At 64.5% G+C, this 56,093-nt stretch carries 51 protein-coding genes, 1 tRNA gene and 1 pseudogene (2 of these 53 only partly in view); 26 read left to right on the top strand and 27 right to left on the bottom strand.

Annotated features, from left to right (window positions below):
• The 3 genes from JJB99_RS06070 to JJB99_RS06060 all read right to left on the bottom strand — a co-directional run.
• Positions 1-51, bottom strand: the 5' portion of a protein-coding gene (locus JJB99_RS06070; protein ID WP_200497905.1) for an amidohydrolase family protein. It extends 1,062 nt beyond the left edge of the window; only the first 51 of its 1,113 coding nucleotides appear in the window; it begins with the start codon at positions 49-51; its stop codon lies off the left edge, out of view.
• Positions 52-65: 14 nt separating this feature from the next.
• Positions 66-1,127: an amidohydrolase family protein gene (locus JJB99_RS06065; protein WP_200497903.1), complete on the bottom strand. Its 1,062-nt coding sequence runs from the start codon at positions 1,125-1,127 to the stop codon at positions 66-68.
• A 151-nt stretch (positions 1,128-1,278) separates the two neighbouring features.
• Positions 1,279-1,452 carry a hypothetical protein gene (locus tag JJB99_RS06060; protein WP_200497901.1) on the bottom strand — a complete coding sequence of 58 codons (174 nt, stop codon included), beginning with the start codon at positions 1,450-1,452 and terminating at the stop codon, positions 1,279-1,281.
• A gap of 362 nt (positions 1,453-1,814) precedes the next feature.
• Here JJB99_RS06060 and JJB99_RS06055 point away from each other — a divergent pair, with 362 nt between their 5' ends.
• The gene (locus JJB99_RS06055; RefSeq protein WP_200497900.1) at positions 1,815-3,086 is read left to right on the top strand and encodes a DUF892 family protein; all 1,272 of its coding nucleotides are present in this window, start codon (positions 1,815-1,817) and stop codon (positions 3,084-3,086) included.
• A gap of 145 nt (positions 3,087-3,231) precedes the next feature.
• Here JJB99_RS06055 and JJB99_RS06050 read toward each other — a convergent pair whose 3' ends face one another.
• A complete protein-coding gene (locus tag JJB99_RS06050; protein WP_200497898.1) occupies positions 3,232-4,575 on the bottom strand; it encodes a glycoside hydrolase family 3 protein in 1,344 nt (447 codons plus the stop codon).
• A 189-nt stretch (positions 4,576-4,764) separates the two neighbouring features.
• On the opposite strand from JJB99_RS06050, the gene JJB99_RS06045 reads away from it, so the two are divergent.
• The 3 genes from JJB99_RS06045 to JJB99_RS06035 are packed head-to-tail and all read left to right on the top strand — an operon-like array spanning position 4,765 to position 8,579.
• Positions 4,765-6,279 (top strand): DUF4153 domain-containing protein, encoded by a 1,515-nt coding sequence (locus JJB99_RS06045; protein ID WP_200497896.1) that lies wholly within the window; start codon positions 4,765-4,767, stop codon positions 6,277-6,279.
• Between the two features lie 12 nt (positions 6,280-6,291).
• Entirely contained in the window at positions 6,292-6,996 is a 705-nt protein-coding gene (locus JJB99_RS06040) for a response regulator transcription factor (RefSeq protein WP_200497894.1), read from the top strand.
• On the top strand, positions 6,993-8,579 hold the full coding sequence (locus JJB99_RS06035; RefSeq protein ID WP_200497892.1) for an ATP-binding protein: 1,587 nt from the start codon (positions 6,993-6,995) through the stop codon (positions 8,577-8,579). Before JJB99_RS06040 ends, JJB99_RS06035 begins: the two co-directional genes overlap by 4 nt.
• Here JJB99_RS06035 and JJB99_RS06030 read toward each other — a convergent pair.
• Positions 8,576-8,716 (bottom strand): hypothetical protein, encoded by a 141-nt coding sequence (locus tag JJB99_RS06030; RefSeq protein ID WP_007597071.1) that lies wholly within the window; start codon positions 8,714-8,716, stop codon positions 8,576-8,578. The two genes, JJB99_RS06035 and JJB99_RS06030, sit on opposite strands and share 4 nt — an antisense overlap.
• A gap of 80 nt (positions 8,717-8,796) precedes the next feature.
• On the opposite strand from JJB99_RS06030, the gene JJB99_RS06025 reads away from it, so the two are divergent.
• The 4 genes and pseudogenes from JJB99_RS06025 to JJB99_RS06010 all read left to right on the top strand — a co-directional run bounded on the left by JJB99_RS06025 (position 8,797) and on the right by JJB99_RS06010 (position 12,037).
• On the top strand, positions 8,797-9,366 hold the full coding sequence (locus JJB99_RS06025; protein ID WP_200497890.1) for an alpha-ketoglutarate-dependent dioxygenase AlkB: 570 nt from the start codon (positions 8,797-8,799) through the stop codon (positions 9,364-9,366).
• A gap of 289 nt (positions 9,367-9,655) precedes the next feature.
• Positions 9,656-10,585 carry an alpha/beta hydrolase family protein gene (locus JJB99_RS06020; protein ID WP_200497888.1) on the top strand — a complete coding sequence of 310 codons (930 nt, stop codon included), beginning with the start codon at positions 9,656-9,658 and terminating at the stop codon, positions 10,583-10,585.
• Between the two features lie 221 nt (positions 10,586-10,806).
• Positions 10,807-11,018 (top strand): annotated as a pseudogene (locus JJB99_RS06015) (ABC transporter substrate-binding protein); the annotation flags it as partial.
• 242 nt (positions 11,019-11,260) lie between these two features.
• Positions 11,261-12,037 (top strand): Crp/Fnr family transcriptional regulator, encoded by a 777-nt coding sequence (locus tag JJB99_RS06010; RefSeq protein ID WP_200497887.1) that lies wholly within the window; start codon positions 11,261-11,263, stop codon positions 12,035-12,037.
• 191 nt (positions 12,038-12,228) lie between these two features.
• On the opposite strand, the gene JJB99_RS06005 is transcribed toward JJB99_RS06010, so the two are convergent.
• The 3 genes from JJB99_RS06005 to JJB99_RS06000 form a co-directional block, all read right to left on the bottom strand.
• On the bottom strand, positions 12,229-12,426 hold the full coding sequence (locus JJB99_RS06005; protein WP_200497886.1) for a hypothetical protein: 198 nt from the start codon (positions 12,424-12,426) through the stop codon (positions 12,229-12,231).
• 18 nt (positions 12,427-12,444) lie between these two features.
• The gene (locus JJB99_RS36070; protein ID WP_246775150.1) at positions 12,445-12,678 is read right to left on the bottom strand and encodes a hypothetical protein; all 234 of its coding nucleotides are present in this window, start codon (positions 12,676-12,678) and stop codon (positions 12,445-12,447) included.
• A 192-nt stretch (positions 12,679-12,870) separates the two neighbouring features.
• On the bottom strand, positions 12,871-13,338 hold the full coding sequence (locus JJB99_RS06000; protein WP_246775149.1) for a phasin family protein: 468 nt from the start codon (positions 13,336-13,338) through the stop codon (positions 12,871-12,873).
• A gap of 398 nt (positions 13,339-13,736) precedes the next feature.
• Between JJB99_RS06000 and JJB99_RS05995 the strand changes: the two genes are divergently transcribed.
• A complete protein-coding gene (locus JJB99_RS05995; RefSeq protein WP_200497885.1) occupies positions 13,737-14,828 on the top strand; it encodes an enolase C-terminal domain-like protein in 1,092 nt (363 codons plus the stop codon).
• A gap of 36 nt (positions 14,829-14,864) precedes the next feature.
• On the opposite strand, the gene JJB99_RS05990 is transcribed toward JJB99_RS05995, so the two are convergent.
• A complete protein-coding gene (locus JJB99_RS05990; protein WP_200497884.1) occupies positions 14,865-15,287 on the bottom strand; it encodes a RidA family protein in 423 nt (140 codons plus the stop codon).
• 188 nt (positions 15,288-15,475) lie between these two features.
• Entirely contained in the window at positions 15,476-16,903 is a 1,428-nt protein-coding gene (locus tag JJB99_RS05985) for a sulfatase family protein (protein WP_200497883.1), read from the bottom strand.
• Positions 16,904-17,072: 169 nt separating this feature from the next.
• Between JJB99_RS05985 and JJB99_RS05980 the strand changes: the two genes are divergently transcribed.
• From JJB99_RS05980 to JJB99_RS05965, 4 genes are read left to right on the top strand one after another with little or no spacing between them, the layout of a single operon-like run.
• Positions 17,073-17,828 carry a FadR/GntR family transcriptional regulator gene (locus JJB99_RS05980; RefSeq protein WP_200497882.1) on the top strand — a complete coding sequence of 252 codons (756 nt, stop codon included), beginning with the start codon at positions 17,073-17,075 and terminating at the stop codon, positions 17,826-17,828.
• Between the two features lie 31 nt (positions 17,829-17,859).
• The gene (locus tag JJB99_RS05975; protein WP_200500059.1) at positions 17,860-19,212 is read left to right on the top strand and encodes an ABC transporter substrate-binding protein; all 1,353 of its coding nucleotides are present in this window, start codon (positions 17,860-17,862) and stop codon (positions 19,210-19,212) included.
• Positions 19,209-20,105 carry a carbohydrate ABC transporter permease gene (locus tag JJB99_RS05970; protein WP_200497881.1) on the top strand — a complete coding sequence of 299 codons (897 nt, stop codon included), beginning with the start codon at positions 19,209-19,211 and terminating at the stop codon, positions 20,103-20,105. The genes JJB99_RS05975 and JJB99_RS05970 overlap by 4 nt, the downstream gene beginning before the upstream one ends.
• The gene (locus JJB99_RS05965) at positions 20,102-20,929 is read left to right on the top strand and encodes a carbohydrate ABC transporter permease (protein WP_200497880.1); all 828 of its coding nucleotides are present in this window, start codon (positions 20,102-20,104) and stop codon (positions 20,927-20,929) included. The genes JJB99_RS05970 and JJB99_RS05965 overlap by 4 nt, the downstream gene beginning before the upstream one ends.
• Here JJB99_RS05965 and JJB99_RS05960 read toward each other — a convergent pair.
• The 4 genes from JJB99_RS05960 to cpdR all read right to left on the bottom strand — a co-directional run bounded on the left by JJB99_RS05960 (position 20,919) and on the right by cpdR (position 22,410).
• Positions 20,919-21,461 carry a DUF488 domain-containing protein gene (locus JJB99_RS05960; RefSeq protein WP_200497878.1) on the bottom strand — a complete coding sequence of 181 codons (543 nt, stop codon included), beginning with the start codon at positions 21,459-21,461 and terminating at the stop codon, positions 20,919-20,921. The genes JJB99_RS05965 and JJB99_RS05960 overlap by 11 nt on opposite strands.
• A 30-nt stretch (positions 21,462-21,491) precedes the next feature.
• On the bottom strand, positions 21,492-21,707 hold the full coding sequence (locus tag JJB99_RS05955) for a DUF2945 domain-containing protein (protein ID WP_200497877.1): 216 nt from the start codon (positions 21,705-21,707) through the stop codon (positions 21,492-21,494).
• Positions 21,708-21,901: 194 nt separating this feature from the next.
• Positions 21,902-21,976, bottom strand: a tRNA-Val gene (locus JJB99_RS05950).
• Between the two features lie 74 nt (positions 21,977-22,050).
• Positions 22,051-22,410 (bottom strand): cell cycle two-component system response regulator CpdR, encoded by a 360-nt coding sequence (gene cpdR, locus JJB99_RS05945; protein WP_007597092.1) that lies wholly within the window; start codon positions 22,408-22,410, stop codon positions 22,051-22,053.
• A 351-nt stretch (positions 22,411-22,761) separates the two neighbouring features.
• Here cpdR and JJB99_RS05940 point away from each other — a divergent pair, with 351 nt between their 5' ends.
• The 3 genes from JJB99_RS05940 (at position 22,762) to JJB99_RS05930 (ending at position 25,958) form a co-directional block, all read left to right on the top strand.
• Positions 22,762-23,652 (top strand): N-formylglutamate amidohydrolase, encoded by an 891-nt coding sequence (locus JJB99_RS05940; RefSeq protein WP_200497875.1) that lies wholly within the window; start codon positions 22,762-22,764, stop codon positions 23,650-23,652.
• Between the two features lie 527 nt (positions 23,653-24,179).
• A complete protein-coding gene (gene hisN / locus JJB99_RS05935; RefSeq protein ID WP_200497874.1) occupies positions 24,180-24,962 on the top strand; it encodes a histidinol-phosphatase in 783 nt (260 codons plus the stop codon).
• Between the two features lie 18 nt (positions 24,963-24,980).
• Complete coding sequence (locus tag JJB99_RS05930; RefSeq protein WP_200497872.1) at positions 24,981-25,958, top strand: Bug family tripartite tricarboxylate transporter substrate binding protein; 978 nt, start codon at positions 24,981-24,983, stop codon at positions 25,956-25,958.
• A gap of 170 nt (positions 25,959-26,128) precedes the next feature.
• Here JJB99_RS05930 and JJB99_RS05925 read toward each other — a convergent pair whose 3' ends face one another.
• Positions 26,129-27,019: a LysR substrate-binding domain-containing protein gene (locus JJB99_RS05925; protein WP_200497871.1), complete on the bottom strand. Its 891-nt coding sequence runs from the start codon at positions 27,017-27,019 to the stop codon at positions 26,129-26,131.
• A gap of 92 nt (positions 27,020-27,111) precedes the next feature.
• Here JJB99_RS05925 and JJB99_RS05920 point away from each other — a divergent pair, with 92 nt between their 5' ends.
• Positions 27,112-27,864, top strand: a complete 753-nt coding sequence (locus JJB99_RS05920; RefSeq protein ID WP_200497869.1) for a sulfite exporter TauE/SafE family protein — start codon at positions 27,112-27,114, stop codon at positions 27,862-27,864.
• Positions 27,865-27,870: 6 nt separating this feature from the next.
• Here the strand turns inward: JJB99_RS05920 and JJB99_RS05915 are convergent, their stop codons facing one another.
• Complete coding sequence (locus tag JJB99_RS05915) at positions 27,871-28,503, bottom strand: LysE family translocator (RefSeq protein WP_200497868.1); 633 nt, start codon at positions 28,501-28,503, stop codon at positions 27,871-27,873.
• A gap of 225 nt (positions 28,504-28,728) precedes the next feature.
• On the opposite strand from JJB99_RS05915, the gene JJB99_RS05910 reads away from it, so the two are divergent.
• Positions 28,729-30,525 carry an adenylate/guanylate cyclase domain-containing protein gene (locus tag JJB99_RS05910; protein ID WP_200497866.1) on the top strand — a complete coding sequence of 599 codons (1,797 nt, stop codon included), beginning with the start codon at positions 28,729-28,731 and terminating at the stop codon, positions 30,523-30,525.
• A gap of 186 nt (positions 30,526-30,711) precedes the next feature.
• A complete protein-coding gene (locus tag JJB99_RS05905; protein ID WP_200497865.1) occupies positions 30,712-33,519 on the top strand; it encodes a di-heme-cytochrome C peroxidase in 2,808 nt (935 codons plus the stop codon).
• A gap of 203 nt (positions 33,520-33,722) precedes the next feature.
• Here the strand turns inward: JJB99_RS05905 and JJB99_RS05900 are convergent, their stop codons facing one another.
• On the bottom strand, positions 33,723-34,670 hold the full coding sequence (locus tag JJB99_RS05900; protein WP_200497864.1) for an alpha/beta hydrolase: 948 nt from the start codon (positions 34,668-34,670) through the stop codon (positions 33,723-33,725).
• A gap of 235 nt (positions 34,671-34,905) precedes the next feature.
• On the opposite strand from JJB99_RS05900, the gene JJB99_RS05895 reads away from it, so the two are divergent.
• On the top strand, positions 34,906-35,373 hold the full coding sequence (locus JJB99_RS05895; RefSeq protein ID WP_200497863.1) for an Hsp20 family protein: 468 nt from the start codon (positions 34,906-34,908) through the stop codon (positions 35,371-35,373).
• Between the two features lie 151 nt (positions 35,374-35,524).
• Entirely contained in the window at positions 35,525-36,295 is a 771-nt protein-coding gene (locus JJB99_RS05890) for an alpha/beta fold hydrolase (protein ID WP_200497861.1), read from the top strand.
• Positions 36,296-36,529: 234 nt separating this feature from the next.
• Here the strand turns inward: JJB99_RS05890 and JJB99_RS05885 are convergent, their stop codons facing one another.
• Positions 36,530-37,264 carry a hypothetical protein gene (locus JJB99_RS05885; protein WP_200497860.1) on the bottom strand — a complete coding sequence of 245 codons (735 nt, stop codon included), beginning with the start codon at positions 37,262-37,264 and terminating at the stop codon, positions 36,530-36,532.
• A 492-nt stretch (positions 37,265-37,756) separates the two neighbouring features.
• On the opposite strand from JJB99_RS05885, the gene gltB reads away from it, so the two are divergent.
• Positions 37,757-42,490 (top strand): glutamate synthase large subunit, encoded by a 4,734-nt coding sequence (gltB, locus tag JJB99_RS05880; protein ID WP_200497859.1) that lies wholly within the window; start codon positions 37,757-37,759, stop codon positions 42,488-42,490.
• Between the two features lie 159 nt (positions 42,491-42,649).
• Positions 42,650-44,101, top strand: a complete 1,452-nt coding sequence (locus JJB99_RS05875) for a glutamate synthase subunit beta (RefSeq protein WP_200497857.1) — start codon at positions 42,650-42,652, stop codon at positions 44,099-44,101.
• Between the two features lie 145 nt (positions 44,102-44,246).
• On the opposite strand, the gene JJB99_RS05870 is transcribed toward JJB99_RS05875, so the two are convergent.
• Positions 44,247-45,617 (bottom strand): IS30 family transposase, encoded by a 1,371-nt coding sequence (locus JJB99_RS05870; RefSeq protein WP_246774998.1) that lies wholly within the window; start codon positions 45,615-45,617, stop codon positions 44,247-44,249.
• Between the two features lie 138 nt (positions 45,618-45,755).
• Positions 45,756-47,513 (bottom strand): outer membrane beta-barrel protein, encoded by a 1,758-nt coding sequence (locus tag JJB99_RS05865; RefSeq protein ID WP_200497855.1) that lies wholly within the window; start codon positions 47,511-47,513, stop codon positions 45,756-45,758.
• A gap of 192 nt (positions 47,514-47,705) precedes the next feature.
• Between JJB99_RS05865 and JJB99_RS05860 the strand changes: the two genes are divergently transcribed.
• Positions 47,706-48,719, top strand: a complete 1,014-nt coding sequence (locus tag JJB99_RS05860) for a KpsF/GutQ family sugar-phosphate isomerase (RefSeq protein WP_200497853.1) — start codon at positions 47,706-47,708, stop codon at positions 48,717-48,719.
• Between the two features lie 91 nt (positions 48,720-48,810).
• On the opposite strand, the gene JJB99_RS05855 is transcribed toward JJB99_RS05860, so the two are convergent.
• On the bottom strand, positions 48,811-49,425 hold the full coding sequence (locus tag JJB99_RS05855; RefSeq protein WP_246775148.1) for a carboxymuconolactone decarboxylase family protein: 615 nt from the start codon (positions 49,423-49,425) through the stop codon (positions 48,811-48,813).
• A gap of 72 nt (positions 49,426-49,497) precedes the next feature.
• Between JJB99_RS05855 and JJB99_RS05850 the strand changes: the two genes are divergently transcribed.
• Positions 49,498-49,818 (top strand): winged helix-turn-helix transcriptional regulator, encoded by a 321-nt coding sequence (locus tag JJB99_RS05850; protein ID WP_200497851.1) that lies wholly within the window; start codon positions 49,498-49,500, stop codon positions 49,816-49,818.
• A gap of 175 nt (positions 49,819-49,993) precedes the next feature.
• Here JJB99_RS05850 and JJB99_RS05845 read toward each other — a convergent pair whose 3' ends face one another.
• From JJB99_RS05845 to hemH, 5 genes are all read right to left on the bottom strand, one after another.
• Entirely contained in the window at positions 49,994-50,437 is a 444-nt protein-coding gene (locus tag JJB99_RS05845) for an NfeD family protein (protein WP_200497849.1), read from the bottom strand.
• Between the two features lie 25 nt (positions 50,438-50,462).
• Positions 50,463-51,455 carry an SPFH domain-containing protein gene (locus tag JJB99_RS05840; protein WP_200497847.1) on the bottom strand — a complete coding sequence of 331 codons (993 nt, stop codon included), beginning with the start codon at positions 51,453-51,455 and terminating at the stop codon, positions 50,463-50,465.
• Between the two features lie 222 nt (positions 51,456-51,677).
• On the bottom strand, positions 51,678-52,304 hold the full coding sequence (locus tag JJB99_RS05835) for a 2-hydroxychromene-2-carboxylate isomerase (RefSeq protein WP_200497845.1): 627 nt from the start codon (positions 52,302-52,304) through the stop codon (positions 51,678-51,680).
• A gap of 83 nt (positions 52,305-52,387) precedes the next feature.
• A complete protein-coding gene (locus JJB99_RS05830; RefSeq protein ID WP_200497843.1) occupies positions 52,388-53,365 on the bottom strand; it encodes an ABC transporter substrate-binding protein in 978 nt (325 codons plus the stop codon).
• A gap of 11 nt (positions 53,366-53,376) precedes the next feature.
• Complete coding sequence (gene hemH / locus JJB99_RS05825) at positions 53,377-54,414, bottom strand: ferrochelatase (protein ID WP_200497841.1); 1,038 nt, start codon at positions 54,412-54,414, stop codon at positions 53,377-53,379.
• Between the two features lie 83 nt (positions 54,415-54,497).
• On the opposite strand from hemH, the gene JJB99_RS05820 reads away from it, so the two are divergent.
• The gene (locus JJB99_RS05820; RefSeq protein ID WP_200497839.1) at positions 54,498-54,896 is read left to right on the top strand and encodes an MAPEG family protein; all 399 of its coding nucleotides are present in this window, start codon (positions 54,498-54,500) and stop codon (positions 54,894-54,896) included.
• Between the two features lie 153 nt (positions 54,897-55,049).
• Here the strand turns inward: JJB99_RS05820 and JJB99_RS05815 are convergent, their stop codons facing one another.
• Positions 55,050-56,093, bottom strand: partial view of a nickel/cobalt transporter gene (locus tag JJB99_RS05815; RefSeq protein ID WP_200497837.1) — the 3' portion only. 51 nt of this gene lie beyond the right edge of the window; the window shows 1,044 of its 1,095 coding nt (coding positions 52-1,095); the start codon falls outside the window, past its right edge — the gene reads right to left on this strand; its stop codon occupies positions 55,050-55,052.

The raw sequence follows: 56,093 nt of genomic DNA, 5'->3' as shown, positions 1-56,093 counted from the left end.
CGTTGCAGTCTTTTCTTCTTCAAGAAGTGGACGATCGATGACCTCGCTCATGCGAACCTCCAAGTTCAACTGATCGACAACCGCGGAAACGTCTCCAGCGGATTGTCGACGCACATCTTCGCGATGATGCTCTTGGGCAGGTTCGGCGGGATCGGGTCATCGCCGTCGAACTGCCAGTGCGGATAGTCGGACGCGAACAGGAACATCTTCTCGGAGCCGATCTGATCGATGATCTCCTCGACGCTTTTCGTGTCGCCAGGTGCATCGAACGGCTGCATCGTGACGCGAAAATTGTTGCGGATGATCGCGGCCGGCTCGCGCTCGACCCAGGGCACTTCGACGCGGACGCCGCGCCAGGTCTTGTTGGCGCGCCACATGAAGGCCGGCAGCCAGCTCACGCCGCTCTCCATCAGCACGACCTTCAGGTTCGGAAACTTGCCGAACACGCCTTCGTAGATCAGGCTCAAAATCTGCGCCTGAAACGCCTGCGCCTCGACGAAGTAATATTCGTAGCGATGTGAGGGCCAGCCGGCCGAGCTCGGCGCCTGGCGATATTGCGTGCCGGCGTGGATCGCGAGCGGCAGCTGATGTTTTTCCGCGAGCCGGTACACCGGCCAGAAATGCCGGCGGCCCAGCAGCGTCTCGCCCTGCGCCAGCAACAGGATGGAAACGAAGCGGTTGTCCCCGGCGCGGCGCTCGATCTCTTCGATGGCGAGATCGGGGTCCTGCATCGGAACCACAATGGAGGCGTGGAGGCGCGGCTCGCGCGATAGCCATTCGGCCGCGATCCAGTCATTGATGGCCTTGCAGAAATCGGCCGCCATGTAGGCATCGAACACGGCCTGTGCGCCGTAGAGAACATTGAGGATGCCGTGGCTGGCGCCGAGTTGCTCGAACGCGCCCTTCTGCACCATCGCAAGGTCGGAGCCCGGCTTGGCGCCGTTGGCCGGCCGCCAGTCGGCGCGGCCGGTCAGCGGCATGCTCGGCGGATAGGAGGTGAGATCGAGCCCGTCGATGGCGCGGCTCACCACCTGCTCCTTCCAGTGATCGCTGAGATAGGGCAACAGCGTCGTGCGCGTGCCACCAACCGCCGGGTGGATGTCGCAGTCGATCCGCGTCACCGCCATGGGGCTTCCTCGCCAAGATTTTGTAAACGTCTTATTGGCGGCCTTCTTGTGCGCCGCGTGTGCAGAGTGCCCCTGCCCGCTTCAGCGCGCAAGGGCGCATCCCCGCGCGATCCGTCATGGCTCGGTTGCATTTCGCAGGCGCGGTATCAGATCAGGCCGTCATCGCGCGAGGCGCGGCATCATCCGCCATGATGAGGATGCGCTGCACCAGCGCGATCGCGGTCTCGGTGGCGGGATCGGCCGAGGCCATGGGAACCGCGGGCGCGAGGATATCGACCGGATCGGACGAGAGTACGACGAGGTGCGGCGCGTTGGCCGCGACCATAGCGAGACCAGCCGCTCCACAGCCGGATCATCCGGCGGATGCCCCCACAGTGCGTCCGCGCGCCGCAGCACGCGATCGTCTGCGAGACGATTGCGCAGCAGGAGCGGCTCGTAAGCCGCAAGATCGCCTCGATGTAGGACGGCAAGGTGTCTGTCATGAGGCCGATGGCCGGCACGCCCGAGACGGCGATGGCGCAGAAGCGTGCAATCTGCGCCCGTCGGCGTCAGACGCAACGAAGGCCGCCGCGCGCCCGAGCAGCGCCGGCCAACACGCGAATGCGCAGATCGTCGAAAGCGCCCCAGGAACGAACGCTCGGGGGGCTCGTTGTCGCGCGTAGTTTCCCTCAGAGCGCGAGCCATCCCATGTATCACCATGTCAAGAAGCTGATGTTCACCGTGCGCGTCGACGAACCCGATCCCCGCTTCGGCAATATGCTGCTCGAGCAATTCGGCGGCGCCAATGGGGAACTCGCAGCCGCCATGCAATACTCGATTCAAGGCCTGAACTGCGAGGATCCCGACCGCAAGGACCTGCTGATGGATATCGGCACGGAGGAGCTCAGCCATCTCGAGGTCGTCGGTTGCCTGGCGCGGATGCATCTGGCGCCGTCGCGGAACGACCGTCAGGCAGCGGAAGCCGATCCGCTCATTGCGATTGCCGGCGGCGGAGGCGTCAATCTGTTCAATTCGCAGGGTAATCCCTGGACCGCCGACTATCTCAAGATCACCGGCGAACTCGATGTCGACCTTCGCAGCAACATCGCGGCCGAGGCTCGCGCGAAGATCGTCTACGAGCGCCTGATCAATTTCTGCGACGACGCTGGCAGCAAGGACGCGCTGCAATTCCTGATGACGCGAGAGATCACGCACATGAAAGCGTTCTCGCGCGCGCTCGAAAGCCTGTCGAAACCGGCCTTCAGCGTCGGCAGGATCGCGCCGACGCCGGGCCTTGTGAATCAATACTTCAACGACTCCACCGGCAGCGGCGACCACGGCGAAATCGACACCCGCGGTCCCTGGAACGAAGGAGAAGACTGGGTGTTCACGGAATCGCCCGCGCTTCAGTCCGCCGACCCCGGCGCTGCCACGCCGATCGTCGCGGAGAGCTCGCCGCCCGTAGACGAAGCCGGCCTGACCGATCTCCTGCTGCACGAGCTGCGCGACATTCTCCATGCCGAGAAGCAGTTAACCAAGGCACTTCCCAAAATGGCGCAGGCCGCGCGGTTCGACCAGTTGCGCGAACTGTTCGAGCAGCATCTGGGCGAAACCGAAAATCAGATCGAGCGCATCAACGAGTGCTTCGAACTGCTCGGCGAGAACGCACGAGCAAAACCCTGTAAGGGCATGATGGGCCTGGTGGAGGAAGGCCAGGAGGTCATGAAGGAGGGCGCAGAGAAGGAGGATGCGGCCGCCGACCTCGCGTTGATCGGGGCAGCTCAACGCGTCGAGCATTACGAGATGGCCGGCTACACCACTGCACGCAATCTGGCGCAGCAACTCCGGCATAGTGCGATCGTCGCCCTGCTGTCCAAATCGCTCGCCGAGGAGGAGAATGCCGACCTCCTGCTCAACCAGGTGGCGCGCTCGCTGATGTCGGTGGCGAAGATGCCTGCCGCCCTGGAACAGGCTGAATAGCAAGCGGCTGCCGCCCGCAGACGCAACTGCAAACCGCTTGCGACCTAAAGCGCGATACGATTAGGATGAATCGCCATCGTGCTTTAGCTCTTTGTTTGTGCATGATCTTTTCGGAAAACCGCTGCGCACTTTTCCGGATCATGCTTTAGTTCTGACGAGCGAGGCTGACAGCGCGTGAGGCAGCTCGCGCCTGCTCGGTCGCAAAGGCCCGCTCCAGCCGCGCCTCGCTGGCGCGAAGCATCGCCGTATCTAATTTCCCCTGCCGCGATCCCTCCAGCGCGCAGGCAAAGACGCGGTAGAACTGCGCGCCGTCATAGGCGACCAGCAGCAGATCGACGCCGGCGTTGATCGCCTCGACCACGGCCTTGCAGACGTCATTCTGGTAGATCGCGCCCATCACGAGGTCGTCGGTCATCACCACACTCTGATAACCCCATTTGCCGCGGATGATGCCATCGACGACGCGCTTCGAATGCGAGGCGGCGCGATCGGGGTCGACCGCGGTCAGCGTGACATGACCGACCATGAGCGCGCTGCGCGAGTGCGACAACACCTCGCGGAACGGCAGCCAGTCGGTGGCTTCGAGCTCCTTCACCGGTGTGTCGAGATTGGCGCTGAAATGATGTGTGTCGGTGCGCACGCGGCCGATGCCGGGAAAATGCTTCAGCGTGGCGCCGACGCCGGATTCTTCCAGACCGCGAACATAGGCGCTCGCAATCGTGCTGACGACAACGGGATCGGTCGCGATCGCACGCTGGCCGATCAGCGTGTGGAAATCGAGGCGGTTGCGCCGCGCCGGCGGCTTGAGATCGAGCACCGGCGCGAGGTTGAGGTTGACGCCGAGCTCGGACAGCTCGCGGCCGTGGATGCGGCCGAACTCTTCGGCCTTGGCCTGCTGGTCGTCGGGCGCAAGCCCGGTGAGCGTCGCCAGCGCCGGCACCTTGGTCAGCGGCGGCGCCAGATGCCCGACGATACCGCCTTCCTGATCGGCGGCAACGACCAGCGGCGGCAGGCCGGCCGCGCGCCGCTTGTCCTGGAGCGCCGCGATCTCGGCACGCAACACCTTGGTCGTGCGGCCGCGGATGTTGTGCCGGGTGACGTAGACGCCGCCGATCAAGCCCTGCTCGGCAAGGCCCGCAACCTCGGCAAGGGAGGAATAGCCGACCATGAAGTGCGGCCCGAGCTGCCGCGCCTCGGCGGCGCTCGCGCTGAGAACGTCGTGCTTGCGCAGCTCGAACCTGAGATGCGCCGCTGACATCAGCAGTGGCGGTAGGCACCAGAGCACGACAAGCAGCTTGCCCGCGACGCTGCGCCAGCGCCTGCGACGGAGCAGGACGACGACGATCGTGAGGCTTGCGATGACAAGCGCGATATTTCCGGCGCCACGCAGCGCGAGCAGATAGGGATCGTTCTTGTTTGCAGCCGCGACTGCAGCGAGAGATGCGGCCAGCCAGACCAGGATCAGACCGATACGGCGGAGGAATTGCATGATGCGCCACATGCGATGAGGGATGAATGTCTCGCACCTAACAAAGCGATTTGCGCCGCGCGAGAGGCAAAAGCGCCCCTGCACGAAAACTGCAAAAGACTCCTGAAACCGTGCAAACGATGCTCCCGCCTTCTGCACAAGCGCCGTTCAGACTTCGTGATGCCATCCATCACGAAAGGTCTTCTACACATGACGAGCCTGGCTTCGACGATCGTCGCGGAAATCAAGCCGATCAGTCATTCCTCGATCCCCGCCAAGATCGGCCTCGCGCTGGTGCTGGCCGCACTCGCCGACTGGCTGTTCTATGGCGAGCGGATCGGGCTGTCGCTGACGCTGTTTGCGATCGCGATCGCTGGCGTGTCGGTTTTCTTCAACCATGCGGCTCTTGATCTGCGGCGCGCCACGATCGGTGCGGCCATTCTCGTCGCCGGCCTTGTGCCGGCCGTCGATGAGCTCAACACGCTGTCCTTCCTGATCCTCCTCGCATCGCTGACGATTGCGCTACTGGTCGCGACCAATCCGGAAACGACCGAACTGGCCGAGCGCGCCCGCGCGCTGCGCAACTTCTTCCTGTTTGGTCCCCTCAGGTTCTTCCCCGAGGCGCTCCAGGTCTTCAACATGTCGGCGTTCACCCGCGGCATCGCACTCTGGCTGCTGCCGGCGGTGCTGAGCACCGTTTTCGTGGCGTTGTTTGCCGCGGCCAATCCGGTGATCGAGCAGTGGGTGTCGCTGCTCAATCCAAAGCTCATCCTCCAATACATCAGCATCCCGCGCGTGTTGTTCTGGACCATGATGCTGGCGCTGGTCTGGCCGTTCATCCATGTGCGCTGGCGTCGTGGGAAGGTTGCCACCACCATCGCCCCTGATGCCCCCGAGCTGGCGCCCCTCCCGCCCTTCATTCCCGCCGAGTTCATTCCTGCCGAGTTCCTTGGAGCGTCCACCATTCTGCGGTCGCTGATCCTGTTCAACCTGCTGTTCGCGGCGCAATCGGTCCTCGACGGCCTCTATCTCTGGGGCCATCTGGCGCTGCCGGCCAACATGACCTATGCGGCCTACGCCCATCGCGGCGCCTATCCGCTGATCGCGACCGCCCTGCTCGCCGCCGCCTTCGTGCTGGCCGCGATGCGTCCGGGCGGACCAGCCGAGAAATCGACGGTGATCCGGCCGCTGGTCTATCTCTGGGTCGGGCAGAACGTCCTGCTGGTCGCGTCCTCGATCCTCCGCCTCGACCTCTATGTGGACATCTACATGCTGACCTATTGGCGCATCGCCGCCTTCATCTGGATGGGGCTGGTGGCGCTCGGGCTGGTCCTGATCGTGGCTCGCATCGCGCTCAACCGGTCCAACCGATGGCTGGTCAGTGCCAATCTGATCGCGTTAACGATCGTGCTATATACCTGCTCGCTCGTGAACTTCGACGCGTTCATTGCCGACTATAATGTCGCCCATAGCCGGGAAATTTCGGGCAGAGGCATGCCGATCGATATCTACTACCTCGCGCAACTCGGACCCCAGGCATTGCCGGCAATCGAGAAGATGATGCCGTTTCGTTCCGATGCTAGACTTGTCGGATTGCGTGAACGGCTTTTGGGGACTCAGAGCGTGGACATGGCCTGGCGGGCCTGGGGCCTACGGAGCTGGCGGCTGCAACATAGGCTAGATGCCGCAGCCAAAGGTCAGTTCAGGGATCAGCCGGTAGGGTGAGCGGAGAAATCCTTGGCGCATCGCATTCTCATCGTCGACGACGAGGGCCACATCCGCGAGGTGATCCGCGTCGCCCTGAAGAAGGCCGGCATGGACGTGATCGAGGCCCGCGACGGCAAGGAGGCGCTCACCCGCTTTGCCGGCGACAGGCCCGACCTGATCGTGCTCGATATCGGCATGCCCGAGTTCGACGGCCTCGACGTCTGCCGCGAGGTGCGCAAGAGCTCGGACGTGCCGATCCTGTTCCTGTCGGCGCGCGACGAGGAAATCGACCGCATCCTCGGCCTCGAGATCGGCGGCGACGACTACGTGACGAAGCCGTTCAGCCCGCGCGAGCTGGTGGCGCGGGTCAACGTCATCCTGCGCCGGCTCAGCCCGCGCAACGGCGAGGCCAAGGCCGGTCCGGCCGCGCTGGTGCAGGGCGGCCTGCTGATCGATCCGGAGCAGCATGTGGCGTCCTTTGCCGGCACGCCGCTGAAGCTGACCGCGATCGAGTTCGGCATCCTGCGCGCGTTCCTGACCCGGCCGACCTCGGTGTTCAACCGCGAGCAGCTGATGCGTGCGGCGTATCAGCTCAACATCCAGGTCTCCGACCGCACCATCGACAGCCACATCCGCAACATCCGCGCCAAGCTCGCGGCGCAAGATTGCGAGAACGCGATCGAGACGATCCACGGCGTCGGCTTCAAGCTCGGCCGCTGCGAGAAAGAGGCATGACCGCGGCGCCCGACAAATGGCGACCGTCGCTCACCCTCGTGATCTTCACGGTGCTGGCGACCGTCGGCGTGCTGCCGTTGGTTGGCCTGTTCTTCTTCCGCCTCTACGACAACCAGCTGATCCGCCAGACCCAGGCCGAGCTGATCGCGCAGAGCCGCGTGCTGGCGACGATCTATGCGCAGGAGGTCACGGTACGGCTCGACAGTGGCCTGACGCTCGGCGCGGAGGTGCCGCCGAACGTGCTGCCAGATCCCGGCGACCAGGTCACCCCGATCCGCCCTGCGCTCGACCTCACCGCCGATGATCTGTTGCGGCGACGGCCGGATGCGCTCCCCGCGTCACAGCCGGCGCAAGCAGCCTATGTCGAGATCGGCGCAAAGCTGACGCCGATCATCCGCGAGACCCAGAAGGTGACGCTGGCCGGCTTTCGCATCCTCGATCCGCAGGGCGTGGTGATCGCCGGCCGCTACGAGGTCGGGCAATCCCTCGCTCATATCGAGGAGGTCGCGGATGCGCTGCACGGCCAATACCGCGCCACCTTGCGCAACCGCGTCCCGGACCGGCCGCCACCGCCGATCTATTCCTTCAGCCGCGGCCTCGGCGTGCACGTGTTCTCGGCGATGCCCGTCATCGTCAACAACCGCGTGGCGGGGGTGATCTACACCACGCGGACGCCGAGCAACATCTTTGACCATCTCTATCAGGAGCGGGCCAAGTTCGTGCTGGCCGGGCTCGCCGTGATCCTCGGCACCATCGCGATCGGCCTGGTGTTCTCGCGCACCATCACGCTGCCGATGCGCGAGCTGATCGATCGCGCCGCCCGGATCGGCCGCGGCGATCGTGAGGCGTTCCAGCCGCTCCGGCATTACGGCACCCGCGAGTTCGCCCAGCTCTCGCACAGCTTCCTCGGTATGGCCGAGCAGCTGGCGCGGCGCTCGGACTATATCGCCACGTTCTCGGCCCATCTCACCCACGAGCTGAAATCGCCGCTGACCTCGATCAAGGGCGCGGCCGAGCTGCTGCAGGATTCGGTTCAGGGCAAGGCCGGCAGCCTGACGCCGGCCGAGCAGAACACCTTCATCGCCAACATCCTGTCCGACACAAAGCGGCTGGAAGCAATGGCGCAGCGGCTGCGCGAGCTCGCCCGCGCCGAGAGCCTGCCGCGGAACGAGCGCACCGAGCTGGCAGCCGTGATCGCCGACCTCAAAAGCCGGTTTCCGGCAAGCTCTATCGAGACCAGCGGCAGCCTCGACCGTGCTATCGGCATGTCCTCGGAGAAGGCGCTGATCGTGCTATCGCATCTCACTGATAACGCGATGCGGCACAAGGCTGGGACGATCAGGCTGGAGGCGGTCGACGAGCGCACGACCCTGCTTTTGACCGTGAGCAATGACGGTGAGCCGATTTCGGCGCCGAACCGCGACAGGATCTTTGATGCATTCTTCACCACCCGCCGCGACCAGGGCGGGACCGGAATGGGGCTGGCGATCGCGCGCGCGGTGATGGCGAGCCATGGCGGCTCGATCAGGCTCAAGCCGACCGACGAGGGCGTGGCCTTCGAGCTCCAGTTTCCGGTAGCCTAGATCGCAAACACCCAGGCGGCGACGATGGTGCCGATGGTGACGAGACCGGCGATGGTCCAGCCGGCGGCATATTCCAGCTCAGGATGACCGGTCGCCCGCATGATCTCTGCCGGATCGGCGGTATGCTTCTCTGCCATGACAGCCTCGCACATGACTTCTCCGCGTCATAGATAAGTCGTTGGGGGCGCCAAAAGGTTCCGTCACGGACATGCGAGGAATGACGCAGCTTGGTTTGTTCGCCGATCCGCAGGAAGGCCCGGCGGGTCTTCGCCACACCGACAATTTTATCGAAGCCGCCGCCGAGCAGGAGCTGATCGGCCGCATCGCAGCATTGCCGCTGCAGCGCTTCCAGTTCGGCGCCTTCGAGGGCAACCGCCGGGTGGCCTCATTCGGCTACCGCTACGACTACACGCTGCAGCAGCTCGCTGAGGCCGAGCCGATCCCGGACTGGGTGCTGCCTGTCGCCCGCCGCGCGGAGGCTTGGGCGGGCCTGCCCGAGGGCAGCGTGCGGCAGGTGCTGTGCACGGAGTATGACGCCGGCGTCGGGATCGGCTGGCATCGCGACAAGCCGCATTTCGACAAGGTCCTCGGCCTGTCGCTGGGTTCGGCTTGCAAATTCCGCTTCCGCCGCCGCAGCGGCGACAAATGGCAGCGCCACACGCTCGAGGCCCTGCCGCGGTCGCTCTACATGATGGACGGCGAGGCGCGGTCGGAATGGGAGCACAGCATCCCGCCGGTCGAGGCACGCCGCTATTCCATCACCTTCCGGACGATGAAGCGGCCGTGACAGGCAGCTCCAGGCAAAATCTGCGAAAACAACCCCATGCACAGTAGCAAGCCTGATCCGGCATGACGCGGGGTCAGGCCGCGCAAACATCTGACACATCGGTGCAAAAACAGCCGGGCCGCGCAAACCATCGCGCGGCTGACATCTTGCCTTCCGAATCGCCTGTCAGGAATTGAGCCCCGCTGCAGGCGCCGCGAAATCGCCTCAAGACGAGCTAACTAATAAGGCGAATTGAAAAGACAGGCCCGATCAGCGACCCATGATAGGGCGCGCAAGGCCCGTACCCATCATGAAGAATTATCTCGCATTTTTCCTTCTCCTGACCGTCACGACCGCCTCCGCGCATGGCCCGCTGCCGGCGCGGCTGACCGCCCCCTCCGATCTCGTCCTGGCAGGCCTCACCGATTCCGACACGGCCGCCGGCGGCACCGCGCGGCTGTGCGAGCAGGTCACCTTCTCGCGCGGCCTGCGCTATGGCGAGAGCGAAGCCAACGTGCTCGATGTCGCCGCCAGCGCGACCAAGGCGACGACGCCGCGACCGGTGCTGGTGTTCGTGGCCGGCGACACTTTCACCGGCGACCGCGGAGCTCCGGACCTGTCGCGCGAGATGCAGGACCAGGCCATGTGCTTTGCCGCGCGCAACGACATGATCGGGGTGCGCGTCAGCTACCGCTTGGCGCCCTCGGCGATCTGGCCGGCCGGCGCGGCCGATGTGGCGGCGGCGCTGTCCTGGGTCCACGGCAATATCGATCTGTTCAACGGCGATCCCCGCGAGATCGTCGCGGTCGGTTACGGCGCCGGCGCGTTCCATGTCGCGACCCTCCTGGCCCATCCCGAGCTCCAGACCGATCGCGCCGAGGTCGCCGCCGTGGTGCTGGTCTCCGGGATTTACCGCGCCGGCAAGGACGCCAGCGACAGCGTCAAGGCCTATCTCGGCACCGACGCCGCCCAGTATGACAAGCGGTCGATCTATCCCGGCATCCTCAATGTCGACGTGCCAATCGTGCTGGCCTGGGCCACGGACGATGCTGCCGGCGTGGTGGCGCAGGGCGAGACGCTGAAGAAGACGCTGTGCGGCGCCGGCCATTGCCCGCGCGCCACGCTGCTGCGCAGCCGTGACGGCATCGCGAGCGCCTTCGGGCTCGATGGCTCGGGCGACAGCCTCGCCGAGCCGACCCTGCTGCTGGTGCATCAGCTGGAGGCGCGAGGGCTGCCGTAGTGGAGCATTGCGGGCACAGCTGTCTCAGCGTCCCCATTGCTGCACCCCTACAGGCTACAAACCCAATCTGGACGATCAGTCCATCACCGTCATCCTGGATGATGGTGATGCAGAAGGCACGTCAATACGCTTGCCGTTTTCGATCCTGCCGACAAGAAGCGGTAGCGCAGCCACACGCTTTCGGGCGCACGCTGTACAAGGGCATCCAGGAAGGCCTTGGCGATCTGAATCGTCACGTCCTCGCGACAACATCATGCGCCAGGCGGCTGCGCTGAGGAATTATCGCCACACCGTTGCGCTGCCCAATATCAGGATGAATAGCTCGCCGGACAGCTATCTGCCGATCAGGCAGATGCGGCTGGTCCAGTTCGACGGCCGCTCCTGGCAACCGTTCGGCGCGGTGATCGAGACCGCGTTCACGGAAGGCGCCTCAAGCTCGGAACTCCGCGCGCGTGGCGCCTACGATGTTACCCATACCGATTTTGCAGTTGTCTCTCGCCGCGCGTTTGCATCTAGTCCTAGATGGTGCGAGGGAAACGGCTCGCGGCGGAGCAGAAGCGATATGGAACATGATGCGAAATAACGAAGCAGATTCCATCAAATGTTAAGTTCGCCTTTTCGCTGCGCGCGGAGCGAACAAGGTGGCGCACGCGCCGCCGCGGGTGGGCTACAGTAATGAGTTCCAGCGGAACGGGTAACCGACTTCTGGCTGCGCTGCCACCCGCGGATTTCCATCTACTGGCGCCTGAGTTGGAGACGGTCGTGCTCGGCCAGGACGCAGTCCTCTCGCAAGCGGGTGACCGGATCGAGTATGTCTTCTTCCCTCATAGCGGCGCCATCTCACTGATGGCTGACATGGCGGACGGACGGACGGTTGCCACCGCCATGGTCGGGCGCGAAGGCGCGGTGGGTAGTCTTTCGGTGCTGGGGCCGTCTCCTTCGGCCATGACCACCATCGTCCGTGCTGCCGGCATCGCCGCGCGAGTCCCTGCATCGCGATTTTACGCCGCTTTCAGCCGCAGTCCCGCAATCCGGCACGCGATCCAGATTCACATCAGGGCGATACTGGTGCAGCTTCAGCTCGGGTCGGCCTGCAATGCGCTGCATCCGGTCGAAGTCCGTATGGCCCGCTGGCTGCTCCAGGTTCGCGACCGCATCGACGATAACGTCCTGCCGCTCACTCAACAGGCGCTGTCGCAAATACTTGGTGTGCGACGAACGACAGTGACGCTCTTGATGCGCAAACTGCGCGCGTCTGGAGCGATCAAGTCCGATCGACGAGGCCATATCGAGATCGATCCAACCCGGCTCGCCGCGGCAGCGTGCGAATGCCACGAGAATATCTGTCTCGAAGTCGAGGATATCTTCTCGACGAAACCGCCCCGATCTCACACCATGGCTGCGCAAGACGATCGGCGGATGTCAGGAGATGAATCGGGCGATACCGCGTGAGCCTTGCCGCGCCAGCCTTGCCGCGCCAGCCCCAAAAAGATTCGCCGGCGCGACGCCGGTGCTGCAATCAACGCCGCTTCCAAAGCGCGATGAGATTTGGTTGAATCGTCGTCGCGCTTCAGGTTGTTGCTTGCGCATGATTCCTTCCGGAAAACCGCTTCGCAGTTTTCCGGATCATGCTTTAGACCCAATCAGGTTCGCTTCGTCCGATCCAGGCTCTGTCCGCATTGGGATTGCGCCTCGAGCCTCGCAAGCTCGCGCAGCACCTTCGCCACCTCTCTTAATTCGTTGCGCGCAGGGCCCGGCTTGAGCCGTCGTGCTTCGTCAAGAAAATCCCTGGCCTGCATCAGCCAGCTGGACGCCTCAATATAGTTTTGCGTGTGCGCCATGGTGTCCCTCCATCGCAATCAGTGATGATCTGCTTGGACATCAACCATTCCACGAGGCCGCGCTGTGATGCCACGACCGCTCGGCTCATGGACCCAGGCCTCCGGCGCGAACCAGGCGTGATCGGATTGGCAGATCGGGCAGCGGGTGCGCGCGAAGAACACAACGCTGCGCCGAAAGCTCTCGCGATCTGTCCTGATACCGGTGGGGATCGCCCGGCCGGTCTGCGGGCATCTGACCATAACCATACCCATATGAGCCTCCCATAATTTGGCTTTTGCTGGTTTTCGAAGCAAACGCCGCCGGTTGGAATGCGCCTCTTGAGGTGCGATTACTTGGGGGCATCGTGCACCTGCCCGTTTGTTGACCGAGCATGGGACGCATGCTCGTGGCGGGGCTTATTCCAACCGACAGTTCCCTCTTGGACGAACCTGGAGTGCCGCTTTTTAGCCTGCCTTCTGAAGGGCCTTGGCAAAGTGCTTCTTGATCGGCTCGCTCGTCTCCATCGTCAGCTTCTCAGCAAGCTTCCACAATTCCCTGTTCTGGGCGGATGCAGCGTCGAAGACCTTGCGCGATTGCGCCGCCGTCAAGGTGACAACATCAGTCGCCGATTTGCTGCCCAGAAGATCGGCGAAGAAATCCATCGTTGCGGCCGTATTTGCGTTCGAGATCTCCAACAGCTTGAGCCCGTAGTCTGTCGCGCTCCTCGCATTGTTTGAGTATGTCTCACGGAACGTGTCCGCCATCTCTTCCGTTGCGATCTTGATCCGCTCGCAGCCTTGCTTTGCGCGGACGACGCTCTGCTCTGCGAGTTCGCCGATCACAGCAGGCACCTCGATCTTCGGGAACCCGAACAACGGCGTCGCAAAACCATTCGCTCCATTTGGCGCGACCTTCACTTCACTTTCACTCACGGCACCAACTCCCTCTTAAACGAAACCATTCCCGTTCAAACGAAACTATTTCTCGCGACGCTGCATTGCGTCACGAGAGCGCGTGGAGGCGAGGATTTGTCCCGCCTCGGTGTTCGATCAGTTGTCTGTTGAGCATCCAGCCCGGACACGAGTATGCGCGACGAAATTGCGACGTGTCCGTTCGATTTGCGACTCTCGCCAAAAATTTTCTCGCGCGTGTCAACACACACAATAGTCATATCTACAGGAATGATGCGTCTGTGGACGGGCAGACCGCGAACGGTTTTTGATCGACGAGCAGATGGGCATCGGTGGCGCTGCCGGTCTAAACTCTTGCGCCCAAGCTCTTGCAGCCAAGCTCTTGCAGCCAAGCTCTTGCACCCAAGACGGAGCGAGCCATGACCGAGACCCTTCGCATCACGCGCATTGTCGTGCGGCCCGTGATCGTGCCGATGAACCTGGCACTGCAGACCAGCACCGGTGCGATCGACAAGGCACCACTGGTGCTGATCGACTGTGAGACCGACCAGGGCGTGCGGGGGCACGCCTATCTGTTCTCGATCACCCCCTCAGCATTGAAGCCGCTGACAGCGATGGTCACGGCAATGTCGGAGCTGCTCACCGGCGACGAGCTGCTGCCGTTCGAAATCGAGCGCAAGCTGACCCAGCGCTTCACCCTGCTCGGGCTCGCCGGCCTGCAACGGCTGGCGCAATCCGGCATCGACATGGCGGTGTGGGATGCGCTGGCCCGCACACGCGGCCTGCCGCTGGCGCGCCTGCTCGGCGGCGCACCGAAGCCGGTGCGCGCGTACAATTCGAAGGGGCTCGGCATCATGCCGGCGGGCGCCGCCGTGGACGAGGCGCACAAGCTGCTGGCCGAAGGTTTTCACGCCGCAAAGATCCGCGTCGGGCGGCCCGACGCGCGGGACGATCTCGCCGTGGTGCGGGCGGTGCGGGACGCCGTCGGCGACGACGTCACCCTGATGTGCGACTACAACCAGGCACTGACCGTGACCGAAGCGATCCGCCGCGGCGAGATGCTCGACGACGAGGGCCTGACCTGGATCGAGGAGCCGATCCGGCACGACGACTATGCGGGCTGCGCCCGCATTGCAGACGCACTGCGCACGCCGGTCCAGATCGGCGAGAATTTTGACAGCGCCTTTTCGATGCAGGCGGCCCTCGCCGCCGAGGCCTGCGACTACGTGATGCCTGATGTCCAGCGCATCGGCGGCGTCACTGGCTGGTTGCGCGCGGCCGCGCTCGCGCATGCCGCCGGCATCGAGATGTCGACGCACCTGTTCTCGGAGGTCAGCGCGCATCTGCTGTGCGTGACGCCATCAGCGCATTGGCTGGAATATGTCGACTGGGCCGATGCCGTGCTGGCGAGCCGGTTGGAGATCAAGGACGGCTTTGCCTTGCCGGGCGAAGAGCCGGGGAATGGAATCGCATGGGACGAGGCGGCGGTCAAAAAATATCTCGTCGCATGAGGCCGCCTGTCGCGACGTCGATCACCGATCGGAGGCCTATGACCGAACAGCAGCAATCATACTCAGCTCGACCGGAGCCCCTCGCGGCAACTCGGCGACGCCGACGGACGTACGCGTGTGACGACCGCGATCGCCGAGGCGATCAATCAGCCGGTCAGAGGCACCGTTCATGACTTGTGACTGCTGAGTAAATCCAGGCGCCGAGGCGATGTATCCCACGAGTTGAAGGACCTGGACGATCCTGTCCTCTCCGCCCATTGCGTGGTCGATGGCCGAGATGCAGAGATCAGCGCAGAGGGCAGCAGCCTCTTGCGCGGCCGCGATGTCCACATCCGCACCGACTTTGCCCGCGTACAGCAGGTCTTCGCCGCGGCGCGGCAACTGACCGCTGACATACGCGATTCCACCATGGATGATCACCGGCAGATAGTTGCCGCCGGGCTTGTTCACGCTGCTCATCTCGCTGGCTTCCTTTCACGTCCGGCGAAGCGACAGATTTCGGCGAACGCCACAAAATTGGATCTCACCACTCGTTGCCGTGGTGGACGGCCGGACAATGGCAGGCGGCGAGTCACGGATCAAGGCTGCGAAGCTTTGCACATCATCGACCGCGCACCGTCCGGGCAAGCGGCGCGAGGGAGACCGCCCTATCGCACCGCCGCGTTCAGATCCATCGTCTCAAGCAGGCTGTTCTGGCGCCAGTCGATGAAAGCGTCCTTGAGGCGGCTGATCTCACTGGCACGCTCGGGCACACCCCAGAGATTGTGCTGCTCGAACGGATCGGTCTCCAGATCAAAGAGCTGGCCGTCCTCGGCGCCGTGAATGAACACGACCTTCCACCTGTCGTCGCGCACCATGGTGATCAGCCGCGCGCCGGTCATGGCGACGTCGCCGGCCTGCTCGGAGAATACGATATCGCGGCCGGACCACGCCTCGCCCTTCAAGGCTGGCAGCAGGCTGCGCGCCTGGAACGGCTTTGGATGCTGCGCGCCGGCAAGATCGAGAATGGTGGGCGCAAGATCGAACAGCTGGCACTTCTCGCGGATGCGGCAGCCGGGCGAAAACAGGTTCGGCGACCAGAACAGCAGCGGGATGCGGGTGACCGGCTCGTACATCGACCACTTCTGGCTGAGGCCGTGCTCGCCGAGATTGTCGCCGTGGTCCGACATGAAGATGACGACGCAATTGTCGAGATAACCCTTGTCCTCCAGCGTTTGCAGCAGACGGCCGATCTGCTCGTCGATCATGGTGACGTTGGCATAATAATGCGCGCGCAGGCGGCGCATCTCCTCGTGCGTCGGCGCCAGCTTCCACGACACCGCATCGTGGTCGACCTCGGTGTCGTGGCGGCGCTTCTCCTTGAGATACGCCGGCAGGCCCTCGATCTCGGCCTCGGTCGGCTGCGGCACCGGAAGGTCGTTGCGGGCGAGATAGTGCTCCAGATATTCCGGCAGGGGATCATAGGGCGGATGCGGGCCGGGCAGGCCGATCTGCATGAACAGCGCATCCGGCTTGGGGCGCGTTTCCAGCCACCACATCGCGGTTTCCGCAACGAAGATGTCGGGGTGCAGCGATTTCGGCATCTCCCAGGTGAAGGCGCCCATGCGGTCGCCATAGTCGGGTAGGCTGCGATAGCCGGCGCGCGATGGCTTTGTCAGCTTGTGCAAGGCGAAGGCCTTGTCGAGCTCGTCGGCGAACCAGCGCCCTTCGAAGAAGCGATCCTTGTTCTCGACCACGAAGCGCTCGTGGAAGCCGGCCTTGGCGTCATAGGGGATGGTGTGCATCTTGCCGACATTGACGCAGTGATAGCCGGCTTCCGCCAGATTGCCGACCCAGGTCTTCTGCCAGTGCTGCCCGTTCTTCAGCACGCCCGAGGCGTGCGGATAGAGCCCGGAGAACAGTGCGGCGCGCGAGGGCACGCAGCTCGGCGCGTTGATGAAGCAATTGTCGAAATAGACGCCCTCACGCACCAGCCGGTCGAGATTCGGCGTCTTCATGTAGGGATGGCCCGTCGCCGCGAGCGTGTCGAAGCGTTGCTGGTCGGTCATGACCAGGATGATGTGGGGCTTTGTCACGATTGATTTGTCCTGCGGGGGATTGCTCGGCAGAAAATATGTCTGACATAATATTTCTTGTCAAACCGGCCTTGATTTGATTATCTGCGGCTTGAGGCCGTACGTCGCAGATCTCTTCGTCGACACTTACAATAAATCAGACATTTTATTCCACAAGACCGGAATCAACGTGGCAAAATCTCGCAGCAAGGACAGCCCTCAGTCGATCGCCCGCGAAGTGGCGCGGCTGATCCTGACCGGCGTCTGGCGCGAGGGCACGACGCTGCCCCGCGAGATCGAGCTGGCGTCCCGCTTCGATGTCAGCCGCGCCTCCCTTCGCGAGGCGTTGTCACTGCTCAAGGCCAAGGGACTGATCGCCTCGAAGCAGAAGGCCGGCACGCATGTGCGGGCGCGGTTCGACTGGAACATGCTCGACGAGGAACTGCTGAACTGGACGCTATCGGCACTGCCGACGCAGGAGTTCGCCAAGCAGATCATGGAGGTCCGCCGGATCGTCGAGCCCGAGGCCTGCGCGATCTGCGCAGAGCGCGGCACCGACGAGGATTTTGCCCGGATCGAGCGCGCCTATCGCGGCATGGACGCGGCCGGCATGGACCGCGTCGCCTATGCCGAGCCGGACTTGCAGTTTCACCGCGGAATCCTGATCGCCACGGGGAACGATTTCCTGATCGCCTTCGGTGCGACCGTGGCTGCGGCGCTGCGCATGTCGTTCAACCTGTCGAGCACCAATCCGGGCGCGCCGCGCAAGAGCCTGCCCTATCACCGCTCGGTGCTCGACGAGATCTGGGCGCGTAATCCCGACGGAGCGCGCCAGGCCATGCACAAGCTGATGGATCTGACCGAACAGAATATCGTCACCGCCATGTCGCGCCAGAAGAAGAAGGACGTCGAGGACGAGAACGCCCGCACCAGACGGGCGCGTTGAAACCGGCAGACAAAAAGTGAGGGAGGTAACAATGAAGACTGCACCGCGCGTGAGCTCGATCACGAGGCGCAAGCTGCTCAAGGCCAGCGCCGCCACCGCCGCGCTCGCCGCATTCCCGGCGCCGCTGATCGCACAAACCAAGCCGTTTGCCGGCGTCACGCTGCACGGTGCCTCGTTCCAGCACCGCTTCTTCACGCTGCTGCAGAAATACATCCCCGAGTTCGAGGACAAGACCGGCATGAAGGTCGACCTCCAGCTCTCGGCCCTGCCCGTCTACAACCAGCAGGCCAATCTCGAACTGTCCTCGGGCGGCTCGGCCTATGATTTCGTCAATGTCACCTTCACGCTTGCGACCCGCTGGATCGCGGCAGGCCTGCTCGCCAATCTCGACGAGTTCACTGGCGATGCCAATTTGACGCCGGCCGACTGGAATCCAAACGACTTCGTCGACGGCGCGCAGATGCCCTATCGCGACGCCAAGGGCGCGACCTACGGCTATTCCTGGGAAGGCGGCGCCATGCTGATGGGGCTGTCGCGCATGGACCTGATGGAGAAGAAGGGGCTGAAGATCCCAAAGACCTTCGCCGAGCTCCAGCAGGTCTGCGCCGAGATCAACGGCACCGATGGCGTCAGCGGCATCGTGTCGTGGTTCCTCCACAACTGGAATCTGCCGCCCTACATTCAGGGCTTTGGCGGCAACATCTTCAGGAATCCGCCCGGCGATGTCATGCCGGCGCTGAATACGCCCGAGGCGATCCAGGGCATCGAGTTCTATGCGAACCTCCTCAAGAGCGCGCCGAAGGGCGTCTTGACCTACACCGAAGACCAGGCGCGGCAGGCGATGCTGACCGGCCGCGCCAACATCTTCATCCATTCCAGCGCCTGGGTGACGCCGATCCTGCTCTCCGACGAAAGCAAGGTGAAGGACACCTCGCGCGTGGTGCGCTCGCCAGCCGGTCCCGTGCATGACTATCCGGCCTCGAACAGCCAGGGACTCGGCATTCCCAAGAACGCCAAGAACCAGAAGGCGGCGTGGGAATTCATCAAATGGGCGCTGTCGCCCGAGATCTCGATGCGGCTCGTGAAGGAGCATGGCCACTCCTCGGTGTGCCGGCGCTCGATCATCACCAGTGAGGCCTATCGCAAGCTCAACACCGTGAACGGCCAGGACCTCGGCGCGCTCTATCTCGAGGTGCTGGAGCTGCCGGGCAAGGGCGAGAACTACATGGCTTACCGCACGTCGAAGGAATTCCCCATCGTCGGCGACGTCCTCAACAAGGCGTTCGAGCAGGTCGCCACGGGCCAGCTGCCGGCCAAGGATGCGATGAACGCAGCGCAAGATCAGGCCATCGCCGCACTCCGCCGCGCCGGGACAAAACTTTGAGCGAGAGCGGAATTGACGGTGAGCGCAAGAGGTTCATCGCCTTTGCGCTCACCCCGAGCCTGATCGTGCTGTTCGCGGTCGCCGTGCTGCCGGCGATCTATCTCGTCGTGACCAGCCTGACGCCGTTCCAGCTGACGATTCCGGGCTCGGCCACCGATTTCAGCGAGCCGTTCCGCAACTATGGCCTGCTGCCCGGCGACCCCCGCTTCGTCAACTCGCTTGCCGTGCAAGCCAAGCTCTCGGTCTGGAGCGTGCTGTTCCAGGTGCTGCTGGGCATGCTGCTCGCGCTGCTCCTGAACGTGCCGTCGCGCTTCGTCGAGTTTGCCCGCACCTTCTTCCTGATCCCGATGGTGCTGCCGCCGATCGTGGTCGCGGTGATCTGGAAGCTGATCTACGCACCCGACATCAGCCCGCTCTATTACGCCGCGCAAGCGCTGCATGTCACGCTGCCGGCGCTGACCTCCAACGTCGATTTCGCGCTGACCTCGATCATCATCGCCGACACCTGGGAATGGCTGCCGTTCACCTTCCTGATGGTGCTGGCGGCGCTGCAGACGATTCCCGACGAATATTCGGAAGCTGCCCTCGTCGACGGCGCGAGCAAGCTGCAGATCTTCTGGTACGTCACCCTGCCCTTCATCACGCCGATCCTGGTAATATCAGGCATGTTCCGCCTGATCGACAGTGTGAAGGCGTTCCCGCTGATCTTCCTCCTGACCGGCGGCGGCCCGGGCACGGTTACCGAGGTCACCAACTATTATGCCTATCTGCTCGCCTTCGACACCAACGAGATTGGCTATTCCAGCGCGGTCACCGTGGTGATGCTGCTGCTGGTCTGCGGCATCAGCCTGGGCCTGGTCTGGATGGGCCGGCGCCGAGAGGCGCTGGCATGAGCGAATCGTCCCTGCGCAAGGCGACGCCCGGCCGGCTGATCGCGATCACGGTGACGCTGCTGATCCTGCTGTCGCCGTTCCTGTGGCTGCTGCAGATGAGCTTCAAGACCAACGACCAGATCCTGCAATTCCCGCCGCCTTTGATCTTCACGCCGACGCTGGAGAATTACATCTCGCTCTGGCACAGCGCGTTCTCGGCCTCCTTCGTCAACAGCCTCTTGAGCGCCTCGCTTTCGACCGCGCTGGCGCTGCTGCTCGGAGTCCCCGCCGCCTACGCGCTGTCGCGCTGGGCCGGCCGCGGCAAGCACGGCCTCTCCTTCGCCATCCTGGTGACGCGCATGGCGCCGCCGATCGCGTTCACGATTCCCTTCTTCCTGTTCTATCGCTGGATCGGCCTGCTCGACACCATCACGGGCCTCGTGCTGGTCTACACCAGTTTCAACCTGCCGCTGGTGATCTGGATGATGCAGCCGTTCTTCGACACGATTCCCGTCTCGCTGGAGGAGGCGGCGCTCGTCGACGGCGCGCGGACGCGCACGGTGTTCACACGAATCGTGCTGCCGATGGTGACGCCCGGCATCGCCGCGACCGCGATCCTGTGCTTCCTCTACGCCTGGAACGACTTCTTCTTCGCGCTGATCCTGACCCGCACCAACGCGCGCACCGCACCGGTCGCCGTCGTCAACTTCATGAACTACGAGGGCTGGGAATGGGGCAAGATCGCCGCCGGCGGCTCGCTGGTGATGGCACCGGTCTTGATCTTCTCGCTCGCGGTGCGGCGCTATCTCGTCTCGGGGCTCACCGCCGGCGCGGTCAAGGGCTGAAGGGCGCGGGGTAATCGAGCCGGCCGTCACGTAGGATATGCGCGGCCGGATTCATTTTGGCCTCGTCGACCTGCCCGGGGCCAAGAATGTGAAACACCGTCTCGCCGGCGGCGAGCAGATAATCGGTGATGATCCGGCGGTGGCAGCGCCACCACAACGTCTCCGCACACATGATGGCGCATCGCCTGGCCCGCCCGAGTTCGCGCAAATGCGCGAGACCCTCGTGAAAGGCTGCGCCCATGGCGTGGTCGGCGTAGTTGTGAAAGCTGTCGTTCTGCCAGAAGGCGTTGGTCTCGCGCGGCACCTCGCGCTTGCGGCTGCGCAGGCCTCCGAGCGAGGCGATGTGCTCATAGCCGATCGAAACGGCCGCAAGCGATTGTGGCAGTGTCTCGCGATTGTACTGCGGATTGGTGCGCGAGCGGGGTACCGTGCGGACATCGGCGACGAAGGTGACGGAGCTGGTTCGCAACAGCGCGACGAATTCCTCGATCGAGCGTGTGGCATGGCCGATCGTAAAGAAGGGATGAGCCATGGGACGCCTCGTCAGCTCATCTTGCGCCGATCAGCTCTTGAGCCGCCGCAGCGCCTTGCCCTTATGGAGGGCGACGTGATCGGTCTTGTCGCTCTTGATCTCGTATTGCGGATCGTCCGGAGAGGCGTGGTGGGTATGGCCCTTGTAATCGACGTCTTTGGTGTGGACGCGGAGGATGTGGCCGCGCACGCGACCGACCTCGGAATTCCAGCTGACGTGATCGCCGCGGTGGAAGGGTTTGGGCATGGCGGAACAATGCCGGAGTGTGGAGGCGTGTTCCAAGTTGCTCCAGTCCGTCTTCGCTCTGCGAGCTACGCCGGACACGCTTCGCGTTAGGATTGGTTGGAACGTGGCTTGCCTAGCCGAAGCTCGCGACGGCAGCCCGCCTGCGCCCTTTGGGCTCCGTCGTGGCATCCTTCACTCGCTTCGCGAGCGAAGGATGGTGGGCACGACAGGGATCGAACCTGTGACCCCTACCATGTCAAGGTAGTGCTCTCCCGCTGAGCTACGTGCCCTAAAAGTCCATTTACGTCGGGTCGGGTCCCTATAACGGCTCAAGGGAGCGTGCGCAAGGACCGAGCGGGCCGATTTAGGCCGCCAGCATCTTGTTCACTTCGCTGACCAATTCGCGCAGATGCACGGGCTTGGACAGCACCTTGGCGTTTTTGGGCGCGTCCGAATCCGAGTTCAGGGCGACCGCCGCAAAGCCGGTGATGAACATGATCTTGATGTCGGGGTCGAGTTCCGAGGCCCTTCGGGCGAGCTCGATGCCGTCCATTTCCGGCATCACGATGTCGGTCAGCAGCATCTCGAATGGCTCTTCGCGGAGCCGCTGATAGGCGGCCATGCCGTTGTCATGGGACGAGACCTGAAAACCGGCGTTTTCCAGGGCCTTGACCAGGAAACGGCGCATGTCGTTGTCGTCTTCGGCGAGCAGGATCTTTGGCATGGCAGGAAACGTCGAATCCCCAGAGGATATCAGCAGAGGTCACTAAGCCCGACAGAGGGTAAATTTGGGGTGAAAATCTTTACCCTCGCGGCGCGCGCTGCCCGGCTCCTTGTGAACCCGAACGCGTTGTGAATCAATCGAGCCAGTCGCATCGATCCCACCTCGATGTCCGCACGGTTAAGGCATGTTCCAGCACGGATCGCATCTTTTCACTTGGCAGAATGGTTGCGATTCCGGACAATGACGACACATAAGAGCCGCTCGACCGGCCGAATCATTCGATCCGGACCCATCCGGATGCCGCGGCGCCAAGGGGGCGAAGCCTGAGCCTAAGGGACGAAGCCTGAGAAGATGACCCGGTTTGACGGCGAGGTGTCGCCAGCCTTCGAGATCGTGGAGCCCGCCGAGTGGCGCGCGCCAATCATCTTCAACTCGCCCCATTCCGGCTCGACCTATCCGGACGAATTTTTGAGCGCCTCGCGGATCGACCTGCCGACGCTGCGGCGCTCCGAAGATTCCTTCATGGACGAGCTGATCGGCCATCTCAGCGAGCGCGGCTTTCCGACCGTGCGGGTCAACTTTCCCCGCTCCTATGTCGACGTCAACCGCGAGCCCTATGAGCTCGATCCGCGCATGTTCACCGGGCGCCTGCCGAGCTTTGCCAACACCCGTTCGATGCGGGTCGCCGGCGGCCTCGGCACCATTCCGCGCGTGGTCGGCGACGGCCAGGAGATCTACCGCGACCGCATCCTGGTCGACGATGCGCTGGCGCGGATCGAGACGCTGTACAAGCCGTATCATCGCGCGCTGCGCCGGCTGATCAACAAGGTGCACCAGATGTTCGGCACCGTGGTGCTGGTCGACTGCCACTCGATGCCGTCGGTCGGCGTCAGCAGGGACGAGCCGCGCCGGCCTGACGTCGTGATCGGCGACCGCTATGGCACCAGTTGCACGCCGCTGCTGCCTGACCGGGTCGAGGAGACCCTCGCCGGGCTCGGCTATTCGATCGGCCGCAACAAGCCCTATGCCGGCGGCTTCATCACCGAACACTACGGCAACCCGGCAAGCGGACTGCACGCCGTGCAGCTCGAGCTCAACCGCGCAATCTACATGGACGAACGGCGGCGCGAGCGCGGCCCGCGCTTTGCGCAGGTGGCAAACGACTTTGGCGTGCTTGCCGATGTGCTGGCCACCACGGTCCCGTTCGGCGATCTCGGCCCGTTCCAGGCCGCCGCGGAATAGGCGAGAGCTTTTTCTTAAGACGATCGCGCGACCAGCGATTGGCGCGCACGCGTTTTCGCTTCGCTGTTTGCGCGCGCCGAAATGAAAGCTGAGGCTGAAAGAAAAAAGGGCCGCTTCTGATGAAGAAGCGGCCCAAGTCTAGGGAGGAAACGCCCAAGGAGGGCAGCGGTAACGCCAAGCGCTACCGCACCGCAACAATATGCGGCCGCGCCGCACAAAGTGCAAGGGCTTTTGAGCTGTTTCCCATGCAATATGCACATGGCTCAATTGCTTTAAGAGAAACCTAGATTCAGTTTCTTTGATAAGGAAATTCAATGGGTTGATAGTCATTTGCATACGAACAAGGCATCTTCGGAACTAAGTTTTCAACTCGGTGATCGATTTTTGGCCGCCCTATGGCCCGGATGTGGCAAGCCGGCGTCCGGATCCAAAATACCAGGGCGCAAATCAAGACAGCGCTGCACCCGCGCGTCGATTTGAGCTAGCTAGAAGCGAGCTTCACCTGACTTTCGCTTTGAGGATACGCCGTGACGGTGATCGACTTCTCCGCCTTCATCGAACGGCTCGCCACCGCATCCGGCGAAACCATCCTGCCGCTCTTCCGCACCTCGCTGTCGATCGACGACAAGGGCAAGGCCAGGGATTTCGACCCCGTGACGGAGGCCGACCGCGCCGCGGAAGCGGTGATGCGACGGCTGATCAAGGCCAGCTTCCCCCAGCACGGTATCGTCGGCGAAGAATTCGGCAACGAGCGCGAGGACGCCGAGTATGTCTGGGTGCTCGATCCTATCGACGGCACGAAATCCTTCATTGGCGGCTTTCCGATCTGGGGCACGCTGATCGCGCTCTTGCACAAGGGCACGCCGGTCTACGGCATGATGCACCAGCCCTTCATCGGCGAACGCTTCTCCGGCGACAACGGCTCGGCCAAGTACAAGGGTCCCTCCGGCGCGCGCCGGCTCCAGGTCCGCCGCTGCGCCTCGCTATCGCAGGCGACGACCTACACCACCTCTCCGCTGCTGATGAACGAGCGCGACCGCGCCATCTTCGGCAAGATCGAGCAGGGAGCGCGGCTGTCGCGCTATGGCGGCGACTGCTACTCCTATTGCATGCTGGCGGCCGGCCATGTCGACCTCGTGGTCGAGACCGAGCTGAAGCCCTACGATATTGCGGCCCTGATCCCGATCGTGACCGGTGCCGGCGGCGTCGTCACCACCTGGGAAGGCAAGCCGGCGCAGGGCGGCGGCCGCATCATTGCCGCCGGCGATGCGCGGGTTCACGAAGAAGCCTTGAGGCTTCTGAACCAATAACGCGAGCAGGAGGCTTGCATGACCATCTCACGCAGGCTGCTCGTTGAATTTCTCATGAGTTTGTTCCTGCTGCTGCCATCAGTGGCGTCGGCGCAGAATTTTCCCGCAAAACCGATCAAGCTGATCGTGCCGTTTCCGGCCGGCGGCCCCAACGACATCATCGCCCGCGTGATCGGCCAGCGCATGTCGGAGCTATCAGGACAGCCGGTGCTGATCGACAATCGCGGCGGTCAGGGCGGCGTGCTCGGCACCGATGCGGTCGCGAAGGCCGTGCCCGACGGCTACACCATCGCGATCTCCTCAGCCGGCGCGCTCGCGATCAGCCCGAGCATGGAAAAGGTCGCCTACGACACATTGAGTGACCTCACACCGGTGACGCTGATCGCGACCGTACCGGAAATGCTGGTCGTCGCCACCAACGTGCAAGCCAAGGACATCGCCGAGCTGATCGCGCTCGCCAAGGCGCAGCCGGGAAAACTCAACTTCGCTTCCTCCGGCCCCGGCAGCCTGCCGCATCTTGCCGGAGAATTGTTCAAGCTGACTGCCAGGATTGACATCGTCCACGTGCCCTATCGCGGCGCCGCGCCTGCGGTGAACGATCTCCTCGGCCAGCAGGTGCAGATGACGTTCCTCGATCTCCCGGTGCTGCTGCCGCAGGTCAAGGCCGGCGCGCTGCGTCCCATCGCGATCGGCTCGGCCGAGCGCGCACCGACCGCGCCTGACGTGCCGACCACGAAGGAGGCGGGCTTTCCCGATCTGCGGATCGAGAACTGGTACGGCATGGTCGCGCCAAAGGGCACGCCCAAGGAGATTGTCGCCGCGCTGCATGGCCTCGCGACCAAAGCGATGGAGGATCCGGCGGTGAAGGAAAAGCTTGGCCAGCAAGGCGCAACGCTGATCGGCGACGAGCCGGAACATTTCCGCCAGTTCATCGCGGATGAGACCAGGAAGTGGGCCAAGGTGATCAAGGACGCCGGCGTGGAGACGGCGAAGTAGCTCTCTTTCTTACCCTCCCCTGGAGGGGGAGGGTCGATCGCGCGCAGCGCGAGCGGGGTGGGGTGATCTCTCCACTCGGGCAGCGTTGGACGCGGAGAGACCGTCACCCCAATCTCGCTTTGCTCGATCGCGTGCCGACCCTCCCCCTCCAGGGGAGGGTAAGAATCCCCTCACATCGCCGCCGCGCGCAAATGCTCCACCAGCATCTTGGCCGGCCTTGGCAGTGTCTTGAAGCTGCGCGCGCAGATCACGAGCTTGCGGTTGGCGAACGCGTCGCGCAGGCGGACCATGGCGAGCGGCATCAGCTTGGCGCAGCGGCGGGCGGCGGATTCCGGCACCAGGGCGACGCCGACATCGGCCGAGACCAGCTGGCAGATCGCATCGAAGTCGCGCAGGCGCGCGCGGAAATGCGGGCGCATGCCGAGCCGCGCGGCGTGCTTTGCGATGTGCATCTGGAGCGCGGTGGCGCTGGTCAGGCCGACGAACTCGCAAGCATTCGCCTCCTGGAAATCGATCTGGCGGCGGCCGGCGAACGGGCCGCGCCGCGACGTCACCAGCGTCAAACGGTCCTCGCTGAACGGGAAGCGCTCGATATGATCGGGCAGCGCGTGCTCGGCGGCGAAGCCGAGATCGGCGGCCCCCGCGGTGATGGCAGCGGCGATGTCGGTGCTCTCGCGCTCCTCGATGTCGATGGCGACGTCGCGGTGCTCGCGCAGGAAACCGGCCAGCGCCTTCGGCAGATGCTCCGACAGCCCCGACGTGTTGGCGAGGAAGTGCACGCTGGCGCGCACGCCGCTGGCAAAGCCGGCGAGATCGCCGCGCATGGCATCGATCTGATGGATCACGACCCGCGCATGGTCGAGCAGGCTCTCGCCGGCGGCAGTCAACTCGACGCCGCGGCGCCCGCGCTTGAGCAGCGCGACGCCGAGCGCATCCTCGAGCCCTTTTATGCGCGCACTGGCGGAGGCCAAGGCCAGATGCGAACGCTCGGCACCGCGGGTGATGCTGCGCTGGTCGGCGACAGCAATGAAGAGCTGGAGATCGACGAGGTCGAAGCGCATGGCAAGTTTCTCCTCAGCCTTCGCTTCCAACGAAGGCTGTCTCCGTAACCTCGAGATTGTGCCGGGACGCAGCTTCAGTCAATGTGCGCGGTATGGTCGACCCGCTTCTCGTTGTCATCGCCGCCGTCTTCCTGATCGCCGGATTCGTCAAAGGCGTGGTCGGGCTCGGCCTGCCGACCGTCTCGATGGGCCTGCTCGCGGTGAGCATGGCGCCCAGCCGGGCGATCGCCATCGTGATCGTGCCGGCCATCGTCACCAATATCTGGCAGACCTTCGTCGGCCCCCATTTGCGCGACATTCTCAGGCGGCTATGGCCGCTGATGATCGGCACCGTAGTCGGATGCTGGCTCAACGCCGGCGCGCTGACCGGCCCCCATGCGCGCTACGGCACCGTGGTGCTCGGCACCCTCCTGGTGATCTACGCCATCATCGGTCTCAGCAAGTTCAAATTCCACGTCGCACCGCAGAACGAGAAATGGGTCGGCGGCGTGGTCGGCCTCATCACCGGCGTGATCTCGGCCTCAACGGGCGTGCAGGTGATCCCGTCGATGCCGTTCATGCAGGCGATCGGCATGGAGAAGGACGAGCTGGTGCAGGCGCTCGGCGTGTTCTTCACGACGGCGACGCTGGCGCTCGCCTTCAACCTGACCGCCGGCGGATTGCTGACGCCGGCCAATGCCGTGCCGGGCGCCGTCGCGATGGCCATGGCCTTTGCCGGCATGTACGTGGGACAGTCGGTGCGGGCGCGGATGCCGGCGGAGGCGTTTCGCCGCTGGTTTTTGATCGCGATGATTTTGCTCGGCCTTTATCTGGCTGGCAGCGCGCTGGCGAAGGAATTTGTGTAACGAAAGCTACCGCGTCTCCAGCATGGCGACGCGGATGCCGAGATAGATGAAGAGGCCGCCGAGCGCGCGGTTGACCCAGGCGATCGCGCCTTCGGAGCTCCGCAGGCGGTGCGCGGCCCTGGCCGCGAACGCCGCCAGCACCAGGCACCATAACGTCCCCGTGAAGATGAAGATCAGGCCGAGCGTCAGGAAGGCGAGCGGCTTGTGCGGCGCGCCGGCCGCGACGAATTGCGGCAGGAAGGCCAGGAAGAACAGCGCGACCTTGGGATTGAGCGCATTGGTGAAGACGCCCTGGAGGAAAACTCCCCGCAGCGAGCTCTGCACCGGCGCGTCGATGGCCGCGGCCAGCACCGGGCGAGACCACAGCATCTGAAGTCCGGTGACGATGAGATAGGCCGCGCCGACCAGCTTCAGAATCGAGAACGCGGTCGACGAGGCCATCAGCAGGGCCGACAGGCCGATCGCCGCGCCTGCGACATGGAAAAGGCAGCCGCAGCTGATGCCCAGTGCAGCGGCGGCGCCGCCGCGCCAGCCCATCTGCATGCTGCGGCCGATCACATAGACCGTATCAGGCCCCGGCGTGATGTTGAGCAGCACGCCCGCCAGGACGAAGAGCCAGATCTCGTGAATGCCCAGCATATGAGGTGCCCTGCCGCCCGACTGCCTGCCGCAAAGGATTGGGCTTAGTCGGTTCGCCCGCCGGCGTCCACCGCCGGGATTGCGTCAAATTTACCTCGAATTTGCGATGCGGATCATACTTCCGCTCGGCCGCATCTGCTCTATAAAGGCACGGTTCTTGAAATGCGGGATTCGAGGCGACTGCCACGCCGTGGCCGGTCCTCATTCCCCTGGAGCTCCGAGGATATGGAAAGACGTCTGGCCGCCATCGTCTGCGCCGATGTCGCCGGCTATTCGCGCATGATGGGCAGCGACGAGGCCGGCACCCATGCCGCCTTCAAGGCCCATCGCAGCGCGATTCACCCCATCATCCTCAATCACGGCGGCCGAGTCGTCAAAAACACCGGCGACGGCTTCCTGCTCGAGTTCCCCTCGATCGTCGGCGCCACCGAGGCCGCGATCGCGATGCAGACGCTGATGGCGGAGCGCAACCACCATCTGCCCTCCGACCGCACCATGCAGTTCCGGCTCGGCATCCACATGGGTGATATCATCGCCGACGAGGACGAGGTCTTCGGCGACGACGTCAATATCGCCGTCCGCCTCGAATCGGTGGCGAGCCCAGGTGGCTTCGCCATCTCGGCCAAGGCCTACCGGGAAGCCAGCAAGCATCTCACGGTGCTGCTGACCGACGCCGGCGATCATCGCTTCAAGAACATCAAGGACGCGGTCGGGGTCTGGACCTGGACGCCCGAGGGTGCGCCGGCGCTCGCCCCCGAGCTGCGCGAGGCCTCCGCGCTGTCGCAGCAGTACCGCACCGCAATCGTCGGCGTGCTGCCCTTCGCCAATCTCAGCGACGCCCAGGACGAATATTTCTCCGACGGACTGACCGAGGATCTGATCCACGCGCTGTCGCTGCAATCCTTCTATCGCGTGCTGAGCCGCAACTCGACCTTCGCCTTCAAGGGCAAGAACGCCCCGACCCGCCTGATCGCGCGCGAGATCGACGCCACCTATCTGATCCAGGGCTCGGTTCGGCGCGCCGGTGCAAAAATCCGCGTCACCGCGGAGCTGATCGCGCCGGAGACCGGCGAGCAGCTCTGGACCGGCCGCTACGACCGCGACATCGGCGACCTCTTCGCGATGCAGGACGAGATCACCACCAATCTGTCGGCCGCCATCGCCACCGAGATCGTCCGCGCGGAAGCCTCGGCGCCGGCCCGGCTCTCCACCGACGTGAGCGCGTGGGACCGTTTCCTCAAGGGACTGTCGCATTACTACCGGCACACCAAGGAGGACCTCGCCACCGCCGTCGATCTGTTCAGGGAGGCCATCAGGCTCGATCCAAAACTGTCGATCGCGCATGCCTATCTCGCCACGATCCAGATCCAGAGCATCCAGTTCGGCTGGGTCAAGGGCACGCGCGAGATGTGGGCCGAGGCGATGAACCTCGCCGAGACCAGCGTCCGGCTCGACCCGCGCTCTTCCTTCGCGTTCTCGATCCTGTCCTGGGCGCATGCGATGGAAGGCCATTACGAGGCGGCGATGGATGCCGCCAAGCGCGCGGTCGCGCTCAATCCCTACGACAACGGCGCGCGCGGCGTGCTCGGCATCTGCCATTTCGTCGTCGGCGAGCACCGCGAAGCGATCGAGCTGTTCTCGATGGCCGCGCAGCGCGACAACAGCGACCCGCGCTATCAATGGGCGGCGCTGAACGCCTTCAGCCATTACCTGCTGCGGCAATACGATGCGACCCTGTCATGGGCCCGCGAGCAGCTCTACATCAACCCCAATCATATGCAGGCACTGGCGATCCGCGCCGCGGCGCTGGCGCAGCTGGGACGGCATGACGAGGCGAGCGAGGCCACCCAGGTGCTGATGGGCAACTACCCGACGCTGAATGTCGACCGGCACTTGCGCAATTTCCACTGGAAGCGGCCCGAGAACCTTGCGCATTACCGCGAGGGCCTGCTGAAGGCGGGCGTGCCGCTCGGCAAATTGACCCTGGTCCAGAGCGACCTCAAACGCGCCGCCGAATCCTGAGCGGCGGACCACAGTTCTTCCACGATTCTTGGCGGCCTCACGCCTTGCTGTTATTGACACGACAGTGAATTGGGCCACACTTCGCTACACGCTGAAGTAGTATAGGCTGCTGTCGTTTTATTGGGACTTTCCGCGCTTGATCGGCGCGTCCGTTTTTCACGATTCGCTGTTTTCAGGATTTTGGGCATGCATGATCCCGCTCCGAGGCCGCCCTTCGCCCCCTCGATCCAGGTCTCGCCGAACAATCCCTGTCCGTTCCTGCGCGGCCTCGTCGGCGAAGGTCTTGTCGACGGCGGCACCGTCCCGCTCCGGACGCTGTCACAGACCATCGCAAATGCCAGCGGCGAGACCGGGCTGAAGAAGACCTCGGCCCGCATCCAGACCCGCGGCGTCGCGCTGATTGCCAATGGCGCCTGTCACATCCTGCAAAGCATCTTCTGGGGCGCGCAGCTCGACGGCTTGCGCGGCGGCCCGCTCGACAAGTTAGGAGCCGGCTCCCGCATCCTTGGCGTGGACGGGCGCGTCAACGAGGACGAGATGGCGCGGCTCGCCGGTTTCGGCGGCATCTATGACGATCCCGACGGCGGCAGAGAGACCGGGCTCAACGCCTCGCAAATCCAGACCTTCATGGACGACAATCTCAAGCGCGCCGGCAAGCAATCGCGCTGGTACTACCCGATCCTGATGAAGTTCGAATGGCCGATCCTGCTCAAGATCATGGGCAAGGGTCAGGGTGACGACCGCTATCTCAGCGTGGCCGAGGTGAGGACATTGTTCAACGAACGCAAATTCCCGGACCGGATCACCCAGCGGGTCGTCAGCCAGCCGGTCACCCCGCCCTCGTTGATCCTGCGCGTTGCCGGCGGATTGGTCGCCGCGCTCCTGGTCTTTGGCGTCGTGGCGCTGCGCTTTCCCGATCAATTCCAGCCGATGCTGCCCGGCATCTTCGGCGACCTGGTGGCGCCGCCATTGCCCAAGCACGTCGAACCCAGGGCGGCGTATTGGCTCGAGCAAAACTGGGCGCTGGAGGACCGGCACTGGTTTCATCACGCCAGCCAGGGCACCGCGACCTTCCCGGTGCCCTATCGCTGGTTCATGGCGCTCGAGCAGCCGCGGCTTCATTTCTTCGCAAAGCCCGGGATGCTGCACGACAGCGATCATCTCCAGCGCTTCGGCTTCATCCCGAGCCCGCAGACGATCAACACTGACGAGGCCACGCTGCGCCGGTTCGGCTATGCCAACGTCTACGACAAGACGAAGCCGGTGCCGGCGCGGCTTTGGGATCCGCCGGTGAACTGGGGCGCCCAGGCCGAGAACGTCGACGGCCTGCCCGTCGGCTTTGCCCGCATGACCGGCGTGCCCGATCCGGCGACCGGCCAGATCGGCGAGGACCGGATCGGCCTGACCTGCGCCGCCTGCCACACCGGCCAGATCCATTACAAGGGCATCGACATCCGTTTCGACGGCGGCCCGGCGATGACGGACCTCAGGAAGCTCGAGGTCACGACCGGCCTGTCGATCGCCTACACACTCTACGTGCCGGGCCGCTTCACGCGCTTCGCCGACCGCGTGCTTGGCCCCGCCGCCAGCGATGCGGACCGCGATGCGCTGAAGCAGAGGCTGGCTGCAATCGGCACCTTCCTGGTCGACTGGGAGAAGACCTACGCCAAGACCATCGACAGCAAAACGAGATTCAACGAGAAGACGAAGCGGCAAGAGCCGCAGCAGGACACGGAGGAAGGATACGGCCGTCTCGATGCGCTCAACCGCATCGGCAATCAGGTCTTCGCCCAGGACATGACGCTCTCAGGCCTCAGCGGCTTCGAAAAAAATCTGCATGCCCGGGACGCGCCGGTCAGCTTCCCGCCGATCTGGACCGTGCCCTGGCTCAAATTCGCGCAATATGACGCCTCGATCGAACAGCCGCTGATCCGCAACGCCGGCGAGGCGCTGGGCGTGACGGCGCTGCTCAATCTGTCCGACACGACGCCGAAGGACGCGCTGTTCCGCTCGTCGATGGACATCAAGAATCTGAACTGGATCGAGGATCTGCTGAAGGGATCGGCGCCCTATCCGAAGAAGCAGCTCTCCGGACTGACGTCGCCGAAATGGCCCTCGGACATCTTCGGCGATGACGCCTGGAAGATCGATGGCGAGCGCGTCAAACGCGGCCGCAAGCTCTATGCGGAGATCTGCGCCGAATGCCATCTCGGTCCGGTCAACGATCCCGTATTCGATGCCGAATTTCCGCAGCAGAGCATCTGGTCGTCGTCGCGGTGGGAAACCATCGGCGACGACAAATTCCTGAACGAGGTCCAGAAGAGCGTCAAAGGCATGGGGACCGACCCCGCCCAGGCCGGCGTGCTGGCGACGCGGACGGTTCAGGTGCCGGGCTTTCTCAAGCTCGATCCCACGCAGAACCTCAATGCCTGGTGGAGTTGCAATCTGCCGGATATATCCTCGACCGACATGCCGTACGCGCTTGGCCTGATGGTGCTCGTCGATATCGTTGGGCGCAAGGCGATGGACGATGCCAGGATCGACCCGAAGGTTCAGCAGGCCTGGTGGGGCAAGCGCAAGAACTGCCCGAATCCCGGTCCGCAGCCGGCCGACAAGAACGAGCCGGGACCCTGGTATCGCGCGCGCCCGCTCAACGGCGTCTGGGCCACCGCACCTTACCTGCACAACGGATCGGTGCCCTCGCTCTACTGGATGCTGAGCCCGGCGGCCGAGCGCCCCAAATCGTTTTGCATGGGTGGTGGCCGCGACTACGATCCGAAGCAGGTCGGTTTCGCGGTCACTGATGGCGAGAGCTGCAAGACCGGGCAGTCGCGGTTCTCGACGCGCGCGTCTGACGGCACCGAGCTGTTCGGCAACAGCAATGCCGGCCACTCGTTCGACGGCACGCCCGGCCCCGGCAAGGACGGCACCATCGGCCGCGTGCTCAAGGAGCAGGAGCGCTACGATCTGATCGAGTATCTGAAGACGCTGTGAGCGGCTTTCTTACCTCTCCCCGCTTGCGGGGAGAGGTCGAATTCGATCGCAGATCGAATTCGGGTGAGGGGGACTCTCCACGACTCCAGCTGTCATCGCCCTTGCGGAGACTCCCCCTCACCCCAACCCTCTCAGGGCGAACGAAGTTCGTCCCGGCCCCGTAAGAACGGGGCGAGGGGACGCACCGTCTCCGCGGATGCCCCTCACTTGAACAGTGGCGTGCCCGGAACGAACGCGTCGAAAGCGGCCCAGAACTGCGAGCGGTAGCGGTCCTGCTCCTGGAGGATTTCGTGCTTGGAGCCGGCGATGACGAGATGCGAGCCGGCGCGCAAGTGGTAGGCGAACTCTTCGATCGCCGCGGTCGAGACCACGGTGTCGTTGGAGGCCGCCAGCATCAGGATCGGCTGGCGGATCTCGGAAGGATAGTTCGTGCCCTTGAAGGTGTGCATCGCGCGAAAGGCGCTGTCGGCCCAGGCCACCGTCGGCGACGCCAGACCGAGTGTCGTATCCTCCTCCAGGATCGCGGCATTGCGCGCATAGCGCACGGGATCGCTGGTCAGGGGATTGTTGATGAAGCGATCGAGCCCGGTGATGCGGTCGCTGCCGCCGGGGACATAGCGGCCCCCCATTCCCATCAGGCGCATCGTCCGCAGCAGCGCCCGCGCCGGAAACGAGGTGGTGCGGCCCGGCAGGTCGATCATCGGCGCCGACAGCACCATGCGGTCGAACCAGCGCTTGCCCGCATGCGCCACCCGCAACAGCACCGTGCCGCCCATGGAATGGGCGAGCGCGAAGAACGGCGGCGGACAGTCCGGCAGCACCACCTGCTGCACGAAAGCCTCCAGGTCTATTTCGAAATCGGCGAAGTCGCGCACATAGCCCTTGCGCGGATCGCGCAGGCGGCGCGCGGAATGGCCCTGCCCGCGCCAGTCGATCATCGCCACCGCAAAGCCGCGGTCGCGCAGGTCGCGCACGGTCTCGAAATACTTCTCAATCTGCTCGCTGCGGCCGGTGAAGACGCAAACCGTGCCCTTGCGGTTCGCCGGCGGCGCCCAGCGCGCAAAGCGCAGCTCGACGCCGTCGGGCGTCTTGATGGTGCCGCTAACGACGTCTTCGGGAACGGGGTTGGACGGAATCGAGACCAGCGTCATGATCGGGAGTGCGTGGGCGCCAAGTGCTGTAGGTCAAGTGCTGTGAATCAAGGGGCGGGAGCGCCGAAAAGGGGCCGGTTGCCGCCCTCTTGAACGCCGTCTGGACTCACCCATATCATTTTCGTGCAGGCCGCTACCAGTGTTTCGGAACCGGAACATCAGGCTGCACACAGAGATGAGCCCGGCCCGATTGGCGGGCGGGTTAACCAACAGTCGCTCAATGGAGGACTTGACCATGCGTACGTACGACCTCACCCCGTTTTATCGTTCCACCGTCGGCTTCGACCGTCTCTTCAACCTGCTCGACCAGGCCGGTTCGGACGGCAGCCCCGGTTATCCCCCGTACAATATCGAGCGCACCGGCGAGAACGCCTATCGCATCACCGTTGCGGTCTCCGGCTTCTCGAAGGATGAGCTCTCGATCGTCGCGAAGGAAAACACGCTGACGATCAAGGGCGAGAAAGTCGCCAACGAGAACAGCAAGTCCGAAGTGCTCTACCGCGGCATCGCCGCGCGTGCCTTCGAGCGCGCCTTCCAGCTTGCCGACTTCGTGCAGGTGAAGGACGCTTCGCTCGAGAACGGCCTGCTTCACGTCGACCTCGTGCGCGAGATTCCCGAGGCCAAGAAGCCGCGCCAGATCGCGATCAACACCAGCGCGCCGAAGGCGCAGGTGATCGAGAGCTCGGCCGCGCAAGCCGCCTGAGACAAGCGACTTCCAGGTTGCGAAACGCCCCGGTGCCCCGGGGCGTTTTTTTCGTTTTGCACTGCATCACAGAGCAGTGAGGAGCCGTAACAAGGCTGCTGCCCGCTCCGTCCTCTGGACATCGCACCCCAAAACAGGACGGAGAACGATCATGTCACTTTGGCGCAGCCTTTTCGTTGCCGCGAGCCTTCTGACGGCCCCCCTCAGCTTCGCTCATGCGCAAACATCGCAGACCGTGAAAGCGAAGAACGTCGTGCTGGTGCATGGCGCATGGGCCGACGGCTCGAGCTGGTCGGAAGTCATCCCGATCCTCCAGGCCGCCGGCCTGCATGTCACCGCCGTGCAGAATCCGCTGTCGTCGCTCGCCGACTCCGTCGAGGCGACCAAGCGCGCGCTGGCCGAGCAGGACGGACCGACAGTGCTGGTCGCGCATTCCTGGGGCGGCACCGTGATCAGCCAGGTCGGCACCGATCCGAAGGTCACCGGCCTCGTCTACGTCGCCGCACGTGCGCCTGATGCCAACGAGGATTTCGTCGCGCTGTCGAAGCAGTTTCCGACCGGTCCCGTCCGCGCCGGCATCGTCGAACGCGACGGCTACACAAAACTCTCGGAAGACGCGTTCCTGAAATATTTCGCCAACGGCGTGAAGCCGGAGCAGGCCAACGAGCTCTATGCCGTGCAATGGCCGACGGCCGCCTCGATCTTTGCCGGCCGCACCACGGAGGCGGCGTGGCACAGCAAGCCGAGCTGGTACGCCGTGTCGAAGAACGACGACACCATCAATCCCGATCTCGAACGATTCCTCGCCAAGCGCATGAACGCCACCACGGTCGAACTCGACGCCGGCCACCTTTCGCTGGTCTCGCATCCGAAGCAGGTGGCGAATCTGATCCTGGAAGCGGCGGGCTATCCGCGGAGCTGAGGAGTGATCGTGAGAAAGCGCCCGAGATGTCGGGCGCTTTTTGTTTTGCTCTGCTCTCTCCCCGCTGTCGTCCCTGCGAACGCAGGGACCCATAACCCCAGGGAGCAGTTTGGCGAAAACCAGTCGTCCGGTACTCGCACCTCATCCCCACCGACAGATCACGCGGTATGGGTCCCTGCGTTCGCAGGGACGACAGCGTGAGCTTGGCTGGCGCTCTCGCGCCAAACGCACAGGCTAATCCAGCCCCTGCGCGGCCGGCATCTCTTGCGTCGGCAGGATGGTCGGGGCGGGCTTGGGTTGCCCGGCGGTTGGCGCGGCCTCGGCGGGCTTGGGCTGCACGGCAGCGGTCTGCTGCGCCGGCTGCGCTGGCGGCACAGGCTCAGCCGGCTTGGCGGCGGCGACCGGCGCCTCGGCACGCGGCGGGGCGGCCTTGGGCATCGGGACCGTGCGGCGCGCAACATGCGGAATCGGGGCGGGCGGACGCGGCGGGCCGCCGCGGACCAAGGTCGGCTGCGGCAGCGCGCTTTGCGGGCGGTAAGGTACGACCGCTGGCGCCTCATCGGCGGGGGCCATGCCATAGGCGTCTGCGGCCGGCATGAAGCGGATGATCCTGCCGTCGCGGGCGTCGATGACGAGCCGGCCGTCGTCGCCGCGGCGGTCGATCACCGCGATGGTGTAGACGCTGCCGCGCAGGTGCGGGATGCCGAGCGGCGAGAAGCCGTTTTCGCGCAGCACCGCGTAGACTTCGGTGGACGGCAGCAGGGCCGGGGCCGGGCCACGCTCCTCATAGCCATAGCCGTAACGCGGCGGCGGTGGTGGCGCGGCTTCCGGCGGGGCGTATGGACCGTCGAAGTCCGAGACGGCGATATAGGCCCCGCTCGCGGGAACTTGCGCAAGAACCTGCGCTTGCCCCGCGGTCACAGCCAGCGCCAGCGCGGCGGCGGCCACACATCCTGTGAAAAACTTCATGATCGACACGCTCCTGTCAGGCCCCGGACGACCCAGCGCTCTTTCGCTTCTTGCGGCATGGCGCGCCGTCCGAAGGGCTGATCCGAAGCTTCACTGGGGATTCCGGCGCCGCTTGGGCCGGATCAGGGCGCGTTTGCTTCAAAACCGCGGCTGCGCAACTTTTGAAAAGCGATTGATTGACATATCGGGAATCGGGACTTTCGCGCGCTTGTGTGATAGACAAAAATTTGGCAAGGTGGCGGTTAGGACAGGAAAGCTGTCTCAATTTTGCTTGCGGTTCCGGCGTAGGGATTGCAACGAAAGTCGGTGCTTTCGAGCACCATAAGGCAACAGGCAAAGCCGTTCTCGGGGACGAAGAACGCCTTGGCCTGAATTTAAGAAAATGCGGCTCGCTAACGGACGAGCGGTGACCCAGAGGCGGGTGCCGCGGAACGCCCAAGGTGCGCCGAAGATGGCGGTGAGGCAGCTTGCCGCACGGAGAGGACAGGAACAATGAACGGGTCGCAATTCGAGCGCGCAAACATCGTGGCAGAACAGCTGTCGGCGACGGTCGCCTCGAAACCGGCCGACCCGATTCAGGAGCACAACTCCCGTCCGGCTGCCGAAGGCCTCTACGATCCTGCCCTCGAGAAGGATTCCTGCGGCGTCGGCTTCATCGCCAACATCAAGGGCAAGAAGTCGCACGAGATCGTCTCGGACGCGCTGAGCATCCTCTGCAATCTCGAGCATCGCGGCGCCGTCGGCGCCGACCCGCGCGCCGGTGACGGCGCCGGCATCCTGGTGCAGATCCCGCACGCGTTCTTCAGCCGCAAGGCGAAGGAGCTCGGCTTCGCGCTGCCCAACCCCGGCGAATACGCCATCGGCGCGCTGTTCATGCCGCGCGACACCGCCTGGCGCAACGTCATCAAGAGCATCATCGCCGACCAGATCAAGGAAGAGGGCCTGACCCTGCTCGGCTGGCGCGACGTGCCGACCGACAATTCCTCGCTCGGCGTCACCGTGAAGCCGACCGAACCGGCCTGCATGCAGGTGTTCATCGGCCGCAACGGCACCGCCAAGACCGAGGACGATTTCGAGCGCCGGCTCTACATCCTGCGCAAGTCGATCTCGCAGGCGATCTACCAGCGCCGCGACCGCGGCCTCGCGGGCTATTATCCCTGCTCGATGTCGTGCCGGACCGTGATCTACAAGGGCATGTTCCTCGCCGACCAGCTCGGCAAGTACTATCCCGATTTGCACGAGAAGGATTTTGAGAGCGCGCTGGCGCTGGTGCACCAGCGCTTCTCGACCAACACTTTCCCGGCATGGTCGCTGGCGCATCCCTATCGCATGATCGCGCATAACGGCGAGATCAACACGCTGCGCGGCAACACCAACTGGATGGCGGCGCGGCAGGCCTCGGTGAGCTCCGAGCTCTATGGCAAGGACATCAACCGGCTCTGGCCCATCTCCTACGAAGGCCAGTCCGACACCGCCTGCTTCGACAATGCGCTCGAATTCCTGGTGCAGGGCGGCTACTCGCTGCCGCACGCCGTCATGATGATGATTCCGGAAGCGTGGGCCGGCAATCCCTTGATGGATGAGAAGCGCCGCGCCTTCTACGAATATCATGCCGCGCTGATGGAGCCTTGGGACGGCCCGGCCGCGATCGCCTTCACCGACGGCCGCCAGATCGGCGCCACGCTCGACCGCAATGGCCTGCGGCCGGCGCGCTATCTCGTGACCAAGGACGACCGCATCGTGATGGCGTCCGAGATGGGCGTGTTGACGATCCCCGAGGACCAGATCATCACCAAGTGGCGCTTGCAGCCCGGCAAGATGCTGCTAGTGGACCTCGAGCAGGGCCGCCTGATCCCGGACGACGAGATCAAGGCCGAGCTCGCTCGGAGCCATCCCTACAAGGAGTGGCTGGAGCGCACCCAGATCGTGCTGGAAGAGCTGCCGAAGGCTGCGACCACCGGCGTGCGCTCGAACCTGTCGCTGCTCGATCGCCAGCAGGCATTCGGCTACAGCCAGGAAGACATCACCATCCTGATGACGCCGATGGCGGCGACCGGCGAGGAAGCCGCGGGCTCGATGGGCAACGACACGCCGATCTCGGCGCTGTCGGACAGGGCCAAGCCGCTCTTCACCTACTTCAAGCAGAATTTTGCGCAGGTCACCAATCCGCCGATCGACCCGATCCGCGAGGAGCTGGTGATGAGCCTCGTCTCGATCATCGGACCGCGGCCGAACCTGTTCGACCTCCAGGGCATGGCGACGACCAAGCGTCTCGAAGTGCGCCAACCGATCCTGACCGACGCGGACCTGGAAAAGATCCGCTCGATCTCCGACGTCGCCGAGTCGCACTTCAAGTCGCGCACGCTGGACACCACCTTCCATGCCGGCCTCGGCGCGGCCGGCATGGACCAGGTGCTCGACGAGCTTTGCGCGCGCGCGGAAGCCGCGGTGCGCGAGGGCGTCAACATCATCATCCTGTCCGACCGCATGGTCGGCACCGACCGCGTGCCGATCCCGTCACTGCTGGCGTGCGCGTCCGTGCACCATCACCTGATCCGCACCGGCCTGCGCACCTCGGTCGGACTCGTCGTCGAATCCGGCGAGCCGCGCGAAGTGCATCACTTCGCCTGCCTCGCGGGCTACGGCGCCGAAGCGATCAATCCTTACCTCGCGTTCGAGACCATCATCGCGATGAAGGACCGCCTGCCCGGCTCACTCGACGATTACGAGATCGTCAAGCGCTACATCAAGTCGATCGGCAAGGGCCTGCTCAAGGTGATGTCCAAGATGGGCATCTCGACCTACCAGTCCTATTGCGGCGCGCAGATTTTTGACGCGGTCGGCCTCAAGGCGGACTTTGTCGCAAAGTTCTTTGCCGGCACGCATACCCGCGTCGAAGGCGTGGGTCTTGCCGAGATCGCCGAAGAAGCCGTGCGCCGCCATGCCGACGCGTTCGGCGAGGCGCAGGTCTACAAGACCGCGCTCGACGTCGGCGGCGAATATGCCTATCGCAGCCGCGGCGAGGACCATGCCTGGACCGCCGAGTCGGTGTCACTGCTCCAGCACGCCGCGCGCGGCAATTCGCAGGAGCGCTATCGCGCTTTCGCAAAAATCCTCAACGAGCAGTCGGAGCGCCTGCTGACGCTGCGCGGCCTGTTCCGGATCAAGAACGCGGAGGAGGAGAAGCGCAAGCCCGTACCGCTCGACCAGGTCGAGCCGGCCAAGGACATCGTCAAGCGTTTCGCCACCGGTGCGATGAGCTTCGGCTCGATCTCGCGCGAGGCGCACACCACGCTCGCAATCGCCATGAACCGGATCGGCGGCAAGTCGAACACCGGCGAAGGCGGCGAGGAAGCCGATCGCTTCAAGCCGATGCCGAACGGCGATTCCATGCGCTCGGCGATCAAGCAGGTCGCCTCGGGCCGCTTCGGCGTCACCACGGAGTATCTCGTCAACTCCGACATGATGCAGATCAAGATGGCGCAGGGCGCCAAGCCCGGCGAAGGCGGCCAGCTGCCCGGCCACAAGGTCGACGCGACCATCGCCAAGGTGCGGCACTCGACGCCGGGCGTCGGCCTGATCTCGCCGCCGCCGCATCACGACATCTACTCGATCGAGGACCTGGCGCAGCTCATCTACGATCTCAAGAACGTCAACCCGACGGGCGACGTCTCGGTCAAGCTCGTCTCCGAGATCGGCGTCGGCACCGTCGCGGCAGGCGTTGCCAAGGCGCGCGCCGACCATGTCACCATCGCGGGCTTCGAAGGCGGCACCGGCGCTTCGCCCCTGACCTCGATCAAGCACGCCGGCAGCCCTTGGGAGATCGGCCTTGCCGAAACCCACCAGACGCTGGTGCGCGAGCGGCTGCGCAGCCGCATCGTGGTCCAGGTCGATGGCGGCTTCCGCACCGGCCGTGACGTCGTGATCGGCGCGCTGCTGGGCGCCGACGAGTTCGGCTTCGCGACCGCGCCGCTGATTGCGGCCGGCTGCATCATGATGCGCAAGTGCCATCTCAACACCTGCCCGGTCGGCGTCGCGACGCAGGATCCCGTCCTGCGCAAGCGCTTCACCGGCCAGCCCGAGCACGTCATCAACTATTTCTTCTTCGTCGCGGAGGAAGTCCGCGAGATCATGGCCTCGCTCGGCTTCCGCACCTTCAACGAGATGGTCGGCCAGGTTCAGCTGCTCGACCAGACCAAGCTGGTCGCGCACTGGAAGGCCAAGGGGCTCGATTTCTCGAAGCTGTTCGTCAAGCAGAAAGAAGAGAAGGGCCAGAAGATCTATCACTCCGAGCGCCAGAACCATCACCTGGAGGCGGTGCTCGACCGCACCCTGATCGAGAAGGCGCAAGCGGCGCTCGACCGCGGCGCACCGGTCCGAATCGAGGCCGCGATCAACAGCACCAACCGCTCTGCCGGCGCCATGCTGTCGGGCGCAGTCGCCAAGATCTACGGCCATGCCGGCCTGCCGCACGACACCATCCATGTCGGCCTCACGGGCACCGCCGGCCAGGCCTTCGGCGCCTGGCTCGCCCACGGCGTCACCTTCGAGCTCGAGGGCGAAGCCAACGACTATGTCGGCAAGGGCCTTTCGGGCGGCAAGATCATCGTCAAGCCGCCGAGGAATTCCGGTATCGTGCCGGAAGAAAGCATCATCGTCGGCAACACCGTGATGTACGGCGCAATCGAGGGCGAGTGCTATTTTCGCGGCATCGCCGGCGAACGCTTTGCCGTGCGCAATTCGGGCGCCGTCGCAGTGGTCGAGGGCGCGGGCGATCATTGCTGCGAGTACATGACCGGCGGCATCGTGGTCGTGCTCGGCAAGACCGGACGCAATTTCGCGGCCGGCATGTCCGGCGGCATCGCCTATGTGCTGGACGAGGAAGGCTCGTTCGACAAGCTGTGCAACCTCAGCATGGTCGAGCTCGAACCGGTGCTGTCGGAAGAGCTGATCAACGCCGGTACGTATCACCATGCCGGTGACCTCGAGGCGCATGGCCGGGTCGACGTGTTCAAGAACCTGCTCGCTTCCGACGTCGAGCGCCTGCACGTCCTGATCACGCGCCATGCCAAGGCGACCGGCTCAAAGCGCGCCGCCGACATCCTGGCCAATTGGAAGGACTGGCTGCCCAAATTCCGCAAGGTGATGCCTGTCGAGTACCGGCGCGCACTGCGCGAAATGGCCGCCAACGCAGACGCCGAGCCGAAAATCGCGATCGGGGCGTAGGAAACAAAGCCTCGTGGTGAGGAGGCGCGAGGCGCCGTCTCGAACCATGAGACAACCATCCGGGCCTCTATCCTTCGAGACGCGGCGCGAAAGAGCGCTGCTCCTCAGGATGAGGGGTGAGAGAACAAACGAATTTAAGCGGCAGGGACTTCGGGTTTAATGGGCAAGATCACGGGTTTTCTCGAAATCGAACGGCACGACCGCAAGTACACCCCGGTCGCCGAGCGCGTGAAGCATTTTCACGAATTCGTCGTTCCCTTGAGCGAGAAGGAAACGCGCGACCAGGCCGCGCGCTGCATGAATTGCGGCATTCCCTACTGCCACGGCACCGGCTCGGTCGCGCCGGGCACGCCGGGCTGCCCGGTCAACAACCAGATCCCTGATTTCAACGACCTCGTCTATCAGGGCAATTGGGAAGAAGCCTCGCGCAACCTGCACTCGACCAACAATTTTCCGGAGTTCACCGGCCGCATCTGCCCGGCACCATGTGAAGCCTCCTGCACGCTGAACATCGACGACAACCCGGTCACCATCAAGACCATCGAATGCGCGATCGTCGACCGCGCCTGGGACAATGGCTGGGTCACGCCCGAAGTGGCGACTGTCAAGACCGGCAAGAAGGTGGCCGTGATCGGCTCGGGTCCGGCCGGCATGGCCTGCGCGCAGCAGCTCGCGCGCGCCGGCCACGACGTGCATTTATTCGAGAAGTACGCCAAGGCCGGCGGCCTGCTGCGCTACGGCATCCCCGACTTCAAGATGGAGAAGGGCATCATCGACCGCCGCGTCAAGCAGATGGAAGCCGAAGGCGTCACCTTCCACTACAACAGCCATGTCGGCACTGATGGCAATGTCGATCCGCGCGAGATGCTCAACGAGTACGACGCGGTGGCGCTGACCGGCGGCGCGGAAGCGCCGCGCGACCTGCCGATCCCCGGCCGCGATCTCGCCGGCATCCACTACGCCATGGATTTCCTGCCGCAGCAGAACCGCCGCGTGTCCGAGGAGCCGCTCGGCGGCGTCCAGGAGATTTTGGCCGGCCGCAAGCACGTCGTCGTCATCGGCGGTGGCGACACAGGAAGTGACTGCATCGGCACCTCGCTGCGCCAGGGCGCGCTGTCGGTGACCCAGCTCGAGATCATGCCCGCCCCGCCCGAGCGCGAGAACAAGGGCCTGACCTGGCCGAACTGGCCGCTGAAGATGCGGACGTCCTCCAGCCAGGCCGAAGGCGCGATCCGCGAATACGCCGTGTTGACGCAGAAGTTTTCCGGCGAGAACGGCCAGGTCAAGAAGCTGCACTGCGTCCGCGTCGACGACAAGTTCAAGCCGATTGCGGGCACCGAGTTCGTTCTCGATGCCGACCTCGTCCTGCTCGCGATGGGTTTCGTGCACCCCGTGCACGAGGGCCTGCTCAAGCTGCTCTCCGTCGAGCTCGACCCGCGCGGCAACGTCAAGGCCAACACGCTGGATTACCAGACCTCGCGACCGAACGTGTTCTCGGCCGGCGACATGCGCCGCGGCCAGTCGCTGGTGGTGTGGGCGATCCGCGAGGGGCGGCTGTGTGCAAGATCGATCGATACGTTTTTGATGGGGAAAACGGATCTGCCGCGATAGCTTTTCGCTCAGCCAAATTTTCAAACGGTGTCATCGCCCGGCTTGACCGGGCGATCCGGTATTCCAGAGACGCCAAACGTATGCGGACAAGCCGCGGCGTACTGGGCGGATTCAACTGGTCGTCGCAACAGCCGTTGTTTTTGACTCATGGGAGCAACGCGTCAAGCGCCTCTGCTGGCGTTTTCCAGCCCAGTGTTTTTCTCGGTCGGGCATTAAGGGCCGCTGCCACGGCGGAGATCTCGTCGACACTATGGAGGCTCAGGTCTGTGCCTTTCGGGAAGTATTGCCGCAATAGCCCATTGGTGTTTTCGTTGGTGCCGCGCTGCCAAGGGCTATGCGGATCGCAGAAGTAGACTTGGATACCCGCATCGATCTTGAGACGATCATGCTGAGCCATTTCGGCCCCCTGATCCCAGGTCAGCGAACGACGCAGTTCTTCGGGCAAAGTGATGATGGTGCGTGCGATTGCGTCGCGCACGGCTTCGGCCCCGTGCCCTGCGAGCGCAGGCCCGTTCTTCGCGCGCGGAGCTTCGCCATGTCCCGCCAACCGGGGAAGGTGCAACAACATCGTGAAGCGCGTGGTCCGCTCGACCAGCGTGCCGATCGCCGAGCTGCCAAGCCCGAGGATAAGGTCCCCCTCCCAATGTCCCGGCACGGCTCGATCGGCCGCTTCGGCAGGGCGCTCACTGATCATGATCTCGGAAGGAATGAAGCTCCTGCCTTTACGGGCGCGCGCCCTTGGCATCCGCAGCGCCCGCCCGGTGCGCAAGCAGGCCGTCAGTTCGCGGCGCAAAGCTCCTCGACCCTGCACGTAAAGTGCCTGATAGATCGCCTCGTGACTGATGCGCATCGTCTCATCCTCGGGAAAGTCGAGCCGAAGTCGCCGAGAAATCTGTTCCGGGCTCCATGCCCTCGCCCAGCGCCGGTTCTGCCGATGCACGGCCCGGCGCCCCTTCCACACGACCTTCGGGCCAACGAGGGGCTCTCCATTCGGCTTGGCGATCATACCGGCAAGCCTGTCTTGCACATAGTCCCGCAGAGCCGGATTGATTGCCAACTTCGCCGACTTGGGTCTCCGGGCGGACCGATCAGCGTGCCATTGTGCCGTGGTCGCTCGGTACTCTGGAGCACCGTGGCGGCGCGCCACGTTCCGCCGAAGTTCACGAGAGATCGTGGATGGAGGCCGATCGAGCCGACGAGCGATCGCTCGCACCCCATGCCCCTGCGCGTGCAAGATGGCGATCTCCTCACGCTCGGCGAACGAGAGGTAGCGCCCTGATAGAGGTCTTGACGACTGCGACAAATGTGTTGGCGGCATGCCGCCCGCCTCCCGGAACCAGCGTACTCCGACCGCCGGCGATACCCCGGCGTCAACCGCAGCATCCTCGCTCGAGCGCCCCGAAGCAATCGCAGTCCAGAACGGCTTACGATTCTCTCGAAGAACCTGCCGACGCCGACCTGACAATCGCTGGATTGCCTGCACACCCTGATCAGAACGCCGACTGCATCTGTTCATCGCAACATCCTTTGCTGAGGTGTTGCGACGACCAGTTGAATCCGCCCTGGATGCCCCGGTCGAGCCGGGGCATGACAGCGGAGCAAGTGGTGAGAGTGCCGCCAACTAAGCCGCATTGGCCCGGACGCACTCCGTTCTCTAATTTTGCAGCCTCACGCCCAGCATCACCACGGTCGCCTGCGAGCTGGACCCCGCCTGGTTCGAATCCAGGATGTCGTGCCGCAGCGTGCCCTTGACCCAGATGTTGCGGTTGAGCTTGTAGATCAGATTGCTCTCGAACGAGTAGGTCTTGTCGTTGCGGTTCTGGCCCTGGTAGTCGAGCGTGCCGTAGGTGAACTTGCCCACGGCCGTGAGCCAGCGGCGGAAGTCGTGGTCGACTTCGGCCGAATAGGTGCGCACCAGCACGCCGGAGGAGCCGGCGATCGTGGTCTCGGCGATCTGCGTGTCGGTGAAGAGCTTCACCGTGGTGAGGCCGCTCGCATTCCAGACCAGCGAGCCCGCGGTGAGGAAGCCGGAGAGCTGGCTGAGGCGCGGGTCGGTATAGTTGCGCGCGGAATAGCCGACCGAGACCTCGCCGGTGAGGATGCGCGAGAACTCGAAGGACGAGCCGACCTTGGCGTAGCCGCCGTTTGAATCGCGGAGGTAGCCGTTGCGATCGGCGGCCTGGTCGTGGATTCGGGTGTCGCCCTGGATCTCGACGAAGGGTTTGAGGCCGGGCTTCAGCTCGTAGGAGAAGCGCCCGACGCCGCCATACTGGTTGAAGTCGCGGTCGCCGTTGCTGGAGATCGAGCCGTCTGTAAGTTTTGAATCCGTGTAGGCGGTGCGATCCACTGTGGCGCCGGCGGCGACCTGGAAGCGGTTGAAGGTCTGGTCGAAGCCGATGGTGGTGCCGTAGGCGGCGTAGACGGGATATTTTTGCAGACCGGCCTGCACGTTCGGGCTGCCCGGATTGTCGGTGGCGAGCCGCAGGCGCAGCTGCGAGGTCAGCTTGAGATCGCGGTCGACGTCGATGCGGCCATCGACATGGCCGGTGAAATCGGGACGGTCGATCTCGACCGGCGATGGCGAGGCGAAGCCGTCGATCGTCGCCGGCATGGTGTTGGTGTAGCCCGAGAACGAGCCGCGCAGGTCGGCGACCAGCGCGTGGCGCTCCCAGTCGGACATCACGAGAAGGTCGGGCGCGACGACATAGGCCGGAGAGCCGACCGGCTTGTTGAGGCGCGCCGGATTGGTGTCATAGCCGGCGGAGAGCTCGAGCCCGCCCTTGATCAGGAAGCTGCCGGCATAATCGCCGACCGCGCCGAACGCATCGTCATCGGCCTTGAGGCGGCGGCGCAGCGGCTGGCCGGGTACGTTGCCGGCCATCGCTGGGGCCAGCGGCGTCTTGTGCGCGGTCTCCGACGGCGGCGGCGCGATGCGTGGCGGGCCGAGCGTCGTCGCCGGCGTTGCGGGCGGCGGCGGCGAGCCAGGCCCGAGCGGACGCTTCGGCTTGGGCTGGCCGGGATAGAGCTTGGGCTGCAGGCGCTTGCGATTGAGCGAGTCGTAGCCGGAGCCGCTCGCGCCGTTGGCGGCGGGCAGGCCGTAGGTCGGGACCTGGCCGGTTGGGCTTTGGCTGACGCGGGAGGTCGCAGGCGCTTGCTGGCGCTTGCGCGGATCGGCACTGGGATCGGGCAGCGCCGGCAGCGCATCCGAGGGTGCCTGCGGCATGCCCGCCGTGCGGCGCGTCGGCAGCGTGTCGGGCGCAGCAAAGCCGCCGCGGTTGGGATTGAACAGGTCGGGCGTGAGGCTCTGGGCGGCCGCGGGCGCGCTTCCGAGGGCGGTCAGCACGAAGCATAGCAAAGCAGCGCGCAGGAAATGCGCGCGTTTGCTCCGGCTCGTGCCTGGAGACGACCCCACGATGAATAACTCCAACGAAATCAAACACTTTCACGATGACGTCCACCGGGCGGCGGGAACCATCGTTAATGGAGTTAAAACAATTATGGTTAATGACCCGTTGAGGGCTCCGGCGGCCTCGTCGCGTGCCGCGTCCGGGCGTGCTAAGCAGGCGCGAACGGGCGCACGCCCACCCCTTCCCTGGACCAGATCATGCCGAGCTCGAAACCGCTGATGACCCCATCATCCGGCCCCATCCCTGACAGCGTCGAATCCGCGCTCCGCACGCTGGAGACGGAGAGCGGCGGCATCAACGCGCTCGCGGCCGCCCTGCGCGGGCCCCTGGGCGCGACCTTCGCCAGGGCGGTCGACCTGATCCGCAACGCCAAGGGCCGCGTCATCGTCACCGGGCTCGGCAAGTCGGGGCACATGGCGCGCAAGATCGCGGCCACCCTGGCCTCGACCGGCACGCCCGCCTTCTTCGTCCACACCGCGGAAGCCGCCCATGGCGATCTCGGCATGATCACGGCGGACGACGTCATCATGGCGCTGTCCTGGTCCGGCGAGCAGCCGGAGATGAAGACCCTGGTGAACTATTCGGCGCGGTTCGCGATCCCGATGATCGCGGTGACGTCGAACGCTGCGTCCTCGCTCGGGCAGGCCGCCGACATCGTGATCGAGCTGCCGAAGGCGCGCGAGGCCTGCCCGCACAATCTGGCGCCGACCACCTCGACGATGATGCAGGTCGCGATCGGCGATGCCATCGCCATCGCGCTGCTCGAGGGACGCGGCTTCACCGCGCTGGAGTTCGCGCATTTTCATCCCGGCGGCAAGCTTGGTGCGATGCTCAAGTTCGTCCGCGACTACATGCGCACCGGCGCCGAGATCCCGGTCAAGCCGCTCGGCACCAAGATGTCGGACGCGGTGGTCGAGATGTCGGCCAAGGGCCTGGGCTGCGTCTGCATCGTCGACGATGCCGGCGGCATCGCAGGCATCATCACCGACGGCGATCTGCGCCGCCACATCAACATGCGGCCTGATCTGCTGACCGTATCGGTCGACGACATCATGACCAAACAGCCGAAGACCGTGCCGCCCTCGATGCTTGCCACCGAAATGATCGAGGTGCTGAACACCCGCAAGATCACGACGCTGGTGGTGACCGAGGCGGACAAGGTGGTCGGCATCGTGCATCTGCACGATCTGCTGCGGGCGGGCGTGGCGTAGCTCGTCGCCTCTCCCCGCTTGCGGGGAGAGGCCGGAATGCGCGCGGCACGCGCGGATTCCGGGTGAAGGGGACTCTCCGCGAGTCCAACTGTCACCTCCCCCGCGGAGACTCCCCCTCACCCCAACCCTCTCCCCGTAAGCGGGGCGAGGGAGTCGACTGCGGAAACCGCGCCGCCTTGTCCTCCAGCGGCAGCCGCAGCCCGTTCGCCAGATACGACACCGTGCGATAGAAGCCGCACAGCAGCATGATCTCCAGAATCTGCGGCTCATCGTAGTGCGCCGAGAGCGCGGAAAATTCCGCATCGTCGAGCGTCGCGCGGTGATGCAGCGCATCGACCGCGGCGACCAGCGCCTGCTCGGCGGGCGACCAGCAGGGTGACGTCGCATCGCCCTGCACGGTCGCGCTCACGTCCTCCTCAGTAAGCCGCGCCGGCCCGGCGAAGATCGCGACATGCACACCCCATTCATATTCGCATCGGTTCAGCGCACAGGTGCGATCGATCACGATCTCGCGCTGGCGCAGCGAGAGCGGACCCGGGTCAAGAAGTCCGCCAGCACGAAACTTGTCCCAGGCGCGGGCGTGACCCGCCATCACCCGGAACAGCATCAGCGGCGGCGCGCCGCGCATGATCCGGTCGAATTGTTGCTGGATCTCCGGGGGATAAGGCGCCTCGAGCGGGGCGATACGCGGCGTGGCCTGGGACATCGGCTGCTTCCATTGCTACGTTTATCATAGCAATACGCTACATTATCTGTAGCACGACGCAAGAGGGCAGCGATGGCGAAAAAGGCAGCATCAGGGAACGTCCGCGGCTCGCGAACCGGGCGCCCAATCATGGCGCTGCTCGACCTGCTCGGCCGGCGCTGGACCTTGCGGATATTATGGGAGCTGCGCGGCGCCCCCCTCACCTCCCGCGCGCTGCGCACCGCCTGCGACGAAGCTTCACCGACGGTGCTGCAGGCGCGGTTGACCGAGCTGCGCGAGGCGGGATTCGTGGAGCTGGGCGACGGCGGCGGCTATGGGCTGACGCCGCTGGGGCGGGAATTGTCCGAGACCTTCATGCCGCTGCACCGGTTTGCGGAGCGGTGGAAGCGGTGAATTCCCCTTACCCTCCCCTGGAGGGGGAGGGTCGCTACGCATGAAGCGGAGCGAAATGCGTAGCGGGGTGGGGTGACAGTCTCTCCGCCTCGAACGGTGCCCGTGTGGAGAGATCACCCCACCCGCTCGCGCTGCGCGCGATCGACCCTCCCCCTCCAGGGGAGCGTAAGAGCAGCTACGCCGCGGCGACCGTTAAATTCGCGCCCTCGACCTGCACCACCTTCACCCGCGTCCCTGCCGGCGTATCGGGGCCGGCGACGCGCCACACCGTGTCGCCGATGCGGACCGTGCCGCTGCCGTCGATGATCGGCTTCTCCAGCGTGAACTCGCGGCCGAGCAGCGCCTCGGTGCGCTTGTTGAGGAAGGGGCTGGCGCTGGCGTCCGGCTTCGGGCGGGCAAGCCGGCGCCACACCGGTACGGCGGCTGCGGCGAAGATCGCGAACATCACGAGCTGGATCTGCCAGGACATTGCCACGGCGAACGAGATCAGGCCGACCAGCAGCGCGGCAAGCCCGAGCCAGAACAGGAACACGCCCGGCGCGATCGTCTCCAGCGCCATCAGGATGAAGCCGAAGATCAGCCAATTCCAGGTGCCGAGCGATACCAACATGTCGGTCATGACACGACCTCCTCGATCAACCCACTCACCGCGGGGGCACGGCCGGCGGCGTGCTCCCGGTCGGGACCGAGCCGCGGCGGGCGGCGGCAGCAGCCGACGCAGCACTCTCGCCGAACGTGGCTTTCGCGATCTCGCCGATACCGGCGAGCGAGCCGAGCATGCTCATCGCTTCGACCGGCAGCATGATCACCTTCTGGTTCGGCGAGTCCGCCAATTGCCCGAACGCCTTGATATACTTGTCGGCGATGAAATAGTTCAGCGCCGCGACGTCGCCCTTGGCGATGGCATCGCTGACCATCTGTGTCGCCTTGGCTTCGGCCTCGGCGGAGCGCTCGCGGGCCTCGGCGTCGCGGAAGGCGGCTTCCTTGCGGCCTTCCGCCTGGAGGATCTGGCCCTGCTTGGCACCTTCGGCGCGCAGGATCTCAGACTGACGCTGGCCCTCGGCAGCGAGAATGTCGGCGCGCTTGACGCGCTCGGCCTTCATCTGCCGGCCCATGGCCTCGACGAGGTCGGCCGGCGGCACGATGTCCTTGATCTCGATCCGGTTGACCTTGACGCCCCAGGGCGAGACCGCGGCGTCCACGACGCGCAACAGGCGCTCGTTGATCTCGTCGCGATGCGACAGCACCTGGTCGAGGTCCATCGAGCCCATCACCGAGCGGATATTGGTCATGGTCAGGACCGTGATCGCCTGGTTGAGGTTGGAGACCTCATAGCTCGCCTTCGCGGCGTCGAACACCTGGTAGAAGGCGACGCCGTCCACCGTCACGGTGGCGTTGTCCTTGGTGATGACCTCCTGCTCGGGAATGTCGATCACCTGCTCCATCATGTTGATCTTGCGCCCGACGCGATCGAAATAGGGCACGATCAGGTTGAGGCCGGGACTCAGCGTCTGCGTGTATTTGCCGAACCGCTCGATGGTCCAGTCATAGCCCTGCGGCACCGTCTTGACGCCGGCGAGCAGCGTGACGATGACGAGCAATACCAGAACAATCGCGAAAATATCGAAACCGCTCATATATCCTCCAAGACGGGAAAGGTCCTTTCCCGCGCTGTCATTGGTCGGGGTCACGACCTCAAGGGTTCAGCGGCCACGACTCAAGTCGGCACGGGTGCGATTCTGCACAAGACGTACGGAGAGGGAATGGTCACGATTATGTATTTGCGGGACGACCTTGAAAGCGCGCAGCCGCAGACCTAGCGGTGGACCTTAAGGATTTCGCGACTACCTTTTTGAACTCTACCCTTCGGCGGCCCCGCTGTTAACGCTCCACGCCAGGACATCGAGCCGATCCGCGCCAAAGAAGATCTCGCCATTCCAGACGAACGTAGGAGTCCCGAACACGCCGTTTGTATAAGCTTCGACTGTCCGCTTCGTTAAGGCCTCGCGAACACCGGGATCATCAGCTTGCTCCACGACTGCCGGATCACCGCCGGCACGGGCGACGGCTTCCCTCAAGATCGCAGGATCGGAAATGTCTCGCTGTTCATGCCATAGACCATCGAAGATGGTGCTCCGGAAAATCTGCTCGGTGCGACCCGACAGCAAGGATGCAATGCACAACGCTGGAATTTGATTTGGCCGATTGGGCCACTTCCACGGCGGCTTGTATGGCACCCCATAAAACCTGGCCATCCGGCGGATGTCCGCCATCAGATAGGCCCGCTTGGGAGGGATGAGCGTATCGACATAAGGCGCCCATGGCTCGCGGCCAGACTGGAGGTTGAGAATCACGTCGATAAAAACCGGACGGCCGACCCATTCTACCGTGGTCGCCAAGCCGAAGCCGGCGTTGCGGACCCTGTAATCGGCGAAATAGGCGTAGGGCGATCTGAAATCGTAATAGGTATCAATGTTGATAGTCATGGCGCATGATTTCCGAAACCTGGGCGTGGCCCCCGTGCACCCCCGAGGCTAGCACAATTCAAGATCCCCAACCGCCGCCCATCCTACTCGATGACATCGTTCGCGATTGCGAGCAGGCCTGACGGAAGCGTCACGCCAAGCGCCTTCGCGGTCTTGAGATTGACTACAAGCTCGAACTTGGTGGGGTTCTGGACCGGCAGGTCGGCAGGCCGCGCGCCCTTCAGGATGCGATCGACATAGTCGGCGGCGCGGCGCAGCTGTTCGGCGCTGTCGGTGCTGTAGGACATCAGCCCGCCCTCGTCGACGAAAGTGCGGCTCCAGAACACCGCCGGCAAACGCGCTTCTGTGATCGCCGCAAGCAGATGCGCGCGGTTGGCCATGGTGAAGAAGTCCGGCAGGATCAGGAGGCCGCCGTCTTTCCGCGAAGCCAGCGCTGCGATCGCGGCGGCATCGAGGACGGGAGCTGCCTCGACCGTCACGTGCAGCGTCCGCGCGGCCTCATCGAGTGTGCGCAGCATCAGCGGCGCGAACGGCGCGGTGGAGGGATTGTAGACGACGAAGACGCGGGACACTTTCGGCGAGACCTGCGTCAGCATCTCCAGCCATTTGCCCGCCAAGGGACCATCGTAGTCAGTGAAGCCGGTGATGTTGCCGCCGGGATGGGCGAGGTTCTGGACAAAGCCCTGGCTGACCGGATCGGTGACGACCGCGAACACGACCGGGATCGTCGTGGTGCGCTGGCGCAGCTCCTCCACCGAGGGCGTGCCGACCGCGAGCAGGACGTCGGGCTTGAGTACGATCAGCTCTTCGGCGAACCGCGCAATGCGGGCGCGATCGCCCGCCCCGCTGCGCCAGTCGATCTTGAGGTTGTCGTGCTCCTTCCAGCCACGCGCGGCAAGCGCCTCGACCAGGATCGTGCTGCGGGTCTGCCCGATCGCGTCTTCCGCGGCCGTCACCGAGAGCACGCCGAGCCGGCGCGTCCCGCTCGGCTGCTGCGCCAGCACGGAATCCGGCAGCGCGACGATCATCCCAAGAAGCGCCAGGCAGTCGCGGCGTTTCATGGGGCGAACCATCAGATCCAGCCCTGAAGCTCGCGCAGCACGAGGGTGCGGATCACGTCCATGCCCGATACGCTGTCATTGAGACACGGGATCGCGGAAAACTGCTCGCCGCCATTGTGCTTGAAGATTTCGGCGTTCTCCTGCGCGATCTCCTCCAGCGTCTCCAGGCAGTCGGCGGAGAAGCCAGGCGTCACCACCGCGATGCGGCGCACGCCTTCTTTCGCCAGCCGCTCGATGGTCTTGTCGGTGTAGGGCTGCAGCCACTCGTCATTGCCGAAGCGCGACTGGAAGGTCAGCAGCAGCTTGGTCGCATCCATGCCGAGCCGGCGGCGCAGCGCTTCGGTGGTGGCGATGCAGTGGCTCTGATAGGGATCGCCCCTCTCGACATAGGATTTCGGCATGCCGTGGAAGGAGGCGACGATCAGCTCGGGCTTGAACGGCAGCGTTGCCAGATGCGCCTCGATCGAGGTGGCGAGCGCCTCGATATAGGCCTCGTCCGCGTAATAAGGCGGCGTCACCCGGAGCGTCGGCTGGTTGCGCAGGGCGGCGAGCACGCGGAACACCTCGTCGCAGACGGTCGCCGAGGTCGAGGCGGAATATTGCGGATAAAGCGGGACCGCGAGAATGCGGTCGCACCCCTTCGCGATCAGCGCATCAATTCCCGCTTTGATCGAGGGATTACCATAGCGCATTGCCCAATCCACCACGGCATTCGCGCTGTCAGACAATGCGGCCGCGAGCTTGTCGGCTTGCGACCGCGTGATGGTCTTCAGCGGCGACTCGTTCTTCTCGTTGTTCCAGATCTTCCGGTAGTCGAGCGCCTTGGTGCGCGGACGGCTGCGCAGGATGATGCCGTTGAGCACCAGCTGCCAGATCAGGCCCTGGTCCTCGATGACCCGGGGGTCACTGAGAAATTCCTTGAGGTAGACGCGCACGCCCCGCTCGTCCGCCGTATCGGGCGTGCCGAGATTGACCAGGAGCACGCCCACACGTCGCGCGCCGGCTTGCGCGGTTGGCTTCGCGGCCTTGATGGGGACAAACTTCGTCATGGCGCTCGTGGGTTCGCGCGTTGCTCCGAACTTGTCAAGATGAGGCGGGTTTCGCTAGGCTTCGCCACGCGGGGGACGAAGCCATGACGATTGGTGAATGGTGCGTGTTCGGAGCGGTGCTGCTCTATCTGTTGACGCTCGCGGGCGGCAAATTGACGGCAATCCGCCAGTTCGACAACGCCAATCCGCGCGATCCCGCCTTCTTCCAAGATCCGATCCGGGCCCGCGCGCTCGGCGCGCACCAGAACGGCATCGAGACCTTCCCGTTCTTTGCCTTCGCGGTCCTGCTTGCCGAATTCCGGGATTCGCCGCAGCGCCTGATCGACGAGCTCGCCGTGCTGTTCCTGATCGTACGGATCGCCTATGTGCTGACCTATCTCGGCAATCGCCCGACGCTGCGCTCGATCCTCTGGAACATTGGCTTTGCGCTCAATGTGGCGATCTTCTTCATGCCAGCGCTGAAGCAGTTTTTGCCGGTTTAGGTGCCGTGTCCCGGACGGGGTGCAGCGCCCTAGCGCTGCTCCGCAGAGCCCGGACCCAGAAAGCTACATTGTAATACGTAGAGAGATGGGCCCCGGCTCTGCAGCGCACGGTCGAAGCGACGCTGCGCTGCGTCCGGGGCACGAGAGTTCAGCTCAAAAACACGTCGTGCGTTCGGCCGCGATGTAGCCGAACAACAGGCCCGCGCCGAACAGCAGCACAAGGCCGGCGGCAGCGAATTCGATGCCCCGCATGAACAGCGCGCCGCCGCCGTCGCGGCCGGCGCTGAGGCGTTGCGCGATGCCCCTGGCAGAGACGGCGACGACCGCGATGGCCGCGACCGTGATCGCGGTGCCGAGGCCCATCAGGAAGGTCGCGGCAACGCCGGCCCAGAACAGGCCCTGGGCCAGCGCGAACACCAGCACCAGGATCGCGCCCGAGCAGGGGCGAATGCCGACGGTGAGGATCGCGGCGAAACCGCGCCGCCAGCCGCCGGGACCGGCGAGTTCGCTCGGGGTGGGGCCATGGGAGTGGCCGCAATGCTCGTCATGGACGTGGTCATGCCCATGATCGCGACTAGCATGAGCGTGATCGTGATGATCGTGCGCGTCATGGTGGTGATGATGATCGTGGTCGTGCTGATGCGGCACGCCCACGATCGCCGGCACCGGCTGGGCGGCCTGGAGCGCGCGGATGAAGGTGCCGCCCTTGACCCAGACGAGGCGCAAGCCGAACAGCGCGATCAGGACATAGCTCGCGATCTCGATGGCCCCTTCCGCCCTGCACATGGTCTTGGCCGTCGCATTCAGCACCCAGGCCGAGATGCCGACGATCATGATCGCGACCAGCGACTGCATCAGTGCGGAGGCGAACGACAGCGCAATGCCGCGCCGGGCAGTCTCGCGATTGGCGACGAGATAGGAGGCGATCACCGCCTTGCCGTGGCCGGGGCCGGCGGCATGGAAGATGCCATACGCAAACGAGATGAACAGCAGCGTCCACACCGCCGAGCCGTCGGATTTGGCGGCGCGAATTGTCGCCGACATTTGCCGATAGAATTCCGACTGCTTTGCCAGCAGCCAGCCGACGATGCCGCCGGCCTCGGGCTCGGCCGCCTGCGCCGGCCGCGGCGCCCCGAACGGATTCTGCGCGAGCAGATCGTGCAGCGCGGCATCGGCGACCCCGAGCGCAACGACAAC

The sequence above is a fragment of the Bradyrhizobium diazoefficiens genome (genome assembly GCF_016616235.1).
GTDB lineage: Bacteria > Pseudomonadota > Alphaproteobacteria > Rhizobiales > Xanthobacteraceae > Bradyrhizobium > Bradyrhizobium diazoefficiens_H.
This window is presented reverse-complemented; position numbering and strand designations above follow the sequence as displayed.

Excerpts from the sequence above, each read along its gene's own strand:
- JJB99_RS06065 (WP_200497903.1), bottom strand. The coding sequence starts at position 1,127 with ATGGCGGTGACGCGGATCGACTGCGACATCCACCCGGCGGTTGGTGGC.
- JJB99_RS06060 (WP_200497901.1), bottom strand. The coding sequence starts at position 1,452 with ATGGTCGCGGCCAACGCGCCGCACCTCGTCGTACTCTCGTCCGATCCG.
- JJB99_RS06055 (WP_200497900.1), top strand. The coding sequence starts at position 1,815 with ATGTATCACCATGTCAAGAAGCTGATGTTCACCGTGCGCGTCGACGAA.
- JJB99_RS06050 (WP_200497898.1), bottom strand. The coding sequence starts at position 4,575 with ATGCAATTCCTCCGCCGTATCGGTCTGATCCTGGTCTGGCTGGCCGCA.
- JJB99_RS06045 (WP_200497896.1), top strand. The coding sequence starts at position 4,765 with ATGACGAGCCTGGCTTCGACGATCGTCGCGGAAATCAAGCCGATCAGT.
- JJB99_RS06035 (WP_200497892.1), top strand. The coding sequence starts at position 6,993 with ATGACCGCGGCGCCCGACAAATGGCGACCGTCGCTCACCCTCGTGATC.
- JJB99_RS06030 (WP_007597071.1), bottom strand. The coding sequence starts at position 8,716 with ATGGCAGAGAAGCATACCGCCGATCCGGCAGAGATCATGCGGGCGACC.
- JJB99_RS06025 (WP_200497890.1), top strand. The coding sequence starts at position 8,797 with ATGACGCAGCTTGGTTTGTTCGCCGATCCGCAGGAAGGCCCGGCGGGT.
- JJB99_RS06020 (WP_200497888.1), top strand. The coding sequence starts at position 9,656 with ATGAAGAATTATCTCGCATTTTTCCTTCTCCTGACCGTCACGACCGCC.
- JJB99_RS06010 (WP_200497887.1), top strand. The coding sequence starts at position 11,261 with ATGAGTTCCAGCGGAACGGGTAACCGACTTCTGGCTGCGCTGCCACCC.
- JJB99_RS06005 (WP_200497886.1), bottom strand. The coding sequence starts at position 12,426 with ATGGCGCACACGCAAAACTATATTGAGGCGTCCAGCTGGCTGATGCAG.
- JJB99_RS36070 (WP_246775150.1), bottom strand. The coding sequence starts at position 12,678 with ATGGGTATGGTTATGGTCAGATGCCCGCAGACCGGCCGGGCGATCCCC.
- JJB99_RS05995 (WP_200497885.1), top strand. The coding sequence starts at position 13,737 with ATGACCGAGACCCTTCGCATCACGCGCATTGTCGTGCGGCCCGTGATC.
- JJB99_RS05990 (WP_200497884.1), bottom strand. The coding sequence starts at position 15,287 with ATGAGCAGCGTGAACAAGCCCGGCGGCAACTATCTGCCGGTGATCATC.
- JJB99_RS05975 (WP_200500059.1), top strand. The coding sequence starts at position 17,860 with ATGAAGACTGCACCGCGCGTGAGCTCGATCACGAGGCGCAAGCTGCTC.
- JJB99_RS05965 (WP_200497880.1), top strand. The coding sequence starts at position 20,102 with ATGAGCGAATCGTCCCTGCGCAAGGCGACGCCCGGCCGGCTGATCGCG.
- JJB99_RS05960 (WP_200497878.1), bottom strand. The coding sequence starts at position 21,461 with ATGGCTCATCCCTTCTTTACGATCGGCCATGCCACACGCTCGATCGAG.
- JJB99_RS05955 (WP_200497877.1), bottom strand. The coding sequence starts at position 21,707 with ATGCCCAAACCCTTCCACCGCGGCGATCACGTCAGCTGGAATTCCGAG.
- cpdR (WP_007597092.1), bottom strand. The coding sequence starts at position 22,410 with ATGCCAAAGATCCTGCTCGCCGAAGACGACAACGACATGCGCCGTTTC.
- JJB99_RS05940 (WP_200497875.1), top strand. The coding sequence starts at position 22,762 with ATGACCCGGTTTGACGGCGAGGTGTCGCCAGCCTTCGAGATCGTGGAG.
- JJB99_RS05930 (WP_200497872.1), top strand. The coding sequence starts at position 24,981 with ATGACCATCTCACGCAGGCTGCTCGTTGAATTTCTCATGAGTTTGTTC.
- JJB99_RS05925 (WP_200497871.1), bottom strand. The coding sequence starts at position 27,019 with ATGCGCTTCGACCTCGTCGATCTCCAGCTCTTCATTGCTGTCGCCGAC.
- JJB99_RS05920 (WP_200497869.1), top strand. The coding sequence starts at position 27,112 with ATGGTCGACCCGCTTCTCGTTGTCATCGCCGCCGTCTTCCTGATCGCC.
- JJB99_RS05915 (WP_200497868.1), bottom strand. The coding sequence starts at position 28,503 with ATGCTGGGCATTCACGAGATCTGGCTCTTCGTCCTGGCGGGCGTGCTG.
- JJB99_RS05910 (WP_200497866.1), top strand. The coding sequence starts at position 28,729 with ATGGAAAGACGTCTGGCCGCCATCGTCTGCGCCGATGTCGCCGGCTAT.
- JJB99_RS05905 (WP_200497865.1), top strand. The coding sequence starts at position 30,712 with ATGCATGATCCCGCTCCGAGGCCGCCCTTCGCCCCCTCGATCCAGGTC.
- JJB99_RS05900 (WP_200497864.1), bottom strand. The coding sequence starts at position 34,670 with ATGACGCTGGTCTCGATTCCGTCCAACCCCGTTCCCGAAGACGTCGTT.
- JJB99_RS05895 (WP_200497863.1), top strand. The coding sequence starts at position 34,906 with ATGCGTACGTACGACCTCACCCCGTTTTATCGTTCCACCGTCGGCTTC.
- JJB99_RS05890 (WP_200497861.1), top strand. The coding sequence starts at position 35,525 with ATGTCACTTTGGCGCAGCCTTTTCGTTGCCGCGAGCCTTCTGACGGCC.
- JJB99_RS05885 (WP_200497860.1), bottom strand. The coding sequence starts at position 37,264 with ATGAAGTTTTTCACAGGATGTGTGGCCGCCGCCGCGCTGGCGCTGGCT.
- gltB (WP_200497859.1), top strand. The coding sequence starts at position 37,757 with ATGAACGGGTCGCAATTCGAGCGCGCAAACATCGTGGCAGAACAGCTG.
- JJB99_RS05875 (WP_200497857.1), top strand. The coding sequence starts at position 42,650 with ATGGGCAAGATCACGGGTTTTCTCGAAATCGAACGGCACGACCGCAAG.
- JJB99_RS05870 (WP_246774998.1), bottom strand. The coding sequence starts at position 45,617 with ATGAACAGATGCAGTCGGCGTTCTGATCAGGGTGTGCAGGCAATCCAG.
- JJB99_RS05860 (WP_200497853.1), top strand. The coding sequence starts at position 47,706 with ATGCCGAGCTCGAAACCGCTGATGACCCCATCATCCGGCCCCATCCCT.
- JJB99_RS05855 (WP_246775148.1), bottom strand. The coding sequence starts at position 49,425 with ATGTCCCAGGCCACGCCGCGTATCGCCCCGCTCGAGGCGCCTTATCCC.
- JJB99_RS05850 (WP_200497851.1), top strand. The coding sequence starts at position 49,498 with ATGGCGAAAAAGGCAGCATCAGGGAACGTCCGCGGCTCGCGAACCGGG.
- JJB99_RS05845 (WP_200497849.1), bottom strand. The coding sequence starts at position 50,437 with ATGACCGACATGTTGGTATCGCTCGGCACCTGGAATTGGCTGATCTTC.
- JJB99_RS05840 (WP_200497847.1), bottom strand. The coding sequence starts at position 51,455 with ATGAGCGGTTTCGATATTTTCGCGATTGTTCTGGTATTGCTCGTCATC.
- JJB99_RS05835 (WP_200497845.1), bottom strand. The coding sequence starts at position 52,304 with ATGACTATCAACATTGATACCTATTACGATTTCAGATCGCCCTACGCC.
- JJB99_RS05830 (WP_200497843.1), bottom strand. The coding sequence starts at position 53,365 with ATGAAACGCCGCGACTGCCTGGCGCTTCTTGGGATGATCGTCGCGCTG.
- hemH (WP_200497841.1), bottom strand. The coding sequence starts at position 54,414 with ATGACGAAGTTTGTCCCCATCAAGGCCGCGAAGCCAACCGCGCAAGCC.
- JJB99_RS05820 (WP_200497839.1), top strand. The coding sequence starts at position 54,498 with ATGACGATTGGTGAATGGTGCGTGTTCGGAGCGGTGCTGCTCTATCTG.